Source organism: Myxococcus llanfairpwllgwyngyllgogerychwyrndrobwllllantysiliogogogochensis (assembly GCF_006636215.1).
In the GTDB taxonomy this organism is placed as follows: domain Bacteria; phylum Myxococcota; class Myxococcia; order Myxococcales; family Myxococcaceae; genus Myxococcus; species Myxococcus llanfairpwllgwyngyllgogerychwyrndrobwllllantysiliogogogochensis.
The window spans coordinates 1-57138 of record NZ_VIFM01000027.1 but is presented as its reverse complement, the minus strand read 5'-3'; the positions used below and the strand labels follow the sequence as shown (position 1 = coordinate 57138).

The window sequence follows — 57138 nt, the reverse complement described above, 5'->3', positions numbered from 1 at the left end:
AGGTTCTTGATTGCCGTCAGGTTCGCGGTGCCCCGATGGATGGCGAAGCTCACCGCCGTGTAGGTATTTGTCGAGAACGACTGACCGTCAGCTCCCAGCGCAAGGGCGCTGTCGGCGGCGGAGGTGACCTGCATCGACGAAGCGCCGTAGGCCTTGATGCTCGTCGTCGAACCATGGGAGACGTTGCCCCAACTGTAGCCGGCATCCCAACCTGGCGTGACGGCATCGTCATACAACACCGTCTGGTAGGAGGTGTTCAGCGCAGGCAGGAGCAACAGCCTGTCCGTGCTCGAAGCGGGTGCTTCCATCAGCAGGTCGCTTGCGGTCAGGCCCGCTTCTTCGCTCGAAGGCGGAGCACATGCAGCGCCAAGGGTGAAGATACTTCCCAGAAGAACGTACAAACACTTTCGCGAAACCGATGGTCGTCCCATGCAGGCCCCCTGGAGTTGGCGCATGATTTAACGACCACCGCTTCAGCGGCAACTGCTCGTTCCATTTGATGACAACTATTGCGCTCCGATGGGCTCAACCTGACGAACGCGTTCACATCGTCGTAGTTGTCGCCGGCCATGCGGCGGGGCCGTGTTCCTGTCCGTGTGTAAAAGGCGAGCAGGAGCGAAGGAGGAAGAGGGACGCCACTCGGTCGGAGGTCAACCCAAGAGGGTCTTCCTTTGGCGAGGAGGCCGAGGCGTTCCCCGCCGAACCAGGACCCTCACGGTCGTATGATTCGTGAGGCCCCGCGTCGTTCAGCGCGTCTGGTAGACGGCGAGCGCCTCGGCCTCGATGCGCTTGATCCAGGCGTTCTTGCAATCGCTGTAGGCGTGCGAGTCGTTTGGATGAAGGCGCTGACATCGCGCCTTCTCGTCGTCGTATTCGCGGGCGACGCTCGGCCGTTCACGCAGGTAGTCGCGGAACGCGAGGTGCCGAGAGATCTCCCGAGAGCCGTCGGCATAGCAGTGGAGTTGGACGAGGCGCTCTCGGGTCCTCGGGTCGTCCTTCGTGCAGTAGCGCCGGCCTGGGAGACCGAGCTCTCCCCACACCGCATAGCCGAGCGCCTGGAGCACGCCCTGGTGCTTGTCGAGCTCGTCCACCGACGTGACCACGGGGATGAGGTCGAGGATGGGCTTCGCGGAGATGCCAGGGATGGCCGTCGAGCCGACGTGATGGACCCGCAGAACGACGGGGCCTAGCGCGTCCGCGAGGGACCTGGCCTCCGCGGCGGCGGCTTCTGCCCAGCGCGGGTCATGGGGAACCAAGGTGACTTGAATCGGTGGAGGCACGTTGTTCTCCTACTCGCGGCTCGTGGTCGTCGACGCGAGCTCCCCAACGAAGAAGATGTCGTCGGGGACGGGCCTCTTCCCTGTGTATCCGTCTGATGCTCTCAGCGCGCGCGTACGGTGCAGGAGGTCTTGATGTAGTCCACATCATCGTAATAGGCACAGGAGAAGTACACATCGAGCCGGGCGGTCGCGGTGCAGTCCTGGCGCCCGGTCTGGGCGGTGAGGTCTGTGTCCAGGTTCACGCAGTCGCAACCCTTGCAGCTCTCCTTCTTGTTCAGACACATGTGGGTCGTCTCCGCCGTGACGATGGTCGCGCAGTATTGCGTGGCGCGCTTGCAACTGGTGTCGCCACACTCCAGGGTCTCTGGGAATGACTGGGTGTCATCGTCCCCATCGTCTTTGTTCGAGCCGCCACAGCCCACCACCAGCATGGAGAGAAGCACCAGGTACCGCGTCGTCGCCTTCATGTCGTCGCCCCGAGGAGTCATGGGGGGCATGAACGCCCCCTCCTGACGGGAAGAGACAGGCCGGGCGAAACCGTTGCATGAAAACGACCGTGCCCCTCCCGGCGAGAGGTGCAGAGGGGCACGCCGAGGGCACAGGTGGAACCGGGGGCCAAGGAAAAGCCCAGCAACTCCTTGAGGTTGCGGGGCTTGCCAGGTTGCCCCGACGGGATTCGAACCCGAGGAGCCGGTCCGAGGAGCACGGCACGGGGGTTCTGGTGTTTCATCTCACGCGCCGTGCCTCCCCACTCCGAACCCCGAGTCTCCATGATGGCAAGCAAGGCATGCTGGGTCCTCTTCGCCGCCCTCTGTCTGGCCGTGGGCCTCTATCCCGGCAGCTACTTCCTCGCGGCCTCGAACTTCGGAATCCGTGGCTTGAAGAGCAGCGCGCTCCTGGCCGACCCCGTCTGGAACGCGGCCTTCTACACGCACATCGCCCTGGGAGGACTCGCGCTGGCCATCGGCTGGACCCAGTTCGTCGAGAGACTGCGACTCAAGCGCCCAGGCGCACACCGGCTCCTTGGAAAGCTCTACGTCGGAGCGGCCCTCCTGAGCGGGCTCTCAGGGGCCTACGTCGGCTTCTTCGCCACCGGTGGCGTCATCGCCGCGTCGGGCTTCGTCAGCCTGGGCCTCGTCTGGCTCTATACGACGGTCTCCGCCTATCGGCTCATCAGGAGCCGGCGCATCGAGGAGCACCGGCTCATGATGACCTACAGCTATGCCGCCTGCTTCGGGGCGGTCACGCTGAGGCTCTGGATGCCCATCCTGATTCCCACCCTGGGCGACTTCATGTCGGCCTATAGAACCGTCGCCTGGCTCTGCTGGGTCCCCAACCTCGGCGTGGCCTACCTCATCTCGCGCAGACGGCTCCAGGCGCGCGAGCTCGTGGCTTCGTGAAGTGATCCCCTGTTCAGACGGTGCGCGACGCAACAGGTCGAAATTGGCAAGGCCATACAGCCGAAGCTTGAGCGTCATGAGCGGGCCCTCGCATGAAGGCGTGCGGCGACCGGTCGGGAAGGTGGGCTTGCATTCCCGCTATTCTGTGGTACTAAGTACCGGTAGTCAGTATCACTGAGTAGTTCGAGGAGCGGTTCGTGGGCAAGCAGATGACGGAGATGCTCAAGGGCACGCTGGAGGGCATCGTCCTGGCGATCCTGTCCGCGCGGTCGGCGTACGGGTACGAAATCACGGTGCGGTTGCGGGAGATGGGCTTCACCGACATCGCCGAGGGCACCGTCTATGCGCTGCTCGTCCGGTTCGAGCTGCGCGGCCTGGTGGACGTGGAGAAGGTCCCGTCCGAGAAGGGGCCGCCGCGGAAGGTGTATTCACTCAACGAGCAGGGACAGGCCTATCTCGAGGAGTTCTGGCGGACGTGGAGCTTCCTCACCGAACGGCTCGAACAACTCCATAAAGGAGGCGGATGACATGTTCATCTCAATGCTTATCTCGAAGGTGATCGGCGACAAAAGGCAATGGCGACAGTACAAGGCACGCGCGAAACAACTTCCCCCGAGCTATCGCACGGCGGTCGAAGCCCTGGAGCGCTACCTGATGTACTTTGGAACGGGGGGTGACGGGACCGCGATTTATGTGGACCTCGTCGACCTGTTTGAACAGAGCGCGGCGAACCGGACTCCCGTCCGCCAGATTGTCGGGGAAGACCCCGTGGAGTTCATCGAGACCTTCGTCCTGAACTATCCGAGGGGACAGTGGATTGTCCGGGAGCGGGAACGGCTGACCGACGCCATCGCGCGCGCCGCGGAAGAAGAGGCGAAGGGCGCTTGATGGCAATACAGCACGTCATCCACGTGCTGCGTTTGTAACGATTTCCTCGCCGCTGCCAGCGCACCCACGCCGAGCGAGAAGGCCGTCGAGCCCGTGCTCGGACAGGCATTGGCGTCATCACGACTCACCGCGCGCTCGAAACACAAGCAGCAACGGATTTGCGACGTCAGCTCGCGAAGCACGACTCCATGCGTCGTGTCGCGGCGCTGCGCAAGCAATGCGTTTCAGACCCTCTCGAAAGGAAGTGCGTCATGTTGGACACGACAAGCGGAACCGTAGTGCAGGGGCACGTCGAGGATGGCTGGGGGAAAGTGGCCGATGTCTTCCGGGCGAACTTCGAGGGGACCCCTGGCGAGGTCGGCGCGGCATGCTGCGTCTACGTGGACGGCCGTCCCGTCGTCGACCTGTGGGGCGGCCTCGCGGAGCGCGAGGCGAAGCGTCCGTGGAACAAGGACACCATCGCGTTGGTCGCATCCACGACCAAGGGGGCTACGGCGATCTGCGCCCATCTGCTGGCACAGCGCGGCGAGCTCGATCTGGACGCTCCGGTGGTCAAGTACTGGCCGGAGTTCGGCGCCGCCGGCAAGGAGCATATCCCGGTGCGCTGGCTGCTCTCACACCAGGCCGGTCTGCCGGTCGTCGATGGTCCGCTGACCTTCGAGGACGCCTGCGCCTGGCATCCGGTCATCCGGGCGCTCGAGGCGCAGAAGCCGGAGTGGCCGCCGGGCACCGAGCACGTCTACCACGGCATGACCTTCGGGTTCCTGGTCGGGGAGGTCGTGCGGAGGATCACCGGCAAGTCGCTCGGCACCTTCTTCGCGGACGAGGTCGCCGCCCCGCTCGGGCTGAGCGCGTGGATTGGGCTGCCCGAAGAGCAAGAGGGAAGGGTGGCGCGGGTCGAGTACGCCGCTCCGTTCACGATGGAGGAGTTGACCGCCGGGATGATCGAGACCACCGGCCTCGATAGAAACACGGTCATCGCCTGGATGAGCGCAGTGTGGGGGCCGGGCTCCGTGCAAGAACGGGCCGGGCAGCTCGGCGGCGCTTTCGACCACACCAGCGGCTACATGAACACGCGTGCCTTCCGCGCCGCTGAGTTCCCCTTCGGGAACATGTTCTCGGACGCTCACTCGCTGGCGCGGATGTATGCGGCCACGGTGAGCGAGGTCGACGGCGTGCGGCTGCTGAATCCGGCGACGGTCGAAAAGATGACCGTCGTCCACACCGACAAGACGAAGATGAACGGGCTGCCGCCAGGACTGGACGTCCCGGCCAACCGCTCCTTCTACATGTCACTCGGGTTCTGGCGGGCCTGCCCGCCGATGCCCCTTGTCGGTCCCGGGTCGTTCGGTCACCCCGGCTCCGGTGGCTCGGTGGGCTTCGCCGACCCCGATGCGGGTGTCGGCTTCGGTTACGTCATGAACCACTGGTCATTCCGGATTGGCGAACCGCGAGCGTCGAACCTGGCCGCGGCGGTCACGGCCTGCCTCGGGTCTCGACGTTGAGGCGCGGCTCGATTCGCCAGCGAGCCTTGTCCTGGCGCCGCGCCAGTGTCCTCCGTGGCCAGCCAGACGCGAACCGGCTCAAGCCGTTTGCGCGAGCGAATCAGGCGGAGCCGATGTTCGCCACGGTGTCCAACGCCCTGACCGTATCGTCCGGCAGCCTGAGTTCAGCGGCGGCGAGGTTCTCCCTCAGGTGCGCGATGGACGCGGTGCCGGGGATCAAGAGGATGTTGGGCGAGCGACGCAGGAGCCATGCGAGCGCGACCTGCATGGGCGTGGCGGCGAGGCGCGCGGCGACCTCGGACAAGGTCGATGACTGCAGCGGGGTGAAGCCGCCGAGCGGGAAGAATGGCACATAGGCGATGCCATCGCGGGCGAGTTCGTCAATCAGCGCATCGTCTCCTCGATGCGCCAGATTGTATTGGTTCTGTACACAGACAATGTCGCAGATACTCCGCCCTTCCGCGACCTGCGTGCGCGTGACATTGCTCAAGCCGATGTGACGAATCAGGCCTTGCTTCTGGAGGTCCGCGAGCACGCGGAGCGGCGCCTCCAGCGAACCCTCCTCGGGGTGATGCACGCTGAACATGCAGCGAAGGTTGACCACGGCGAGCTGCTCCAGCCCCAGATTGCGGAGGTTGTCGTGGACCGCCTGGGTCAGCTCTTCGCGCGAGAAGGCAGGGAGCCAGGACCCATCCGTGCCCCGCAGGGCGCCGACCTTGGTGACGAGGGTGAGCTCATCGCGATAGGGGTGCAGCGCTTCCCGGATCAACTGGTTGGTGATGTGCGGGCCATAGAAGTCACTGGTGTCGATGTGGTCGACTCCGCGAGCGACTGCCTCACGAAGCACGGCAAGGGCCGCATCCCGGTCCTTCGGCGGGCCGAACACACCGGGCCCCGCGAGTTGCATGGCGCCATAACCGAGCCGCCTCACGCGGCGGTCGCCAAGGCTGAACGTTCCGACCTGACTGATGCTGGACATGCGCACTCCTTTGAAGATGAGACAGAGATAGGTCGTCGCCGGGCTGGAGAGAATCAGGTACAATCCGCACGGGCTGTGCGGAATGGCGAACAATGAAAGTCGACCTGGGTGATTTGAAAGCCTTCCTGCCTTCCTCGCGGCCTATCCAGAGGTCCGGCTGGAGGTGATTGCGGACGAGAGCTTTGTCGACGTGCTCGCCGCCGGGTGCGATGCCGGCATCCGCTACGACGACAAGCTGGAGCAAGACATGATCGCCGTGCCCATCGGGCCGCGCGTGCAGCGCTTCGCCGCCGCCGCATCCCCGGCCTACCTCGAGCGCCGGGGTCGGCCTCGGCACCCTCGCGAGCTGCTCGACCATGCCTGTCTGCGCGGCCGCTTCGCGAGCGGGACGATGACGGCGTGGGAGTTCGAGCGGGGCGATGAGGTCGTCCGGGTCGAGCCGGCGGGGCAGTTGATTGTGCAGGTCGGAGGGGCGACGGACCTCGCCGTCGACGCGGCGGTCGCTGGGTGCGGCATCGTGTACCTCTTCGAGGACTGGCTGCGCCCGCACCTGGACAGTGGGGACCTTGAACCCGTCCTCGAACCCTGGTGGCAGTCCTTCTCCGGGCCGTTTCTCTACTACCCCGGACGGCGTCTCGTGCCGGCTCCGCTCCGCGCGTTCGTCGACTTCGTCAAGGCCTCGTCGTCTCGTCGTGCGCGCCGCTCACCGTCATGACGCGCATTCCGACGCAGCCGTGATGATTCCGGGCAGTCACCGTGCACTCGCTTCGAGGCTCATTCGCCGTCGCTTTCTCGACAGGCTCGAACGCCGATTGGTACGGTCGGGCGCGACTTTTGATACCGACGCGACCGCGTCTTGAAAGAGGAACCGATGTTCACCGAGAACAAGGAACTGGAGTGGAGCGAGGTCCCGTTCGAGGACGCGAGCGCGAAGTACACGCTCAATGGCATCAGCGAGGACGGTCTCGGCGAGGTCTTCTTCGAGGACCCCGCACACTACCTTGTTCACGAGGGCGACGTGGTCATCGACGGCCCCGTGAGTTTTGGTGCGGCTGACGACGGGGACGTCACGCTGCATGTCATCGACGGTAACCTCACCGTCAACGGCCCGCTCTTCTTCATCCAGGGCGACTTCAACGGTGCGCTCCTGGTGACAGGATCGATCTTCTGTCAGAACGCAATCGTCGGCGTGGACGCGATGCTGTACGTCGGCAAATCGATGCATGTCGAGGGGCTGCTCGTCACCACGCTCAGCAAGCCCTCGCACTTCGCCATCAGGGAGGCGCTGATCGCCGGGAGCTGGCTCGAGGCTACGGGGAATGGCCTCTTCGAGATTGGCCAGAAGCCGCAGGCGCGGCTGCTCCGCGTTGGAAAGGGCAGCTACCGCGCGTTTTCGCGGTACGGGGAGGAGGAGGAAAAGCGGGCCCGGGACGAGGGGAAGGAAGTGAAGAAGCCGAGCTATTTCGGTTTCTCACCGAAGGAGGCGAGCTCGGTCCAGGGCATCCTCCATCCATCGCTCCTCGAGGGTGAAGAAGACATCAGCGCGGGTGAAATCCGCGAAGCCATGGAGGAGGGTAGACCGCTCTTTGCCTGACCCGTCGCTTCGTTCAGGGGATGGCGAGCGCGCCTCGGGCGGAACCGAGCCGCGCACGCTACCGGCTCAGCGTCACCTCCTTGTCGAGCCGGGCCATCTTGTGCGGATTGCGCATGGCATAGAGCCGGGTGATTCGACCGCTCTCGACGACAACGCTGACCGCTGTGTCGAAGTCTCCGGCGGCGTCAATCCGGAGCGCGAGGGCGCCGTTGAGCCACACGGTGGCGATCCGCGCGCCAGGCGCGAGCGTGGGGAAGCGAGACAGGAGCCCGGCCACGCGGTTGCCGCCGACAATCGGGTGCCGCACCGCCGCCGCCAGTCCGCCGCCGTCGGCGACCATCACCACGTCGGGGGCGAGCACGTCGAGCAGCCCCTTCAGGTCGCCGGAGTGGATGGCCGTCAGGAATCGCTCCAGGACGGCCCGCTGCTCCTCCTGGTCGACCTGCATCCGGGGCCGGCGCGCGGCCACGTGCTCCCTCGCCCTGTGCGCGATCTGCCGGACGGCGGCGGGCGTCTTGTCGAGCGCTGGGGCAATCTCGTCGTACGGCACGTCGAAGACCTCCCGGAGCACGAACACCGCCCGCTCGACCGGAGTGAGGGTCTCCAGCACGGTGAGCATCGCGATGGAGACGCTCTCCGCGAGCTCGACGTCCTTGGCGACGTCGGGGCTGGTGAGCAGCGGTTCGGGCAGCCACGCGCCAACGTACTCCTCCTTGCGGCGGGCGAGCGTGCGCAGCCGGTTGAGTGCCTGCCGGGTGACGACCCGGACCAGATAGGAACGCGAGTCGCGCACCTCGGCCCGACCCGCGTCACCGATGTCCGCCCACCGCAGCCAGGCCTCCTGCACGACGTCCTCGGCGTCGGCCGCGGAGCCGAGCATCTCGTACGCGACCGTGAAGAGCAGGCCGCGGTGGGTGAGGAAGAGTTCCTCCGCGCCCATCGCATCGTGCGGAGCGCGCGCCGCGTCGGGCGAGCAGGCTTCGTCGCCAGGAGGTTCGCCTCGCGGCGACGTCGGGCGCATCGGGGCCGTCATGACGCGGACGCCTCCCGCAGCCGGGTGCTCGGCTGGGCCATCGGCTTCAGCCCGCATGAGGCGGCGAAGCCCTCCGATTCGATGCCCAGGGCGGTATTGGAGCGGGTCGTCAGGTTGGCGAACCCGATGACCGTGGTGAGCTCGATGAGCGCCGCGGCACCGAGCTGCGTCCTCAGGCTCGCGACCAGCTCATCGGTCACCGTGGGGGGCGTCTGGCTCATCGCCTCGGCATACTCCAGCACCTCGCGCTCCAGCGGGGTGAACACGGCCGACTCCCGCCACCGCGGTATCTCCCGCGCCTTGGCCACGTCCAACCCACGATTGTGGGCCATGAAGTAGTTGAAATCCAGGCACCACGAGCAGCCCACCATCGACGCCACCGCCATGTGTGCGTACGACTTCAGGCCCTCGTCGCACTGGTCCCATTTCTGGAGCTTCTGCCCGAAGCCCATGCTGGCCTTCAGTACCGGCAGGTGGTGCCACATCACGCCGAGTGACGCGGGGACCTGACCGAAGGTCCTGCTGGCGAACTTCTTCACCAACACGCCGTAGAGTCCGGTGATTTCCTTCGGGGGAATCCTGGTCGAGGTCATGTCTTCTCCATGTGTCGGTTCCGAGCTCTTCGGCCTGAAGACACCGGTCGCCGGAGGCATGTGACAGCCGGGGTCGGATATCCGCGTCCCCCTGGCTGAGGTCCTCGGCTCGGACCTCCGTCCCCCGTCTTGAGACGTCATGAGGGGCGCGGGCGTTTGCGATTTCTGGGTCTTCGCTGACTCCCTGGGCGAGATGGGAGACGCCCTCCCGGCCGTCGAGCAGTAGCGCGGGTACGCGGGGGGGCGTGTGCGCGGGTAGGGTGGACGAGAATCGTCCGCGACCCGTCAAGGCGCCCCGCATCCCCACGCGTTTCCACGCTTCAGCGCGAATTCCACTCCCGGTGGTTCGGGCAGCTGACTCCAAGGGTCGTCGCGCCCTGGGATGCCACCCCACGCCTTGCGTCGCGCACGGCGCGGTGAACCATTTGTAGATGACGCGACAAATGACACCAGGTTGCGTTTGACGGTCAGCATCGCGCGACAGGCCGGCGTCGCGGCGAGCCCTTCATTCACGACACGAGGTTTCCGTGCATCGTCGCCATCTCTTCTCCTTGCTCGCGGGAGCGCTGCTCCTGTTGGGTGCTTGTGCGCCCGAATCGGTCGACGCACCGACCGCGGATATCCCTTCCTCCACCGAGCGTGAGGCCCAGGCCCTGGTCAACGGCACGCTGGTCAACGGCCAGCCCGTCACCGGTCTCTCCGCGGCCACCGGCGCGGAGCTCCTCTACACGCTGGACGTCCCGGCCAACCAGAACGTGGTGACGTTCACCATGTCCGGCGCGAGCGGCAACGCGGACATGTACGTCTACTTTGGGGGCACCCCCACGCCCGCCAATGCCCAATGCAGCTCGACGACCTCGGGCAGCACGGGAAGCTGCACCGTGGCCAGCCGGCTGTCCTCGGGCACGTGGTACGTCCTCATCAAGGCCACCAGCGCCTTCTCCGGGCTGAGCCTCACCGGTACCTATTCCCCCCTTGGCACGGGCACCGGCGTCGCCAAGGCGCTCGCGGACAATCAGGTGGTGAAGGTCGCCGGGGCCGTGGGCGACTGGCTCCTCTACACGATGGAGGTCCCCGCCCAGCAGTCCTCCCTGGAGGTGACCACCTCTGGCGGCACGGGCGACGTGGACCTCTACCTGCGCCACGGCAGCGCGCCGACGCTGGCCACCTACGACTGCCGCTCCCGCGTCGTCGGCACCACGGAGGGCTGCTCGGTGAGCTACCCCAAGGTGGGCACGTGGTACCTCCTGGTTCGCGGCGCCGCGACCTTCAGCAACGTGAGCCTGCTGGGCGCGGCCGTCGCGGTCCCCACGCTGATTTCCGTGGGCCAGCCCCAGGCCAACATCACCGGCGCCAAGGGTGGCTCGCTCTACTTCACGGTGAAGATTCCCACCGGGCAGAGCCTCCTCAAGGTCGGCCTCGCGGGCGGCACGGGTGACGCGGACCTCTACCTGAAGCGCGCGAGCGCCCCGACGACCGCGACCTACGCCTGCGTCTCCCGGGGTGGCACGAACACGGAGAGCTGCTCGGTGACGAACCCGCAGGCCGGCACCTACCACATCCTCATCTACGGCTATTCGGCGTTCAGCGGCGCCACGCTGCTCGTGACGACGACGGGAGGTGGCCCCATCGGGCTGCCGCTCACCAACGCCGTGCCCGTCGAGCTCAACAGCCGCGATGGCGGTCCGTTCGTCTACCGCCTCGACGTGCCCCCCGACACGGGCAGCCTCACCATCGAGGTCTCCTACATCTTCAGCGGCCGGTACTGGATGTATGTCCGCCATGGCAGTGAGCCCGCGGGCGGTGTGTACGACTGCTCCGAGTTCGGCACGGGCCCGGAGCAATGCCAGTTCGACAAGCCCCAGGCGGGCCCGTGGTACGTCCACATCATCCCTGACTCCTCCTTCACGGGGCTGGACCTCGTGGGCACCTACGGCGGTCGCATCGAGACCACGGCCCTGCAGAACGGCCAGCCGACAGGCCCCGTCACCGCGGGAGCCCGGGACTACGTCTACTACTCGCTGGAAGTCCCCCCGGGGCAGAAGCGCCTGGCCTTCTGGGGCACCGGCGGCACGGGCTTCCCCCACGCCTACGCGAGGCTGGGCGGCATCCCGACGACCACGACCGCCGAGTGCGCGAGCTTGTTCAACTGGCCCTGCATCATCGAGAACCCGCAGCCGGGCACGTGGTTCTTCTGGCCCGAGTCCGGCTCCTACTACCAGGGCGTCTCGTTCACCGCCGAGTACACCGCGGCCGAGCCCCCTCCGCCCGAGGAGCTGCGCAAGGGCGAGCCCCGGACGGGCATCGCGGGCCGCCCCACCGAGGACCGGATGTTCGTGTTCCAGGTTCCACCCAACCAGACGCGGCTCAGGGTCTCGACCACGGTCGGCACGGGCAAGACGTGGCTCCACGCGAAGCGGGGCTCCGCGCCCACGTCCACCAGCTACGACTGCTCGGGCTACTGCGACATCGAGCGTCCGGAGGGCGGCACCTGGTACATCCGGCTGGAGGGAAGCTCGACGTACTCGGACGCCACGCTGACCGCGGACTACACCGCGCCCGAGACGACGCAGGACCTGGGCTACGGCGCCACCGTCAACAACTGGCCGCCCCGGCGCTACTTCAAGCTGGAGGTCCCCGTCGGAAGCACGGGCCTCAACGCCTACACGGGGGGCAACTCCGAGGCGAAGCTGTACGTGCGCCAGGGCCGCCTGCCGACGTCCTCTGACTACGACTGCGCATCCGTGAAGCCGGGCCATGTCCGGCAGGAATGCAGCATCCCCTCGCCCCAGCCCGGGGACTGGTTCGCCCTGCTGGAGTTCCCGTCGGACTACCCCCAGACGACCGAGTCGTTCTACTGGCAGCACCTGGAGCGGGGGCCCACCTCCGACCTCGTGGATGGCGTCCCCGTGCCCGTCGCCGGCGCGTCCAGGTCCTTCCAGACGTTCCGCATCCAGGTGCCAGAGGGCCAGGCCTACCTGCTCACGGAGCTGCTCAATGCCCGCCGCACGCCCAAGGCGGCGTATGCCTATCAGTGGCTGCGGCACGAGGCCTCCCCGGCCAGCGTCTTCTTCGACTGCGGGCCCGCCTCCGTCTGCGACATCCCCAACCCCGCCCCCGGCACCTGGTACCTCACCGTTCAGGGCGGCATCTACGGCTCCACCGGCCCGACGACGGAGGGCTTCGAAGGCGCGGTCCGCTTCACGACGACGGGACGAGACGTGCGGCCCCTGGCCAATGACATCCAGGAGTGGCCGTTCAACGGCGCGAAGGGCGCGACGAGGCACTGGCGACTCGAAGTGCCCGTGGGCGCGACGGACCTGCTCTTCCAGTTGTCGGGCGCTCCCTACTCGGGCACCGGCAACGCGGACCTGTATGTGAAACACGGCTCGCTGGCCGACCCGAGTGCCTACGACTGCGCCTCCATGAACAGTCCTGGCAACGAGGAGACCTGCGCCATCACCAACCCCCAGCCTGGCACCTGGTACGTGGCGGTGCGGGACCAGGTGGGCGCGTCCGTGCCCGTCCTGCGCGCTTCCTACGCGATGACGCCGGGCGAGCATCTTCCCGCGCTGACCTCCCATGTCTCTCTGTCGGGGCAGAAGGGGCCGAAGTATTCGCAGAAGCAGTGGAAGCTGGAGGTTCCTCCCGGCCAGGGCACGCTGTGGTTCGCCACCGAGAATGGGACGGGGAGCGTGAACCTGAAGGTGAAGCGGGGTGGCCGCGCCGTGGACGGCGCCACGCTGGACTGCGCGACGACGGGCCCGGGCAACCTGAAGCAGTGCACGTTCGCCAACCCGCAGCCGGGGACGTGGTTCGTCACGTTGACGGGGACGGAGGCGTACGAGTTCGTCACCCTCACGGGTGGCTACTTCCAGGCGGACACGGTGACGACGCTCGCCAATGGCATCCCCGCGACCAACCTCCAGTTCGACGCGGGCAAGACGCAATACTTCCACCTGGACGTGCCCGCCAACGCGGCCATGTATTCGTTCGAGCTGCGCTACGACACGACCTCGACGTATGAGCATTTCGATGTCCGCGTCGAGCGTGGCACCCTGCCCACCGCCGCGAGCCCGCGCTGTGCCTACCTGGCCAAGGGCTCCGTGCGCTGCACCCTCGAAAATCCCGCCGAGGGTCCCTGGTATGCCCGCGTGCTGAGCGCCACCACGTCCTTCAGCCACGTCCGTGTCGGGGCCTTCCATGGCCCCCGTCTGGACCAGGCCCCGCTGCTGCTCAACCAGGACTACTTCTACGGAGTCAGCGGCTCCGAGGGCGTGGTGCGCACCTACAAGATTGTCGTTCCCGACGGCGTCGACTACTTCACGGTGACGACGGGCTATCGCACCACGGGCGAGTCGGGCTCCTACTACGGGAACCTGAGCCTCGCGGTGCGCAAGGATGCGCCGCCGACGGCGACGGAGCGCGACTGCGCATATCCCTTCCCGAGTCCGAACTCGACCTGCACCATCTTCGACCCCGAACCGGGGACGTACTTCGTCAGCCTCACCCTCACCGCCAACAGCTACAACTTGTGGGTGCTGCCCAACTTCCGGTAGCGGCCCCTCATCCCGGGCTTCCGTGAGCGCTGTCTCACGGAAGCCTCGGGGTGGCGCCGGCTTCCCATCCAGGGGTTTCTCTGGGTTGAATGGGAGTCATGGCTCCTGAATGTCAGACGTGGTCGTGGGGCTCCGTGGAGTCCTGGGCTCCCTGGCCATCACCGCGGGGGTGCTGCTCGCGTTGGGATGTGACCGGGCGCCGGAGCCGGTCCCCGGCGATGAGGTCGAGGAATCGGCGGTGATGAAGGCCGTCTCCTCCGGTGACGCGGCGGGGCTTACGTCTCTGCTCGCCCGGGGCGAGCCACGCAATCTCCCGGGCACCACCTCCTCGTGGTCGTGCTCATGATGCTCGTGGGGAGCGCCGTTGGCGCCGTGGTGCTCTGGGTCGGTGTGCCGGCCGCGCCGACGGAGTGGCTGCCTCGGGAGTCGCGCCCGGATGTGTGGTGTGAGGGATTGCCCGTGGAGCGATGCGGGGAGTTTCCCCAGCACTGCCGGGAGGCGGCCTACTGTGATGGCACCCGCTTCTGCTCTGCGTGGAGCGGCGAGGAGGCGTGTGCCGGAGAAGGAGCCATCGCGGGCCCCGCCGCCTGCTGTCCCGGGTTGCTCCCTCGCTGCGGCGTCGTGTCGAAGGGGGGACGTGTGACTCGCGGTTCGGCACGGCGGCCCAGCCCCTCTGTCGCCGCTGTGGCGACGGCGTATGTGACGCGCGGGAGACCCGCTGCGACTGTCCCGAGGACTGCGACCTTTCCAGGAGGGCGGGTGGACCCCCTCCCGGAGACGCGCTTCCGCCGGGTCGACGCTGAGCCGACGCTTCTTCACGGCCTGCCCCCGGGGTGGCCGGAGCCGGCGCAGGTCACTGTCAACGCGCGATTCCGTCGAGCGCGGTGATGCTCTTCTCCGGCAGCACGAGTGACGCCGCGGCCACGTTCTCGCGCAGATGCGCGACCGACGACGTGCCCGGGATGAGCAGGATGTTCGGCGCGCGGTGCAGCAGCCACGCGAGTGCGACCTGCATCGGCGTCGCGCCCAGCTCGTTCGACACTTCCGACAGCGTCGAGGACTGGAGCGGCGTGAAGCCACCGAGAGGGAAGAACGGCACGTAGGCGATGCCCTGCTTCGCCAGCGCGTCGATGAGCGCGTCGTCTCCTCGATGCGCCAGGTTGTAGTGGTTCTGCACGCACACGATTTCGGTGAGCGCTTGCGCCTGCTCGACCTGGCGCGCCGTCACGTTGCTGAGGCCGATGTGTCGAACGAGCCCCTCTCGCTTGAGCTCGATGAGGACGGCGAGTTCTTTGTCGAGAGGGCCCTCCGTGGGCGTCATGCTCATCATGCGCAGGTTCACGACGTCAATTGCGTCGAGCCCGAGGTTGCGCAGGTTGTCCTGGAGGCCCGAGCGGAGCTCCGCGGGCGATAGCGCCGGGAGCCACGACCTGTCCGTGCCACGTCGCCCACCCACCTTCGACACGATCACGACGTTCTTGGGATACGGATGCAACGTGGCGTGAATGAGCTGATTCGTGACGTGGGGCCCGTAGGCATCGCTCGTGTCGATGTGGTCAATGCCGAGCGCGATCGCCTCGCGGAGTACCGCCGCGGCCGCTTCGGGATGGCTCGGCGGTCCCCAGACGTGCGGGCCCGCGAGCTGCATGGCGCCGTAGCCCATGCGGTGCACCGTGAGCGATGTGCCGGGGAGCGTGAATCGACCGCCGAGTCTGTCTGTGTTCGTCATGGGCGTAAATCTAACGCTGGCCCCGATTCACACTAGCAAATAGCATGCATGCCAATCATGAACGTTGTTCGTGCCAGGAATCTCGACCTCAACCTGCTGCGCGTGCTCGTCGCCGTCGCCGACGCGGGCTCGGTCACGAAGGCGGCCGCGCGGCTCTACCTTACGCAGTCGGCGGTGAGCGCGGCGCTCTCCCGGCTCAGCGAGTCGCTGGAAACGCCGATGCTCGTGCGCCACGGTCGCGGCGCGATCTTGACCAGCCGTGCCGCACGTCTCGTGACCGAGGTCCGTCCTCTGCTCGAGGCGATGCTCCAGGCCTCGCTCGCACCGGCGCGCTTTGACCCACGCAAGAGCGAGAGGATCATCCGCGTCGGACTCGCCGATTACGCGGACGAATGGCTGCTGCCGCCGCTGCTGCGCCGGCTCGGTCGAGACGCGCCCAACATGCGGCTCGTTTGCACACCGGTCCAGTTCCGCACGGTGGTCGAGGCGCTGGCGACCCGTCGCGTCGACCTCGCGGCCACGGTCATCGACAAGCTGCCGCAAGCCATTCTGCGCACGCCGCTCATCCGCGGCCATTTCGTCTGCCTGTTCGACCCGCGCCACGTGAACCTCGGCGCGCGACCTGGCAAGCGCGCGTATCTCGCGCAGGAGCACGTCATCGTCTCCTTCAACGGCGACCTGCGCGGCACGGTCGAGGACCGGTTCGGCGTCGAGCGACGCGTCCGCTGCTCGGTCGCGAGCTTCAGCGCGATAGGCGCCATCGTTGACGGAAGCCCGTTGGTAGCGACCTTGCCCGATGTCTTCGCGGCGCATGTCCTGCGGCAGCGGCCGCACCTTCGCAGCGCGCGCTTCCCCTTCGCTCACCCCGCTGGTGGCATGGACCTGCTGTGGCCCGCGGCGCTGGATGAGGACGAGGCGTGCGCCTTCGTGCGCGCCGCGATCATCGATATCGCCAGGCAGGTGCCCGCGCCTTCTTGACGCACTCCCAAGGAATGTTTCAGCGCTGGACCTGGGTGTGGGGTCGAGAGAAGCTCCTGGGATGCCCATTGACCGGCTCATGCGGATCCATAGTCCTGAGTCCCTGGCGAAGGGGGAGAGGGCTCTCGGACCTGAGTTCACGGCGATGAGCGAGCGGGTGCGACGGGTCACCGAGCTGACGTCGCGCCTCAACGTCCTGCCTTTCGAGGACGAGGCGGGCAAGGCCGCGCTGTTCGAGCAGATCCTGGGCCGGCCGCTCCCGGGGAGGGTGACAATCTATCCGCCCTTCTACACGGACCACGGCCTGCGTCTGGAGCTTGCCGAGCGCGTGTTCATCAATCAGGGCTGCACGTTCCTCGACTACGCCGGCATCCGGCTGGGCGAAGGTGTGATGGTCGGCCCGAAGGCCACGTTCATCACCGTCAGCCATCCGGTCGACCCGGGCGAGCGGCGGCTGTACCTCACGGGCGCAGCCATCGACGTCGCGGAGAACGTGTGGATCGGCGCGGGCGCGACCATCATGCCCGGGGTCCGTATCGGGCGCGACGCGGTGGTCGCGGCCGGGGCGGTCGTCGTTGAAGACGTGCCCGCGGCGAGCCTGGTGACCGGCCCCAAGGCGACCGTTCGCCGACGGTGGTGAGTCACGAGCGCGCTCGGGCGCTCGGACCCGCCGGTGGGCGCCGCCTCATGAAGCAGCGCCCGTCAGCGCTCCAACGCAGGCTGCTTCAGCGGCTTGCTAGCAGTTGTCGCGGACGTTGTAGTACTTCGACGTCCGTCCCCAGTTGACATAGCTCCCGCAGGAGCACCCGCGCTCACCGATGACCGCCGTGAGGGACGCGTTGTAGTAGCGGGTGACGCTGGTCGGGAGGTTGGTGCAGTTCGGGAGCGGCGCCTCCTCCGAGGCCAGGTTCGACTCCTCCTCTTGCTCCTGCTCCATGGGACCGCCACAGCCCACCGCCATCGCCAACAGACCGCCAATCAGGAACGTGCGCATGCGTCCTCCGTGAGGGGTTGCAGCCCTGTCATATATCAATACATTGATCTCTGGAATCCCCGATAAACTCGTGACTCAATGCGCAATGTCAGAGCATTCCACCGCTGGCGCCAGAGGCTCGGCACTCCAGGAGGTGCTCCCGGAGTCCACGCGGAGTGGGCGCCCTCTTGCCAGGCTGTTGGGCTAGCGGGCGGCGGGTTGAGGCGAAGGCTCACCGACGAGCCGTGTCTCCAGCCGCGAACGCCACTTGAGCGCGGGCCGTTCCACGCCGTGGTGCAGCGCGAGCGACGCGAGCAGCACCGCCACGGCGCCTCCCAGCAGCGTGACGGGGTGGAAGGCGTCCATGCCATGGGGCTCCAGCGCGACACGGACTGCGTGCTGCACGGCCTTGTGGGTGAGGTAGACGGTGAAGCTCAGCACCGCGAAGGTCCTCGCGCCGGGGATGCGGGCGCACACACGCGAGGCGGTGGGGCCAGCCAGGGCCACGAGCAGCGCCGCGTAGCCCACCGAGGTCAGGGGGAACGCGAGCATCGTGTGGGCGAGGTACCGGAAGTGTTCCTCGTTCAGCCAGAGCACGACGCCCAGGCACGCGAGCCCCACCAACGCCAGGCCTGCCGCGCGGGCCCCTCGTGTCCAGCGCTCCCAGGCCGCGGGTCGGAAGACGCGCAGCGCCGCGAGCAACACGCCACACGCCAGCCCGTCGAGCCGCGCATACGTCGGGTAGTACAGGAGCGTGTCGTAACCGCGCCAGCCGGCCTCACCCGGCCCGAGCATCGAGAAGTGGCGTTGCCACAGGCCGCCGCGCAAGAGCATTCCGGCCACCATCAATCCCACCGCGCCCGCGAGGAGGTGCGGCGCCCGGACGCGTCCGCGCAGCGCGAGCACGGTGAGGGGCAGCACCAGGTAGAAGTGCTCCTCCACGCACAGGGACCACGCGTGGGAGAAGCCGTTCAGGCGCAGTCCGAAGTTCTGCGTGAAGGTGAGGAAGCGCCACGCGGGCGTCTCCACGGGGCGTTCACTCCACGCGGGAATGAAGAGGTACAGGGCCACGACGATGAGATAGGGCGGCAGGATGCGCAGCGAGCGCCGCAGGTAGAAGCGCTTCAGGGACGGTGTCTCGCCCCGGGACACCGGCTCCAGGAGCTGCGAGCCGATGAGGAAGCCGCTCAGCACGAAGAACAGCTCCACGCCCGTCCATCCGAAGTTGGCGAGCACCTGGTAGGTCTCGTGGCCGTCGGGGCGCGGGTAGTGGAAGAGGACGACGATGAGGATGGCCAGGCACCGGAGCAGGTCCAGGCCGGCGAGGTGGCGCGGTTCGGTGGCGTTCAGCGGAGTCGGCTCTCAGCGGGGGGAGGCGCTGGATGCTAGGGGACATCGCCCGACGTGCGGCATCCATTTCCGCGCCCCGATGTTTTTCGTCACGCCGCGTCTTGAGGAAAGCGGGGAGAGCCGGGACGCCGTGTTTCCGACGAAGGCCAGGTCAGGTCCCCCGGGCACGGCCCTCGTCGCCATCCGTCACGGATGCTCCGCCCTATTCGGAAGCGCGTTCGAAGACAGCTTGAGTCCGAGGAGAATCCCAGCAGGACCCGGTGCCGAGCCTCCACCGCCGGGAGATCTCCCGAAGCACGCAGCCACAGCTTCTTGTCGGGATAATCAAAGGTCCAGACGCGCCCCGCGAACCAGGCCTGGCCCAGCATCCCATCCTCGTACGTCGACCGGTCCTGCACCTCCGCGGCCACGGGGAGCTGGTCCTGGGTCCAGTGGGGGCCCGGTATCCAGGCTTCGGTCTGGAAGTCAGGAAGCCGCACCCCGTCTCCGGTTTGGCCACTGGCTCCCTTTCTGACAATCCGCTGCAATCCCAACCGCGTCGCGGTGTCCGGTTGGACGGTGACCGGAGTCTGGGCAGGCGCGGCCTTGTCGAGCGGGTGTCAGAGCGGCTGGTGCATCACGAACGCATCGACCTCGCCCGCGGTGGGGTGCTGGAACGCGAGGGGGAGACGCCCGACGATTTCGAACCCGAGTGCCTGCCAGAGCTTCACGGCCCGTTCGTTCGTGCTGACGACGAAGTTGAACTGCATGGCGCGGTACCCACGCGAGCGTGCGTGCTCCATCGAGTGCGCGCACATGCGCCGCGCGATGCCTCGGCCCGTCGCGGCTGCGCTCGTCATGTAGCCGCAATTACAGACGTGTCGTCCGCCGCCTGCCTGGTTTGGGCGGATGAAGTAGGTGCCGAGAATGACACCGTCCTCCTCCGCGACGAACGTTTCCTTGTCCGGACCCATCCAGTATGCCAGCGCGTCCGCTTCGCTCATGTTCGCGTCGAGCGCGTACGTCGTGCCTTCGCGGATGGTGGGGATGATGATGGCTGCGATGGCCATGGCATCGGCGGCTTCGGCTCTCCTGAGGCGCATGACTGAAGCTTACTTGACCCAAGCAGACAGGCAACGCGGGCGCGGAGCCCCGGCTGGAGACGTGACCCGAGCCCGGCGCTCCCCTTGGATGACGTGGACCCGGAACTCGGCGTTCCCCCTGGAATGGGGCATGGCCGCAGTCAGTCTCCCTCGTAGCAGACGCCGACTTCACGCAGCTCGACCGTCGACCACTCGGCCGCGGGACACTTGCGGGCGATCTCGAGCGCCTCCGCACGGGTAGGGCAGTCGAAGAGGACGTAGCCCCCGACAATCTCCTTGGACTCGGCGAACGGGCCATCGCGGAGGGTGTGCTGACCGCCGCGGACCTCGACCCGCACCCCTTCCGAAACGGAGCGGAGCGAGTCGCTCGCCTTCCATATCCCTCGGGTCTTGAGGTCCTCGACGAAGCCCACCATCCGCTCCATCTCGCGCCCGCCCTCCTCGGGTGTCCGGCTCCTCTTGCGGGTGCTCTCTTCCAGAATCAACAACATGTACGCCATCACAGGCTCCGTTCGTGGGTGGCTTCGGAGCGTCCCCCATCCGCCCTTCGAGCAGAAGCGTTTCCTGCGCGTACCCGGATGCCGTGCTCACGCGCCTTGACGCGCTTCATAAGAACTGTTGCACGCCCTGCGGCACGATGGTGTGTACGGCGCGCTGCATCGGTGCTCCTAGCGCGGTGAAGCCACCGGGGTGCTTTTGAACCGCGAAGTGCCAGTGGTCATTGTCGTCCCTCCATCCCGCGATGAAGGCGATGCCTGGATTGGGGACGAGCGCGGGGTTGTCGCCGTAGCAGTACCGGCCATGCATCGCGGGGAGTGGGCCGCCGAGCGCCGTGATGGGGACGGCGGCAACCGGCGGCACGCCGGCGAAACCGGGCAGCGCATCGGGGCGCAGGGCCACCGACCGCACATTCGTGCCCGCGCCCATTCGGGCCGTGTAGAAGGCGCGTTCCGCGCTGAGCCTCCGGGCATCGACGTTGACGCCGCCAGCGAGCGCTGCCCCGCCCCAGGCCGCGGGTGCGTTGACCCCAGGATCCCAGGCAATGTGTGTCACCCAGACGTTGGCCGGCCCCGCGCCGCCCGCGGGCGTGGCGACGCAGAACGTGCAGCCGCTGAACATGGCGGTGAAGAAGAACCGGACGTGCGGGTCATTCAGATGCAGTTCGTTCGCGCCCTGTGTCGCCCACGGTAGCCAGTATGCGGTGTATTGGCGGGTCCACCGCCCCACGGGATTCGCGACGCGGGCGAGCCCGACCTTCATCACCTGCAGCGCCGCGTAATTGGCAGCCGCGTTGGTGAAGGCCAGTCCTGCCGGTGCCGCTGCTCCCAGTGCCTGGCCAAAGGTCTGTCCCGCGGGAATGTTGCCGCCAAAGGCTCCCGCGACGAAGTCAAACGTGAGCACCATCGGTTCCGGGCGGGCATAGACGTTGTCGACCGCCCAGCCCCCCTGACCCAGGTCCATCACGCAATGGCAGGTCGGGCAGGGCTGGGCCGGCAGCGTGACCATGATGAGCCGATTCATGAAACCGAGCGGGTCTGCCTTGAACCTCTTGTTGAGTTCATGCACGCGGCTGTTCCTCCGGAGTGGGCAGGAATGCAGTGCAATGCACAGTCCAACATGGCGTAAGGCTGTATTCGCCCGGTGATGTGCTGCGTGGTGGAGCGATTGCGTCCTCTGGGGACGCGGTTTCGTCCCTCCGGAACGCCGCTCGAAGGCGTGGCCCCAATCACGGTGAACTGGATGCGCGCCTCCCGAAGTCCCTGGGAGGCGCGCATCAGTGACTCGGTTGCTTCAGCTTCAGTAGACCACTACCGAGGCGTAGACACTGGTGCCGTTCGTATAGGCCACCAGGGCGCCGCCATTCGACGGGAGCGCCGCGACCGCTGGCACGGCGCCCGGTCCCACCGTCCTGGCATCCGTGGCCAGAATCATGACGGCTCCCACGAGCATCCGGTCCAACTGGATGTCGCCCGTCCCCCGCTGGGTGGCGATGTACGCGTTGCCAAGCGCGTCCGAGTCAATCGTCCTACGAGGAGCGGAAGTGACGTCCGTGGGGAGGCCCGGCACCTGGGTGCTTGTCCCCGGCGCGGACATGGGGATGACGTCCACGTTGTTGTCCCCGTTGGTGCCCGTGGCGTAGATGAAGCCGTTGGAGCCCGTCCAGTCCGAGAAAAAAGCCTGCCCCGGCGGGGAGCTCAGCGGGCCGAAGCTGGTCCCCTGGTCGCTGCTGCGGCTGATGCGGAAGGCGGGGGAGTCACTCACCGAGAAGACATCTCCGCTGATCTTGTCCACGAGGACGTCGAAGTAGGCATTGGCCTGGTCCACGTCTGTCGCGCTGAAGTCGTTCGCGCCTCGTGCGAAGTTCCGGAGGACGCGCACCCCTACGCTGCCTCGCGAGACGGAGATGTAGAGGGCGTCGCCCCTGGAATCCAGACTGATGGTGGCGTTGGCGGCCGCACTGAGGGACCGCGGCGCCTCCCAGCTCGCTCCCGCGTCGACGGTCCGGGTGAACAGCACCACGCCCGGGCTCGCCGTCGCCGCGACGTACGCGACTCCCGTGGGGCCGCCTTCAATCGCGACCTCCGCCGCGTTGGTGATTCCCAGGGAAGTGGGCCCCACCCAGGTGAGGCCACGGTCCACGCTCACGCTGACATGGACCTCGCCACCACACCGCATGACGACGTAGAAGCGCCCCAGTGCATCCACCGCCGCCTTGCGCCCTGTGTTCGAGTTGGCCGTGGTGCAGTTCAGCGTCCCGCTGATGAGCGTGGGGGGCACATTCGAGAAGGCATCCAGTTGGCACGTGGCGTCGCAGCCATCCCCCGGGGTCGTGCCGCCATCATCGCACTGCTCTCCCGTGGCGCTGTCGACCAGGCCGTCGCCGCACACCTCCACGCCCTGGCAGTCCGCCCGGCAGCCATCCCCCGCGACGCGGTTGCCGTCGTCACACACCTCACCTGAATCGGTGTTGCCGTCGCCACAGACAGGCGGCGGCCTGACAGTGATGCTGACCGTGGCGGTATTGGAGGTCTGTGTGCCGTCGCTGGCCGTGAAGGTGAACGAGTCCTCCCCATGGAAGTCCACGGCTGGCGAGTAGAGCAACTGGGCGCCCGTCCCGGACAGGGTTCCGTGAGCGGGAGGAGCCGTCACCGTGTACGTAAGCGCGTCCCCGTCCACGTCCGTGGCCGCCAACGTGATGGGCGTCGACGTGTTGTAGTTCACCGTCACCGAGGCGGAGGCCGCCACGGGTGCGTCATTGACCGGCGTCACCGTCACCGTCACCGTGGCCGTGGCCTGCTTCTCGCCGTCGGAGACCGTGACCTGGAAGGTGTCCTCTCCGGCGAAGTTCGCGTTCGGGGTGTACGTCACCGTCGCGCCCGTGCCTGTGAGCGTGCCGTTGCTCGGCGAGGTGTAGGAGAAAACAAGCGCGTCGCCATCCGGGTCCGCCGCGGGGATGGTGATGTTCACCGAGGTGTCCTCGGGGGTGGTTGCGTGGACGTCCTCGACCGTGGGCGCTGAGTTGTTGTCGCAGACGCTCGGCTGTCCCGTGCAGGTGTAGCCCGGCTCCACTTTGCAGACGCTGCTGCAGCCGTCTCCAGAGAGCTGATTGCCGTCGTCACAGATTTCGACCCCACCAATCACCCCATCACCACAGATGGGCCGCAGCGACGTCTCCACCGCGTCCACCAGGTAGAGCGCGAGCACCGCGCCCCTCAGTCGCACGTAGCGATAGGGCTGGTTCCCCGGGTACGTCGCCACCGCGACATGCGTCCCCAGGCCCAGTTCCACCAGGTGCAACGAACTGGAGCCAATGAACGTCCCATCCGCCTTCAGGAAGTCCACCTGGGCCACCAGCGCCAATGACAGGCCCTGGTAGTAGACGCGCAGGTCGCCGTTGCCTTCCTCTCCCTGGCCCAGGTCCAGCACCAGCGCTGAGTTGAGCAAGCCCAGCAGTGTCGCCGCCTGCCCGTCCGGAGCGCCCAGCGCCGCGCTCGCGTTGAGCACCGTCGCCGTGGTGCCCGACGCCACGGCGTCCGCATACGGGTCCCACGTCAACAAGGCGTCCAAACGCTCACGCGTCAGCGCCCCATCCTCCGGAAGACGAACCTTCTCCTCCAACGGCTCCACACCACACGCCCCCAGCGACAAGGCCAGCGCAAGGCCCAGCCCCCACGACCACGGCATGCCAGGACGGCTTCGCATCGAGTGTCTTCCCCCAAAGAGCAGGATGGAGCCCGGAATGGACCGTCCCCCCCATGGAATGAACGACACCTCTCCTTGCCCGCAACGGCTCAGCGCGCAACACCTTGATGGCCGGCGTCCTCAGACCACCAGCCGACCTGCCCTCGAGGACCATGGACAGAAAGTCCATGACATGGAACCGCCTGCCTCCGCGAATCGACGGGGCCGTGACAGGGAAGGGTAGCGCACCGCAACAGCGCCGGTGAGCCCCAGGAACGACGTCGCGCGGCGCCGCCCCACGCGCACTCCGGCGACGCTGTGAGACGTTGGGCGACGGGCACCCCACGCGCCGCGCCGGCTACCGCATCCTCTTCTCCGTACCCCCTTGCGGAGGAACGCTCATGCGTGCCGTGCTCCTGCTGTCCCTCATCCTTCCGCTGTCCCTCGCCCAGGCCCAGGGCCTCCAGGCCAGGCCAGGCCCCCTCGCCGTGCCCGCCGTCGCGGCGCCGACGTTCGCCCAGGTCATCGAGCGCGAAGTGCCGGCCCTCATGAAAGAAGCCCGTATCCCAGGCGCGGCGGTGGGGCTGATTGTCGGAGGCAAGCTGGTCTACGCCAAGGGCTTCGGCTTCGCGGACCACGCGGGCAAGGTGCCGGTGACCCCCGACACGGTGTTCAGCGCCGCCTCCCTGGCGAAGCCGGTCGCCAGCTGGGTGGCGATGCGTCTGGCCGAGCAGGGGAGCGTGCCGTTGGATAAACCCGTGGCCGATATGCTGTCGCCGTGGCCGCTGGCGCAGAGCCAGTTCGACCATCGACTCATCACAATCCGTCGCCTGCTGTCCCACACCGCGGGCACGACCTTGGGTGGGTACCAAGGGTGGCTCGATTTCAAGGAGCTGCCGAGCCTGGAGGAGTCGCTGGCCGGCAAGACGAATGGACGCGGCGCGGTGGAGCTGTTCGCACCGGTCGGTGCGAAGCTCCAGTACTCCGGCGGCGGCTACACCCTGATGCAACTGGCCATCGAGCGGACCTCGAAGCGCAAGTATTCAGACCTGGCGCGTGAGCTGGTGTTCCGGCCGCTGGGCATGAAACACAGCAGCGTCGCCATGACGCCGGAGGTGCTGGTCGGCGCGGCGCAGGGACACGGCGACGATGGTGCGCCGGTGCCGATGCGCTACTACGTCGAGCAGGCGCCGTCGACGCTGACCACTACCGTCCGCGACTTTGCCCGCTGGATGATTGCCGGCATGGCGAACACCGCCGGCGCGCATCCTCTGAGCCAGGCGCAACTTGCACAGCTGTACACCCCCGCGGAACTGAGCACGCCGCGCGCACCCGATGCGCCGGCCTACGGCCTGGGCCTCTTCATCGAACGCCTCGGTGACGGCAGCACCGCCGTCGGTCACGACGGACGCAACCAGGCCGGCTTCCGCGCCTTCTTCTCGATGCGTCCGCAATCCGGCGACGGCATCGTCTTCTTCAGCAACTCCCGCAGCGGCGTGGCTTTGGACCGCATCGTCTGCCTGTGGGGCGCCGACGTGGCCAAGGTCGATGCGGCGACGACCTGCAAGAAATAGCGTCGCGTTCTACCCGGTGCCTGGAGCTGCCCCGTTTTTCGCGGGGCAGCCTCAGGGCCTTTCACCGACAGAAAGGTGCCAGGGCTTTTTCGTGCGCTTCGGGTTCCCATGAATCGCGGCTCGCGCATTAGCCGCCCGAAAAGAAATCCTTCGGAGGCAGTGCCCATGAGAGTTCGGAGTCTTGCAGCGGTCCTTTTCATCGTGTTGTCCGCCTGTTCCGCCGGCACCGTGGACGATTCCCCGCGCCAGGAGTTGCTCGCCGGTGAGCACCAATCCCTCGAGGCGGGCGAGGTTTCGCTCTTCCTCGACTCGGCGCGCCCCACCATCGCGATGGACAGCGATACCGGCGCGGTGGAGCTGGGGATGAAGTTCCGCGTGTCCGTTCCGGGCACGGTCCGTGGCGTGCGCTTCTTCAAGGGAGGGGCCCAGAATGCCGGTCCGCACCGCGTGAGTCTGTGGAACCGGGCGGGCGCGAAGCTCGCGGAGGCGACCTCCACGAGCGAGACGACGACGGGTTGGCAGACGGTGCGCTTCGCTTCCCCCATCACCGTCATCGCGGGGACCACCTATGTCGTGTCGTACTACGCGGCGGCCGGACGGTACGGCGCCACCGTGGGCGGCTTCAACACGGAGAAGTCACGCGGCCCCATCCGGGGACTCGCATCGGGCGTGGACGGGGTCAACGGCGTCTATCGCTATGGCGGCGGCTTTCCGACGCAGGGCTACCAGAACACCGACTACGCCGTGGATGTGGTCTTCCTTCCGGACAGCACCGAGCCCTCGCCGGATACCCAGGCGCCGACCGCCCCCTTGGGACTCGTCGCGTCCGCGGCGTCCGCGAGCGCCATCAACCTGGGCTGGAATGCCTCCACGGACAATGTCGGCGTCGCGGCCTACGACATCTTCCGCGATGGCGTGAAGATCGCCTCCACGGCGAGCCGCACCTACTCGGACACGGGCCTCACGGCGGCCACGGCCTACAGCTACCTGGTGAAGGCGCGTGATGCCGCGGGCAATCTCAGCGCCGACTCGAACGCCGTCACGGCGACGACCGGCTCCAGCCCTCCGGCCGGCGGCTTTCCGAATGCGAGCAATACAGGAGTGCCGGCGGGAACGCAGCTCACGCCCTACACCGGACCGTGCTCCATCTCCGTGGCCAACACGCTCATCGACTCCAAGACGGTGAACTGCGACCTCACCATCCGCGCGGCGGGCGTCATCATCCGCAACTCGAAGATCAACGGGAGTGTCTCCACCGACGAGAACTCCACCGGCTTCTCCTTCACGCTCACCGACTCCCACGTCGACGCGGGTGACCGCATCGTCACGGGAGTAGGCGCCGTGAACTTCACCGCCGTTCGCGTGCACGTGCAGGGTGGCAATCGCTCCATCCACTGCTGGCACGACTGCGAGATTCGCGACTCCTACGTCCATGGCCAGATGACGGACGAGACGGGGACCGCGCACGAGTCCGGCATCCGGATGGGCCGGAATGTCACGCTCCGGCACAACACCATCGTCTGCGACGCGCCGGACGTGCCGCCCGACGCGGGCTGTTCGGCGGCGCTCACCGGCTATGGCGACTTCGCTCCGGTGGAGAACAACCTGGTGGAGAACAACTTCTTCCCCGGCACGACGGGTGGCTTCTGCGCCTATGGCGGGTCGTCCCAGGGCAAGCCCTACTCGGGCGCGACGAACAACATCCGCTTCATCGGCAACGTCTTCGGTCGCGGTCAGAGCGGGCGCTGCGGCTGGTACGGGGCCATCACCAGCTTCGACACCTCGGAGCCGGGGAACGTCTGGTCCAACAACACCTGGGAGGACGGAACGGTCCTTCCTCCGTCGAACTAGCGAGCCGCCTCAGGGCGGCATCCCGGAGGTCTCAATCGTGTCGCTCGATGGGGACCTCCACACCCGTGGCCTCCCAGACGTTGCCCTCGGCGGACAGCTGCGTCTGGGTGCTCACGAGCACGGCGCAGTCGTAGACCGTCCGGGCGCCGAAGACGTTGTTGCGCACCACCATGCCTTGAAGGCTTGTGCCGCCCGCATGTCCCAGGTTCACGATGCAACTGCCGCGGTCGAGCCGGTTGCGTTCCACCCTCACGTCTCGCGTGGGCCCCACTTGCTGGTTCACGAAGACCGCCGCGCCGATGTCTTCCCCGGGGCCATGCACGTTGCTGTCATAGATGCCGATGTCGCGCCCTTCGAAGACGCTGATGCCGTACTGGGCGCCCACCGGGTCCAATGCGTGGATCCACGAGGACTCCACCCGAGCGCCGGACCGCAGGCCCATCCCCACCACCACCCCATGCACGTCGAGCCGGCGCGCGGTGAAGCCTCCTCCCACCACGCCCCACTGGAGCGTCGAGGACTCCTCGGCGAAGACCTCGATGTCCTCCAGCAGGACGCCCGTCGCCCCTGAGACGTTGATGATGCCGTCAATCTCGCGGGGTACCGGCGCGTGCACGACACACCGGCGCACGGTGACGTCGTTCGCGCGGATGATGAGTCGACCGTGGATGTCCCGGTCCTCGAGCACGGCCCCCGGTGTGTCCAGCACGACGTCTCCCTCATGCCGGACCAGCGTCGTGCCCGGGGGGACGCCGGTGTTCCGCGGGCCGGGAAGGTCCGGGTTGGCCCGGCAGGAGACGTTGGCGGGACAGGACTTGCACGCGCCGTCCTCGCACCGGAAGCCATCCGCGCATTCGATGGGTTCGGAGCACAGGGGCTGCGCGAGCCCGAGGTCCTCGAGTGCGGAGAGCTGGCCGAAGCTCCGCGTCCCTTCGCTCCAGGAACCGGCCATCGGGGCTGGGAGGCCATCCCGGGTCATCCGGACAAGGGAGGCGGGGCCACGGTGGCCCGGGGCCGACTCGGCGCGCATCTCCACCCGCGCGGGGACGGCGAGCGTCCGCATGGAAGGCTCCAGGGCATAAGCCACCCCCACCGACCAGCTCCGCACCCCCAGCTCCCGGAGTGAGACGGTCTCCTCGCTCTTGAGTGCTCCCGGCGGAAGGGTCACCCGGAGGCGACCATCGCGGGAGGTGACGGTGCCGCCTTCGCGTCCGATGACACGCACGTCGGGCCGCCCGCGTGCATCGAAGAGGCCTTCACCACACGCGCACGCGAAGAGGCCCAGGGCCGCGATGAGGAGGACGTCACGCATCAGAGTCGGAAGCCCAGGCCGGTGACGGCTTCGACCGCGGGCCGAAGGACCACGCGGTCATTCAGCCTGAACGAGGCGAGCTGTGCCTCCACCTCCGAGAACCAGGAGACCCGGCCCCCGAGGGGCAGCGCATGGGAGAGCACCGCCCCCACGCGTCCGCGGAACGCCGTCCCTTCCGACGTGCTCGCCACCGACTGCCGGACCGCATCCGCCCCCAGCCTGCCACCGGCTTCGAGCCCCCGGACAGGAAGCCGCCAGAGCCACGCGACATCCCCTCCCAGGCTCCGGAGCGCGTAGGGCAGCCCGGCATCCTGGCCCCGGCCGTCCTGGTATCTCGCGCGGAGCCGCAGCGTCTGGGATGTCCCCATCGCGACGTCCCCTCCCAGCACCAGCGCGGGCGCAAGTCCCATGCCCCGAAGTGGCGGTGTGTTGAGACCGACCGCGGCGAGCAACTCCAGCTTCCGTCCGACGGCCTCGCCTCCCTTCTCTCCGCGCTCGGCGAAAGGCCGCTGCGTCAGCGTGACGGTCGTGGCCGTCCGCTCCTCCCCGCGCACGAGTGCGAAGGCGCCGGTCCGGACATCGTCCGCGGTCGTGCGAATCAGCCGGTAGCTTCCGGCACGCAGCGCGAGCTGCCGTGGCTTCACCGGGTCCTCTCGGAGCTCCAGCACCTCGCCGAGCCCCTCGTCGCGCACGACGAGCCAGCGCCTGTCGGGCTCCGTCCCCGGAGCGAAGACAAGACGCGCGTCCGCGTGGCGCAGCTCGGTGAGCACGAGCTCGCCCTTTCCCTTCAGGTCCAGGGCATACGTTGGGCGCTGGGCGACTCCGGAGACCTCGGCCGTATGGGAGACGGTCTTCGCATAGGCATAGCGATAGGCTTCCTGGAGCGTGATGCGACTGTCTCCATCGGCGTCCGCGGCGCCGCGAAGCCCGGCCGTCAGGTGGTGCGTGAAGAAGCTCCCGCGCAGCTCCGCGCTCTCGAGCGCGTTCTCCCCTGGACCCGAGGACGCGAGAATCGCGGTCCCATCCGGGGACTCGTCGCTCGTGACGTCGAGCGCGAAGCCACCGGGAAGGGCCTTCGCCCCCTTCGGGGTGATGAGCCCTCCGGACCTGCACGCATCCACGAAAGCCAGTCGCACGTGCGCACGCGAGGCCCCGAGCAGCTTCCTCAGCTCGGCGAAGGAGAGGCTCTCGCTTCCCAGCTCCAGGCCTTGCTCCGTGGCATGCCCGGACCAGTAGAGGAGCAGCAGGTTTCGCCGCGAGGAGTGGCGGGCCGCTTCGGCGATGCGCTGTTCGAGCGCTCGCACCTCCGCGAGCAGCCGCGCGCGAGTGGGCTGATGAAGCACGCGCACGTCCTCGCCGTGAAAGCCCCCGAGCTCCTTCAGCGTGTCCGCGAAGCGCGAGGCATCCGCCTCCGCGAAGCGGAGCCGCGCGTGGCCCGGTGCGCCCACGTTGCCGCCGACCGCGAGAGCAAAGCGCCGTTCGGGCAACTGGGCCTTCGCGGAAGCCGCGAAGAAGAACACGAGGAGCAACGCAAGCCGGCTCATGGAGCGCCGCGCTCGAGCAACACCGTGGCGGTCCGAGCGCCGGGGATTTGAACTGTCGTGGAGTCCCGCACCGGGCTCCCCTGGAGAGCCTGCTCCACGACGGCCCAGCTCAGGGGCTCCCGCGACATCACCGCCCAGATCCGCTCCGGGCCTTCAGCCGCATCGAGCACCGCGCTGCCCGGAAGCAGCTGTGTCCCGTCCACCGCGAGTGGTGTCGTCCCTTCCGCGGGCACGAGGCGGGAGACGGCGCCCGTCGAGTCGACGGAGGCAATCCAGACAAAGGCCGCCGCGCCCGGCGCGACCTGGAAGCGGAGCGCCTCTCCTGGTCGCACCCGCTCGCCCTGGGTCGCGGCTCGCGGCGCTCCCTGCCCTCCGATGTAGACGGTGAGCTCCTCGCCCTTGGTCGCATAGAGCGGGGACTCCGGGGGAGGGGAGCGGAGGAAGAACAGGGCGGCCGCGGCGAGGGCGGCCGCCGGCAGCAGTGGCGCCCATCGCGGCAGAGGCCGGGACCTGGCCTGGGTCGTCGCCATCCAGCGAGGGTTCTCGCGGGCGAACGCGCGCGAGGCCTCCGCGGCGGACCGTTCCCAGGTCTGGCAATGGGCACACCCGGCGATGTGCCGGGCAGTGGCGGGATTCGCGTGGAGCAGGTGCTCCTCGAGCGCGAGGTCGCTCGGGCACTGCGCCGTCCGTGCCGCGTTCATTCGAAGACCCCTCGGCGGGCGTTCGCCAGGAAGAGCTGGATGCGCTTGCCGACCGTCTTGCGCGAGAGGCTGAGAAGCTCGGCGGCCTCCTCCTGGGAGTGGCCGTCGACGAGCACGAGCCACGCGACCATCCGCTCGTGCTCCGTGGCGCAGGAGAGCGCCTTGAGCGCCATCTGCCGGTCGGCCACCTCCGCGAAGCTGTCCGTGGGCGCGGGCGCGTCGTGGTTCAGCTCCGCCCCGCTCGCCGTCTCCCAGGCATCGTCGCGCAGTTGGGCGAAACACACCCGCGTCGCGACGACGTAGACCCAGCGCAGTTGTTCGGGTTCCGGAGGAAGCCGGGAGCGATGACGCACCAACTGCATGTAGACCTTCTGACAGGCGTCCGCGGCCTCGTCTGGATTGCGCAGGATCTTCAGACACCGGCGGTAGATGGCCGGTCCCAGTCTGCGGCAGACCTCACTGAGGGCATCACCGTCGCGCATCAGGGAAATCCGATGAGGGGAGGACATCTACCGCTGCGACACCGAGCGTACACCCAGCCTCCGAACGGCGGAAGACGGAGCGGCAGGGGCGGTTCAGCGCGGCGCGGTGCCGCCATCCGGGTTGGAGCCGGGGAGGTTGATGCCGAGCGCGTTCGCGAGGAGTGAGGGCGTCGCATCCCCCGGCAAGACGGAGGTGAGCCTCCCTCCCGCCCGGCGCTGACTCGCGCTCCTTCAGTGGGGGGAAGGCGGCTCGCCGTGAGCATCGATCACCGTCGTGATGCGCGTTTTGACGCACTCATGCAGGGTGGCCGAGCTTCTCCCTCTTCATGGGACGGTCCATCGTCCACGTTCGCCACGAAGATGGGCCTTTGCCGTTTCTACCGTGTCGCCGCGAGAGGCCCTGCTTCTCAGCTTGAGTTTATCGCTTTTGCTGAGGTCTCTCCAAGGCTCGAACATGTGCGAGGTTCGCGACTGCCAGAGAACAACGCCCCTCCAGCCACCTCTCAGCGACTGCTCGTGAAGAAATGAATCAAGCTTCTGGGTGAGTGATATGGGTTTCAGCTCTTTGCTGAGAAGAAAGTCGAGGATCGCAGGTTGTCTTGATTGAACGGCTCTGACGATGGAGGTCGCGACGACGACTGTGCGCTGGCTCGGAAAGGCATGCTTTGAGAGCATGGACTTGACGTCACTCAGCCGGCCTTCGTCCACGGCTCGGTATACTTTTTCGGCGACTTGCTTTTCGCGTGCGTTCGTGACGAGCCAGAGCGAGACCAATCCCGCGAAGGGTAGAAGAATCAAGAGCCAGTCAGTCAGCGTCTCCATGAGTTCAGCATATCGTTCGGCTGCGAGGGGCTGACAGAAAATGGGGCACACCACGCCCTCCGGGCCCACGCTGGCGCTCGACCGACCACATGTGCCGACAAAGCCTGGACGCCCCGGGGGTCCAGGCCGAGGGCGTAGCCATCACCGGAGCAAACTTTCATGATGGACCAGGCAGGCCACATGACCCCGCGACTCATCGAGGGGGCGCGGGCCTGGCGCCTGAACGAGGACAGACCGTGGAATCCCGAGACCTCTCCGCACCCGCCTGGTCGGCGTTCAAATCCTGGCTGCTCAAGTTGCCCGGAGTCCCCATCTCCCGCCTCCGGCTCCTGACTGGGGGCTGTCCAGCGGAAGAGCTGCCCGCGCTCGCGAAGGAACTCAAGCGCGTGCGGACCGACTTCAAGAAGCGCCCCAACGAGGTCTCGGCCCCCGCGGATGAGGGACTCCGGAAGGACTACGCGGCGCTGGGTGTGCCCTGGTCCGCGTGGAGCGAGGTGGCGAGCGAGGTCCAGCGCGACCTGAAGCGCAAACGGTACGCGCGCTGGACGGGGGTGGATGCGCTCGAGTTCCCCGAGGGGCCTTGCACCGCGGACCTGGTGACCGTCGTGTTGTTCGGAGGCGTGGAGCAGGCACGACCCCATCTCATGCGCCGCGCTTCGCTCGCCGCGGGCTCGCTGGAGGCGCTGTGGTGCCAGTGGCTCGCGGGTGAGCCGCTCGAATCCGAGACGCTGCGCGCGTTCGCGGGTGCGCCGGAGCAACTCGCCGAACCCCTCTACACCCCAGGCATCGAAGAAGTGCTGCCGCTGTTCTTCGTCGAGCCGGACACCGCACGCGCCGAGCGGGCGCTGGAGGTCGCCTCGGCGAAGTTGGGCTCGTCCCGGGCGCAACCGTTGATGGACTTCCTGCGCTCCCTGCTCGGGCTGTGGCGTCAGGACACTTCGGTGGAGGAGGTGAGGGCGCGCTTCGATACGAGTGTCGCGACCCTCTCACCCTCCGAGGTCGCCCAGCTGAGTGCGCCCGCCTATCTGTATGGCCGATACATCGAGGCACTCCCTCCGCACGTGCTGCTGGAGCGGGTGGGCTCGCGTCTGGAGCGCATCGCCGTGCCTGCCCGGGTCGCGGATGTCCAGCCCGTCATGGAGGCCCTCGCCGCGCTCGAGGAGTTGACGGCCCTGGGCCTGGGCCTCCGCGTGGAGCAGCGGCCCGGGAATGTTCTGCTCTCCGCGCAGGAGCCGGAGGCTGGGGGAGGGGACGAGTTCCTGTAGCGCTGGTGTATGGGCGGTGTGCGTCATCCAGACGGATGACGCCAGGGCGCGCCTGAGCAAGCCGCTCGATTATCTCATTCCACACAGACGCCATACACATGGCGAGTTAAGCTCGAAATCAGTCTATTCCGGCTTTTGATGCGATAGACTTCAGGGCATGAGAGAACCTTCCAGCACACGAGCGGCGGCTTGGAGTCTGGCCATCATGGGGGTGTTCATCGGCGCCTGCGGGAACGCGCCCCAGGCCGAGCGCGATGAAGCGCAGCCCGCGCCTTCCTCGATGCCGGCGTCCATGCTCTCGGTGGTCCCGCTCTTCGACTCCAGCACCCCGCTGGAGCCCGCGGTCGTGGTGGATACGCCGACGGCGCTCATCACCCGCCTCGCGGACCGGTCGCGTGATCGCCACGCCCGTGAATCCCAGTTCCAAAGCTACGAGCACTACCTGCCGCTGTACTTCGAATACCGCACCCACGGCATTGAGATCATCGACAGGGTCGCCAAGGGTGGCGGCGACATCACCGTCAACATCACCACGCTCTGGCCCTTGGACACGCCGGACTTCCGCGCGTTCTACCAGGGGCAGGCGGTGCTCTCTCAGTATTGGTTCAACGTGGACATGACGCAGGTGGATCCACTGCACTACACGGCCACCATCAATTACAATGCGAAGGAGAACCGGCGGATCCAGATGGGCGACCGCATGGAGATTGAAATCAGCCCGTTCCTGCTCCCTCCCGTCGTGGGACGCGCCAACTATTACGGGACGGCGTTCCTCTACATCGTGGGCCAGGGTGGCATGGTGCCCTGGGAAGGAAGGGGCTCGAACCTGGACTCGTTTCCCCTGCCGGAGACCGCCTGGCTGGGAGGGCGCACGACGCTTGGCTACAGCTACTCGAACGAGCCGGCGCACCTGTTCAAGCAGATGGCGACGAACACGGCGCCGGGGAACGCTCAGCCATTCGTCGAGGGGCGGCGCCTGCATCACACCGACTTCAGCGATGGCTCCCACTCGGAGGCTGGCAACCCAAGCCTCACCGCGCAGCAGAACAAGCTCGGGCCCTCCTATATCGGTCGCAGCTGCGTGGCCTGTCACACCAACAATGGCCGCGGGCTTCCTCCCGACCCGGCGACGTCCCTGTATACCTTGCGCTTCTATGTGAATGACGCGCCCTGGGCGGACCTTCACTACAAGCTCAACGGAGGCGCCCAGCAGAGCTTCCGGATGGCGCATGACAGCTCCAACGCGAACACCCATCTCCTCAAGAACATCCCGGCGGGCACGGCCGTCCAGTACCACTTCACCATCGGCAACACCTCGGGGGGGCTGAGCACGACGTCCCCGGTGAGCTTCACGGTGAACGGCGGTGGCGCCAGTGGAGGGAATCCTGGCCACGTCGTCCTCGCGCCTCCTCTCCTCTATACCGTCAGGGTGGGCGCGGTCGGCACCACCGTGACGGCGCATCCTGGACTGGGGTGGGTCCTTCAACCGCAGAGCACCAGCGGGAGCCCCGAGGGCAACGTGAGCATCTCGGGCTGGACGGTAACGAACGGCACGTTCGGTGATGGCACGGGCTATCAGTTGCGGCGCCCCCTCTACAGCTTCACGGGGCCCGTTCCCACGCACCATTCGGCCCGAATCACTCCGCCCTTGATCGGGCTGGGACTGCTGGAGGCGCTCGATGAGAACATGATTGCCAGCCTCGCCGATCCCAACGACGCCAATGCCGACGGCATCTCGGGTCGCATGCAGACCGTGGTTGATCCACAGACGGGCCAGGCGCGCATGGGGCGCTTCGGTTGGAAGGCGGGCAAGGCGCGGCTCAGGCATCAGATCGCGAGCGCGCTCAATGTCGATATGGGGGTCACCACCTCTGTCTTCCCTGTTCCGGATTGCGGCTCGGGACAGACCTGTGCCGGAGCAAGCACCGAGTTGGCTGACGCGGACCTGGATAGGATGGTTCGCTACGTCGCCCTGCTCGGGGTCCCCGCGCGCCGCAATCTCAATGACGCTCAGGCGCTTCAGGGGGAAGGCCTCTTCGGCAGCATGGGCTGTGCCCGGTGCCACGTCGCGACGTTGGCGACCAGCCCGTATCACCCCCACACCGAGCTGCGCAGCCAGGTGATTCGTCCCTACACCGACATGCTGTTGCATGACATGGGACCGGGGCTGGCGGACAACCTCCCCGAGGAGGGGGCCACGGGAGCGGAGTGGCGCACGCCACCGCTTTGGGGCATTGGCTTGACGGCTGGCGTCAGCGGCGGGGAGGCCTATCTGCATGACGGCCGTGCGCGCAGCCTCTCCGAGGCCATCCTGTGGCACGGTGGAGAAGCTGAGTCCTCCAAGGAGGCCTTCCGCACCCTGGGCGGCTCCCAGAGGGCGGCCCTGCTCAAGTTCATCCAGTCACTCTGACGGGAGTGATATGGGTGAGGGCAAGGAGCAGGACATGACCATCACCATCACCGCCTTTGAGCGCTCACCTGATCGCGGCAACGGGCTGGCGCGGGACATGCGGGTGCGCTGGGCGCTGGAGGAAGTGGGCCAGTCCTACGACGTCCGTCTGCTGTCGTTCGAGGCGATGAAGGAGCCCGCGCACAAGGCGCTGCATCCGTTCGGTCAGATTCCGACCTATGAGGAGGGGAGTCTCGCTTTGTTCGAGTCCGGCGCGATTGTCTTCCACATCGCGGAGCGCCATGCCGGCCTGCTGCCGGAAGACGCGAATGGCCGCGCGGGCGTGATTGCGTGGATGTTCGCGGCGCTCAATACGGTTGAGCCGCCCATCTTCGACCGCAGTCTGGTGATGATTCTCGAGCGCGACCAGCCCTGGTACGAGCATCGCCTGCGCGCGCTGGACACCCTCATCCGGAAACGGCTGGACGACCTCTCCGCGTTTCTCGGCGACGCGGACTGGCTCGGAGGCGCCTTCAGCGCGGCCGATATCCTCATGGTGACGGTCCTGCGCAGACTGCAGACGTCGGGCATTCTCGAGGCGTATCCGAGCCTCGCCGCCTATATCGCCCGCGCCGAAGCGCGGCCCGCCTACCAGCGTGCGTTCGCCGCGCAACGAGCGGTGTTCAACGCCGCCCCGCCGACCGCGTGACGGCACGCTGGCTCGCCCCGGGGAGGGCTGCCGTGCCAGTCGAAGCGCGTCGGTGAACCCGGGCCTGGGGCCGTTGACGGGACGGTTCTGGTCGTCCTCCGGCTCCTGCGCCCACTCCTTTTGCGTCTTGAATAATCCCTCGCCCTTGTCGTCCAGGACGGCGCGCAAGTCGATGTAGCCGTACTTGCCCTCTTGCTTGAGCTTCTCCATCGCGGTGACCACCTGGTCGCCCGCGACGCCGTGGCTCAACCTCAGCGACACGAACCGCTGCGTTCCGGACTTCGCGCGAAGGCAGCGCGAGGACTACAGTCACAGACCGCCCATGCTTTCATTCCTCCTGCCACTCCTTGTCGCCGTCGCGCCCGCGACCTCCCCGGAGATTTCGTCGGCGAACCTCAAGAAGACCCCCGCCTTCCAGGACTGGCGCGGCGGACGATTCCTCCTCGATGAGCGCTGGGTCGAACTCCCGGAGGCCGGACTTCGCGTGGGCTACTTCGTTGTCCCCAGTCCACGGACTCGCGAGTCCTCGGATAATCCTCCGTTCCATGATGCCTTCTTCGTGGTGGACTCACGCACGGGGCAGCCCGTTGCCCCGGCCCTGGTACGAACGAGTCTGCCGCTCAATGGCTGTCCGACGATGGGCAAGGTCGCGCGGCTCATCCCCGAGCCCGAGAGCGAGACCTCCGCCGCGGTCCGTTTTGGCAATGACGCTCAGCGGTGTCTGGTCCGGTTCCGGCGCACGAAGGAGGCATGGGTCGTCTCCCTCTTCCCGGATGAAGCACGCTCCCCCGTGGAGACCTTTCCAGAGGCAGCGGTCGCCCTGGAGAAGGTGCTGGGTCCCAGGGACGGAGGGGCTCGCAATCTCAGTTGGTCCTATCTGCCCAACTCCCGCTGGCTGCTCGCTGCGTCCGAGGGGGAGTGCGCCCTGTGGGTCATCGACAGCCTCACCCTCAAGTTGAACACCACCGCCAGTGAGGCGATGACCCGGGAGATCTGCGAGTGTCTCAAGGAGACCGTCTCCTTCGGCGACCTGTATGGCCAACTGCCCCAGACGGTGTACTCCATGAGCTGGACGGGTGGGGGCACCGCGCTTCCTACCTGTGATTGCACGTTCGCGCAGACGGGCGAAGCCAGCGTCACGTGCAAGGAATACATGGGGCGCGAATACTCCCTTCCGGAGTTCGAGGAGATGGCGGAGGACGGAAGGCTGACGAAGAAGATGGAGGACGCGAACCGGATGGAGTTGGAAGACTCCCGTCGCACCCACCAGGGCCTGCTCGCCGCGAACGAGGAGGCACTCAGTCAGTGGAAAACGGGGCACCAGAAGGAGGCGCTCGCAGCGTGGACCACGCTGTACCGGACATGGCTCGAGAGCGGCCGGCTCGTCATTGAGGGCACCCTGGACGCGATCACCGTGGAGGACACCAGCCTGAGGAAGCAGATGAACCAGCAGTTGAATGCGACCATCGACCTCCGGGCGGAGATCCTCAACAACCTCGGCTTCGCGCTGTGGTCCCAGAAGGAGTGGTCCCAGGCCGAGGCCGTCCTCGACGAATGCCTGGCGCTGCTCACCGAGACGGGCCGCGAGCGCAATGTGCTCCACCTGAATCGGGGAGATCTGTTTCGGGACATGGGGAAGGGACCCGAGGCCATCAAGGCCTATCGGTCCTTCCTGCAGCGCAAGGGCACCGCGGCTCAACGCAAGCACGCGGAGCGAGAATTGCGGAAGCTGGAGCCGGGTTCGAAATGACAGTCTGAAGGGCCTCGCTCACGCGCCTTGACGCACAGCCGACCGTGGCCTTGGCGCGTGAACGATGCAGCGAAGCTGGGGGCCGCACACGTGGCCCCTCGGGTCTGTCAGGGCGAGAGGAACGGCAGCAGCTCTCCAGCCTTCTGCCACATCACCGCGGGATAGGCCTGCGCCGAGCTGAAGCCCTTGTTCGTGAAGAGGTACTCGTAGGTGGACTGGTACGACGCCTTCCAGCCGTAGCCGGAGTGGTCGGTTTCGCTCCACTCCGCCTGCGGGATGCCCATCGCCTGGAGCGCCGTGCCGAGCCACTGGTTGTAGAGAAGGCCCGACCACAGGAAGCTGCCCTCGCTGCCCGTGCTCGAGTCGCCGCTCACCTTGCGCGTGATGTTCCGGTAGTCGCAGTAGTTGCCCGTCTTGAGGGCGCCCCCCGCGCTCCCGGCCGTCACCACCGGGACGGAGAAGGAGAAGTGGGGCGTGTTGCCGTTCTCCTGTCCCCACGCGAGCAGCGAATCATCCAGCAGGGTCCCGCCCGCGCCGTTCGAGAACCGCTCGAAGCGGGAGACGAGGTCGAGGAACACTTGCGAGAAGAAGACCTGGTTGAACTGGACCACCAGGTCCTGGTTCGCCCCGGGCACGGTCGAGGGATGAACGACGTTGTTGTGCCAGTCCTCGCCCTGGGGCGCGCGGGGGGTGAAGGTCAGGTTCTGGTTGTGCTCGTCGATGCTGATGGTGGCGACGCGACAGACGCCGCAGTTCATCGCCACGGCGAGCACCTCGTTGATGAGCCGGAAGTACTCGACGTTCTTCGCGGGGTCTCCCGCGAAGGAGCTGGAGTTTCGCAGCGACAGGTTGTCGGTGGTGGGACGGGCCGGCACCTGGCAGCCGGTGCTGGTGGTCTCCAGCCGGCGCTGCAGCTCCGCGACCGCGTCGATGTGCTGGTCCAGTCGCCCCTTGTCCTCGGCCGAGAGCCGACTGTTGCCGTTGCGCAGCCGCCGGTAGCTTTCGAGGACCTTGTCCACCACGGGAGTCCGGGCGGTGCCGGGGCTGCTGCTGCCGGCCAGCAAGGTGTCGAAGAGGGCGAGCGAACTCTCGGTGCCGCCGATGGCGCTGGAGGCGACTCCGGAGGAGCGAACACCTGGGGTGTTGTATCCCCAGCTGCCGGTCGAGGTGCTTGCGCCGGCGATGGCGACGCTTCGCTTCCGGACGGAGGCGACGCTCGGGTAGAAGGCCGGTGAATAGGCCATCACCTGGTCGATGGTCGCTCGAGGTGAGCCGGGCCTCTGCTTGTCGAAGTCGTAGTAGCCCAGCGGGGCGCCGAAGTTGTGACCCATGTACAGGGGGAAATCGAGTCCCCGCAGGATGTTCATCTTCGAGATGAGCGTGGGCGTGAGCACGGACGACTTCGCGGTCAGCACCCGGCTGATGACCGCATCACCGTTCGCCTGGGCCGTCGCGGCCAGGTCTCCCCGCCGCACGTCGTGGTCCGCGTAGAACAGGGACTGCGTCAGCGCCGGGTCCCCCGGCCACATGCTCGCGCCAAAGATGGCGCCGTGGGGGGTGCGGAAATGCACGAAGGACTTCGGGCGCCAGGCGGCCTGGGCCTTCGCTTCGCGGGGGCTCAAGAGCGATGGGAGCAGCGGCAAAGCCAGCACGGCTCCGCCCGCGCCGCGCAGGAACATGCGGCGGTCCCAACGGAAGACAGGTGTGTTGCTCATTGGAAGCTCCTCTGCTTGAACGTGGGATGCTGGACGACGGTCTTCAGCAGGTCGGCCATCGGTGCGCCGCTGCGCGCGACCGTCTCCATCTCCGAAAGAAGGCACCCATCGCGGGAAGTGGACTCCACGCGAGCGTGCGCGAAGCGGAAGTAGTGTTGCGCGACGCAGGACTCGAAGAGCTGGCTGTCGTCAATCATCCGCGACAGCTCCGAGGCGCTGGAGATGACGCGTTGCTCGGAGTCGTAGAGCAACACGTCCGCCGAGGTGTCCACGGAGGGCGTTGCCGTCTCGTGGCCCTGCGGGTTGAACAGCCGCTCCACGTCGCGCTCCCGTCCGAGCGCGTCGAACCCTTCCAGCACGAAGCCCGGTGGATTGATGGTGTTGTTATGACATCCCCCACAACTGCCTCCGGAGGTGAGCTGGCTCACCACCTGTCGCGTCGTCATGCGCTCCGTCGGCGCGGGCGGCCTGGTGCTGGCATTGGGCGGAGGGGCCCCGACTTGCTGGCAGAGCAGGGCGTTTCGCACCAGGTAGCCCCTGTGGATGGGACGCGTCGACGGGGTCCCCGTGGCCAGCAACGCCGCGCGGGTCAGCAGTCCGCCGCGGTTCTGGGACGGCATGACCGGCGCCGGACCGGAGCCACTCCAGACGGGGACACCGTAGATGCCGGCCAGGAAGGGGTCCGCCGTGTAGGACCTCTTGTCATGGAGGAAGTCGCTCACCGTGCCACCGGACACGACGGTGTTCCAGGCGGAGAGTTGGACGTCCTCGAACATCGCGGTGCGCGTGGCGTCCAAGGGCATCTGCGCTCCGACGAAGGACCGGTAGACCGGGTCGTTGCGGAGCGCCTCCAGCGACGGCAGCTCCTCGAGCCGCAGCCACTCGCTGACGAACTCGTCCAGGGAGCCTCGCAGTTGGGGGCTCTTCATCATCCGGTCGAGCTGGGCGCTGAAGCCGGTCTCGGTCAGGAGCGAGCCATCGGTCGCCGCGGCCCAGAGCGCGTCGTCCGGAGGCGCCTGCCAGAGCTGGTAGGACAGCTTCGCGGCCAGCTCGAACGCGGAGAGGGGGCTCACCGGCTGGCCGGCGGCGGTGCCGTGCTCGACGCGGTAGAGGAACCAGGGCGAGTTCAGGACGGTGGTGATGACATCCGCCACCGCCGCCCTGTTCACCGGCGTGGCCCCGGCGATGTCCGCGAAGGCGGTGACCTCCGCCGTCGGCAGCGGGTAGCGCAGGACGCGGGAGCCCCATCCCCGGATGAAGGTCTCCAGGCAGGCCCGGTCGTTGGCGGTCTGGCTGTCGCTCGCGCAGCTTCCCAGGAGCGCGTTGCGGCGCGCGTCGGTGCTGGTGAGTTCCTGGGCCACGGCGTTGCCCAGGTCATACATGACGTCAATCTGGGTCTGCTGGATGGACTGGTCCAGCCGGCTGAAGCCACCCTTCAAGTCACCAGGCGCGGGAGTGCGCTGGTCCGTGGGGTAGCGGGCAAGGAGGGGGGCGAGGTTCTCCCAGACGGCGTCGGCCTCGTTCGGCAGCGCACGGGCAATAGAGAAGCGAAGCGAGTTCATCACCTGCGTCCGGGACAGCCGTGGAAACGGAAGGTCCGAGGGGACGGCGCTCGCGTCACAGGAGAACTTCGCTGGCGCCGGACGGACGGAATCGGACGTGGCCGGCGGAGGCGGATCCGGTTCGTTTCCGCCGGGGTGATGGGTGTGCTGGGCGGAGCCCTCACAGGCGACCACGCCAGCGCAAAGAAGCAGGATGCCCACGGAGCGAGGAAGCGTCATGTCCCTGGCTACGCGCGGGGCCGAAAATACTTTCCTGCCCGGTGGGCCACCGGCGACGGTACTCTCGCCATCACCGCATGCTTGCTCTGTTCTGCGCGTTCTCCCTCGTCGCCCTGACCCAGTCCCCGGTGGTGTCGGTGTCGTTCGACCTGCGCGCGCTTCCTGAGCAGGACTATCGGCGGTGGGACGCGGTGGAGTTGGAGCGCAAGGTGGCCCTGCGGCTGATTCAGGAGGGCTTCGCGGTCGTCTCCCCACAGAGTCCGGCCCAGCTTCGACTGCGTGCGAGCCGCACTCCCGAAGGGCTGTTGCTCGAGGCCGTCGGGCCGCGGCAACGGGTGGAACAGGGCGTCCGAGTGGGACGGGGTTCCATCGCGGAGCTTCATCTGGAGGTCGCACAGAAGCTCTCCGAGATGACGCGGGCGGTGCAGCCCGAGCCGGAGCCGCCCGAGCCGGAGCCGCCTCTGCCCGAGTTCGTGCTCCAGCCTCCCGTGGAGGTGGCTGCCGCCCCAGCGCGCCCCGAGCTGGACCTGGGCCTGGGGCTGGGGACGCTCTGGCACGGACCTGGAGTCGATCCACACCTCCTGCTCTCCGTCAGGCGGGGCCTGGGGGCCTTCGGCCTGGAGGCGGAGGCGGGGCTCGGGGTGTCCCGCGATGCGGCGCTGACCGTGTTCGAGGCGCAAGGTGGCGCCTTCTTCAGTTATCGGCTCCCCGTGGCGGAGCGCCTGCAGCTCGAACCGGGTGTGGGCGCGGGCCTCGTCCTCCACACCTTCCGACTCGAGGACGCCTGGGCGTCGGGCCGGACCGGTACCCAGGTGTCTCCCGCGGGCTGGGCCCGGATGAAGCTCCGGTGGCGGTTCACCGAGCGTCTCGCGGCGGAGTTGCGCGTGGCCCTGGGGGTGCTGCGGCCCGTGACGCATGTGCGCGAGGGCGAGACACTGTGGTCTCGGGGAGGGGTGAGGCTCGAAACCGGCGCCCAGCTTTCTTGGGGGCAGTAGCCTCCGAGGAAAGTTTCTCCCGCTTCATTCGTAGGTTCGCAGGTGATGGATGTCGCGTGCTCCGCACTCAAAGGCCCCGCTCGCCCTGCCTGCCCGGCCTGTGTCATTCGACACGCTCTACGAGGAGCACGCCGAGGACGTCTACGTCTGGGCCATGCGGTATGCGGCGGGTCGGTCGGGCTGGGCTGAAGACGTCGCACATGACGTCTTCCTCAAGGCGTGGGAGCACCAGGCCTGGCTGCGCGAGGAGGATGTGAGGGGCTGGCTTTTTCGAGTCACGCAGAACGTGGCGTTCTCCGCCCTGCGGCGCGAGAAGACGTTCCGACAGCGCATCGCCGAACTCTTGTTTCCTGTGCACCCCGCGGAGACGGAGTCCACGCCGGAGGCGGCCCTCGTGCGGCGCGAGGCGTTGCGCAGCGCCACGGCGACGTTGGACCGCTTGCCGGGGCAGGAGCGGGTGGTGATGACCTTGAAGCTTCTGGACGACCTGAGCCAGCGCGAGATTGCCCAGCTCCTCTCGCTGTCAGAAGGCTACGTGTCGAAGTTGATCAGCCGCGCCCAGGGCCGTCTGACGGCCTGGGGATGGAAGGTGGATGATGGCTCCCCGTGACTTCCGTGCAGAGCTCCGGCGTGAAGACCCGCTCCGCCGCGAGCAAGGGATGCCACCCGCCGTCCGGGCTCGACTGTGGTCGCGGTTGCGGAACTCACGCGCGCCGAAGCCCGCATGGCACAGGCGTCCCGTGTACTGGGGACTCGTCGCGTCGGCGGTGGCGCTGGCCTTCGTGGTGTTCTTCATGCGGGCTCCCTCCTCGCGCTCTCTCGGGGGACTCGAGGTCGCGCGGGCCAGTGTGGACCTCATGGCGCGGGAAGATGCCGCGGGTGTGGTGATTCAAGGAGGCGAGGCCGCCCTGATGGACGTGGCCCGAGGCATCACCCTCCGGAACCAGGGGCCGCTCGTCGTTCGTCGTGAACCCTCCGGCGTGCGACTGGTCCACGGTCGCGCGGAGTTCTCGGTGAATCACCGCCAGCCAGGCGCGCCCCCCGCCGTCGTGCTCGTGTCGGGCGGCGCCATCGAGGTGATGGGCACGCGCTTCACGGTGGAGGAGCGGGGAGGGGAAGGCACCGTCACCCTGCACGAAGGTGCCATTGCCTTTCGTGGGCTCAATGGCGGCGTGGTTCCAGTGGAGGTGGGGCAGACGTTGGCGTGGCCGGTGGCCGTGCCCTCCGAGCCAGCCCTTTCCGAGCCTGCGCCTCCCGAGTCGGGAAGGCCCGCACCGCTGGCGGCGCCCAGTCCGAAGCTTGCTCCCACGCGCGTTCCCTCCACTCCGGTTCGTACTCCGAGCGCGGAGGACGTCTTGCGAGAGCTGGAGGTCCTTCGCGGTCGGCACGAGTTCGAGCAAGCGGCGAGGTACCTTGAGGAGGCGATGCGCAAGCAGCCGGTGGCGACGCGGGAGCGCCTGAGCTTCGAGCTGGGCTCGTTGCTGACGTACCAGCTCAAGGACGCGCGGCGTGCCTGCTCCCACTGGGCCCGGCACGAACAGCAGTTCCAGCGCGGGCACTACGCGGAGGCGGTCCAGCGTGCCCGTGGGACGCTGGCCTGCGAGGGCCGAGACCGCGAGAGCGCGCGATGAAACGGGGAGGCTGGAGCCTGCTGTGGCTGGCAGCGGCGCTGACCGCGTGCGAGCCCGCCATCATCGACCATTCGGCGACGTCCAATCTGCTCGATGCCGAGTCGGCTTCCCTGGAGACGGGGCCTGGCGCCTGGATTGCGTGGTACGGCGTCACCGCTTCGAGAGCGTCCACCGACGCGAGAGAAGGTGAAGCAGTCCTTCGAGTGGAGGTGACCGAGCCGTATGGCTGGGGCGTGCACCTCGACAACTGGCCCGGGTTCGCCGCATCCCCGGGGGTGCACCGCGCTTCGTTCTGGGTGCGCGGGATGTCGGAGCGCTCCCCGGTCGCCGAGATGCGGGTCAGCTGGCGCGATGCAAGCGGCCGGGAGCTGCAGTCGGACCTGCTCTCCAGCCCGGTGCTTTCCTCCAAGTGGGTCCGGACCGCGCGCGAGCTGACGGCTCCAGCGGGAACGGAACGGATGTCCGTGGCAGTGACTGGCGCCGAGGGCGTCCTTGGCGAGGTCATCGAGCTGGATGTGCTGGTCGTTCAGGCATTGAGCGCACCTTGAGCAGTTCCTGAGCTTCCACTCTCAAGGTTGCGCGGTGCCCTCGGTGCTTCCGGCTCCGTTTTGCCAGCCCAGGCAGAGCGATGACATGCGCGACTCACTCAATTGCATTGACGCGTTGCCCATGGCGGCCTTGGCGCACCCCATGACGCGGCGACCAGGTTTGGGGTAGGCGCACCGCCCTCGGCCCCTGATAGGGCTGAGGACGGTGGTCCCACAAACAGGTGGAAGCCCGGGCTTCAACGTCGACGATGTCCACGCGATTGATTCTGACTTCGCCCGAACTCAGGGATGCGGACGGTCCTCCCTGAATGTCAGGGGAGCCCAGGGGGCGGGTAGTTGAGGCAGCCCCTGTTCAGCTCGCAATAGTCAAAGGGCCCATACCCAATGCAGCATTCCTCGGGCTCTGTTCCACACCCGACTCCGCACCTTGGGCGGCAGTCCGCATTGCGGCTTCCATTCTTGACATAGACACATGTGCCGCCGGTGCCATTGCAAAGCGAATAGGGCGCGGCCCCTACAACGCAGGCATAGATTGCATCCTCTCTGGACTCGAGCTCGGTCGATGAGTCGACTTCCTCCTCCGTGCCACAGCCCACCAGCAGGATTGCCGCAAGCATGCCCTTGAGAATACTCGACATGATTCCTCCCATGAGTCGCCGCTACTGGGACGCGGCCCCTGTGGCTGATGCGTCCCGCCTCGCGCCTCTGGTGTTGGAATCGAAGCCGACCTGCTGCCCTGCGCTTATGCCAATCCTACGCGCCTGCGTCCTCGGCAGGCAAAGGAGCGCACTGAAGTCCATCTCCGGGCATTCAACGCGGCAGGGCTCGCCGTTGGCACTGCTAGTTTCGCGCAGGGACGGCTGCTTTCGTGCTGTTCGGCTCTGTGTGCGCAGAGAACCTGAGAGAGACGGCCCTACGGAGGCTGCTGTCTCCATGCGCGCCATGCAGTGCTTGCTGGCGCGCAGAGCCTGGTGCGGCGAGTGCGAAGGGGCATCTCCCATACGTTGGGTCAGCCAGTCAGCGTCCCTCGTTCCGCTCCCCGCCTGCTGGTGGTCTCACAACAGGCGGGGTGTCGCTCAGAAGATGCCCTGTCCCGGCGTGAGGATGCGGTCCGGGTCGTAGCGCCCCTTCGCGTGCTCGAACCGCTCCCAGGCGGGGTGGAAGTGGCGGCGCCAGTCGCCGGAACTCATAGGCACGGCATCCACGGGATAGATCTTCCCGCCGATGGCCGTGAGCCGGTCGAAGATGGCGCGGTTCTTCCGCACGAGGGAGGCGACGTTCTCCGGCGTCGGTGGAATGGCGGTGCGCAGCAGCGAGAAGAGGAAGACGTGTCTGTCGTTGGGCGTGCGCAGGAAGGGCGCGGTCAGCTCCGAGGCGCGGAAGGGGTAGAGCAGGATGGGCCCCTGTCCCATGTCGGCCTCGGTGGTCTGTGAGAGGACCTCCTGGACGAAGGCCTCGGCGGACCGGGCGGGGACGAACATGTCCAGCCACGGATGGGGGAAACCCCAGACGCCGAGTTGCTTGAGCAGCTCGACCAACGGCGCGAGCCGGTTGGCGAAGTCGAAGTAGCTGCCGTCGCTCACCTGGAGCGTTCCCGGCTGGAAGCCCAGGCCCGCGAGCAGTCTCGCATCGTTCGGCTCCGAGCCCGGGGTGAAGTACTTCACCACCTCGAGCTGATACGCCCGGCCCCCGTTGGAGGTGACGGCGGAGCCCTCGACGTAGTCGAAGCGACCGTCCTCGATGAGCCGCCGCTGGTCCTCCATGAAGCGGTGGAGGTCGGTGTACAGAGCGGTGTACGTCCGGGCGCGGGGCGGCACTTCGACGAGCCGCACCTTCGCGCGCACGATGATGCCGAACTGGCCCAGTCCCGAGCGCACGGCGTCGAACAGGGGCCGCTCACGCCAGCGCGAGCACCGCACGAGCTCCCCCCGTCCCGTGACGACGTCCATTTCCAGGACGTTGTCCACCTGGAGGCCCCAGCGAAACGCCTGTCCGCCGATGCCCCCCGCCGACAGCGTCCCACCGATGCTCAGCTCGATGTAGTCGGTCAGCACCGGCGGACTCTTGCCGCACGGAAGCGAGGCCTGGAGCAACTCGTGCCACCGGACGCCCGCATCCACCCAGGCGCTGTCCTCGTCAATCTCGTGGATGGTCGACAGCGTGGACATGTCGATGACGATGCCCGCCGCCACCTGGGACTGGCCGAAGGTGCTGTGGCTCTCACCGAGGCCCCGAGCGGCGGCTATTTTCAGGCCCTGGCGCCGCGCGAAGCGGACCATGGCCACGATGTCCTTCACCGAGCCCGGAACGAGCACCGCCCACGGCGTGCGGTGGAGGATGTGGCCGAAGTCCTCCGAGGCCGCGGTCCGCGACGCCGTGTCCATCAGCAATTCGCCATCGAGTGGCGGCAGCGGGGCCGAGCCCGCCTCCAGCGTGGAGGCCCAGCTTCGGCTCAGGGGATTGAATGCCACGGCCACCAACGCACCTTGGAGCAACGTCCTCCGGGAGACGGTTCGACTCGACATTCACTCCTCCTTCTTCGTCGGAGACTTCTAGCCCGAGGCCGCTCCCCCCAACAATTGCCCTCTCCTCGGGCGCGAACGCATGGTGTGCAACGCACCCGTTCCGAGCACGGAACGAATGGGAACCGCTCCGCGCCACGGCACACCCGAAATCGCGAGCCCAGAGCGCCCACGGCTCACGCGGCGGACGTACTCCGGCGGTAGCGTCCCGGGCTCATCCCCGTCCATCGCTGGAAGGCGCGTCGCAGGGCTCGTGCATCCGAATAGCCCACGCGCTCCGCGATACCCGCGACGTTGAGCGAGTCGTCGGCAAGCAGGCGGCGGGCCTTCTCCAGGCGGACGTCCTCGGTCACTTCGCGGAATGTCCGCCCCGCTGCCTTGAGTCGGCGCTGGAGACCGCGCGGGCTCATTCCCAGGCGCGCGCACACGCGGGCGAGCGACGGCTCTCCTCGCTCCACTTCCTCTTCCACCTGGGCATGGAGCCGCTCACGCCAGCCCACGGGGGGCGTCGCCTCGCGTGCCAGCAGGTCCACGTGGCGAAGGAGCAGGGCGTGCAATCCGCCATCCGCCTGGCGCAGGGGAAGGGAGAGCATGTCCCGGGGCAGCGTGAGCGTGCAGGACTCCTGACGGAAGGCCAGTCGCGTCGTACCGAAGGCCTCGGCGAGGACGTTCCGCCCACGCGGGGCCGCCTGGGTGAAGCCCACCTGGAAGGGAATCAACGGCTGGCCGGTGGCCTCGCGCGCGAAGGTCAGGAGCCGCGCGAGCGTGAACTCCGCCTCCTGCCGTCCAGGCCCGGCGGGGTGGTTCGGGCAGTGGTAGCGCAGCGTCGCGCGGCTCTCAGACAACGTGAGGCTGAGTTCGGCGCCATCATGCAGCAACCGCAAGTGACGGCTTGCGAGGTGGAGCCCCGCCCCCAGGGTTGCGGCGGTCCGGCACAGATAGTCGAAGAGGTCGAACTGGCCGGGCTCGAAGGTCGTGGCCAGATGGAGCCCGAAGTGCGGGTCGCCGACAGCCGCGGCGGCATTCTCCCAGAGCAGGTCGCCACGAGGCAGGGCGATTCGCGTGTGCGCGTCCGTCAACCGTGTCCGGTCCACTCCGGCACGGCGAGCCAGGGCGTCGGCGTTCACGCCCTTCGCCGCGACCGTGTCCAGGATGAGCCGGGGCAATCTCGTGGAGATACTGGGGGTGGCCATGGTGATGCCCTCGTCTTCCGGACGCTACGCACAACACGGAGCCGGCTCAAGCGAGCGAGGTGGCGCAAGAGGTCCCCTCTTCGTCGCCAGCGGTCCCTTCCGAGCCACGGGGCCCGGCGCTACTCACTGGCCATGCGAACCCCTCCGTCAGTTCCCCTCGACGCGCGGCTCCGGGCGGAGGCCCCGGGCCGATTCATCGCCCTGAGCGAGGGGCAAACACACTACCTGCTGGACGGCCCCGAAGGCGGCTCCACCGTGGTGTTGATTCCCGGTGCCACACTGCCGCTGTTCATCTGGGAGCCCCTTGTCGAGCCGCTCGTGCGCGCGGGTCACCGGGTGCTGCGCTACGACTTGTTCGGCCGAGGGTATTCGGACCGACCGAACGTGAGGTACGGCCCGGAGCTGTATGAGCGGCAGCTCACTGAGTTGCTGGCCGCGCTGGGTCTCCACGCCCCGGTGCATCTGGTGGGACTCGCCTTCGGCGGGCTGCTGGCGGTGCAGTACGTGGACCGGAATCCCGAGCGCGTCCGGAGCCTGTGCCTCATCGAGCCGGATGGCTTCGGAACGAAGCTGTCGCTTGGTGTCCGGCTCATGCACGTGCCCGTGTTGGGTGAGGCCCTCTTCGCGGTGATGGGCGAGCGGCAGTTGCGAGCACGGCTGCCGGGCTATTCACGCCGCCCCGAGCTGATTCCGGAACTCGAGGCTCGCTTCCTTCCCTCCACGCGCATCACGGGATTTGGCCACGCGCTGCTCTCGACCCTGCGACACATGGCCATCCACACCGCTGCACCTGTCTTCCACCGTGTGGCCAGGCGCCGCGTACCCACGCTGCTGCTGTGGGGCCGCGACGACCGAATCACGCCCCTCCACATCGCCGAAGAGGTCCACGCGGCCCTGCCTCACGCGGAGTTCCACATCATCGACGAAGCCGGGCACCTGCCTCACTACGAGCGTCCCGACGCCGTGGCCCCATTGCTCACGGAGTTCCTCGCGAAGCCCCACCCCGTGGCTTGAGGCCGCACGGTCGAGCTGCTCGGCCAGATTGAACCGCCAGGTGACTGTGTGGGGCCATGGCACCGCTGGCGCACGCTGGCCGAGCCCCTACCGCCTCGCGAGCCGTGCTTCGAGGCCGTCGAGACACATGCGCAGTCCCAGCTCGAACAGCTCGTCGAAGTCCAGGTCGAAGCCCGTGTGCAGGTCGGCGAGCACCTTCGCGAAATGCGGAAAGCGCCCCGACGTCGCGAGGCGGAGGAAGCTGGACTCGGTCTGCCGCATGAACTCCTCGTCGTTCATGCCTGTCTGTGCGATGGCGTCGGCCTCGGCCTCGAGGTTGACCGCGATGCCCTGCACGAACGTGTGGAGCAGTATGTGGACGCGCATCATCTCCTGCGCCGGGAGCTGCGTCTCCTGGAGCGCGCGCATCACCCAGTCCGCGAAGGCGAGCGCCCCCGGCTGTGGCTGGGGCCGCGTGAGGTTCAGTCGAGCGCGCCCACTCGCTGCGCACCGGCGGGCAGGCCGTGGACTTCCGAGGCCCCGTGCACCGGAGCGTGCTCGAGCGCATGGGGCTGTGGGAGGCGATCCACGAACGGCGGACGCGATTGGGGACGCAGGCCCTCCTCGATGCCACGGGCCGGACATTGGTGGACCTGCCCGCGCTGATGATGAGCGGCGACGTCGAGCTTCAGCGTGGAGACCTCTGCCAACTGCTCTTCGAGCGCACGCGAGAGACGGTGGAGTACCTCTTCGGGGACGCACCCACCGCGCTGCGCGAGACACCCAGCGGCGTGGAGGTGGAGTTCGAACAGCACGCCCCGCGGCGCTTCGACCTGGTGGTGGGCGCGGATGGGCTTCGCTCGAACGTGCGCTCGCTGCTCTTCGGCGCGGCCCATGACTGTCTGAGGCACCATGGTTACCGCGTCGTGGGCTGCACCCTGCCGAACGCGCTGGGGCTGAGGCAGCGCGGCGTCATCTACAGCGAGCCGGGGCGTGGCGTCAGCGTCACCAGCGCTCATGATGTGGAGCAGGTCCGCGCGCTGTTCGTCTTCACCGGTGCGCCTCTCGGCCCACACGAACGTTCCCCGGCCGCGGCGCGCGACGCGGTCTCCGCGGCCTTCGCGGGCGCGGGGTGGAAGACGCGGCAGTTGGTGGAGGGGCTTCGTGAGGCGGAGGACGTCTACTTCGACGCCGTCGGCTCCGTGCGGCTCGCGCGGTACTCACAGGGCCGCGTGGTGCTGCTCGGAGACGCGGCATGGGGTGGCACGCTTGGAGGGCAGGGCACGCCCCTCGCGATGGTGGGCGCGTATGTGCTCGCGGGAGAGCTGCTCGCGAGCCCGGAGGCGCATACCGACGCCTTCGCGCGCTTCGAGGCCCGGCTGCGGCCCTATGCGACACCGGCACAGGACGGCGCGAAGCGCGTGGGCGGTTTCTTCGCCCCCCGCACGAGGCCCGGGCTGTTCCTGCGCAACCAGTTCTACCGGATGCTCACCTCGAAGCCGCTCGAGCGCGCGTTCGAAAAGCTCGTCACCCATGCGGCCAATGCGTTCGAACTTCCCGAGTATGGCGGTGCTTTCGCCACACCCCAGGGCCAATGAGCAGAGGCGGCGCTGACGGTTGTTCTCAACGCTGACTTCTTCAACGGCTTGCTAGGGCGCGCTGCTCTCCGAGTGCGCCGCCCGGGAGTGGGCGAAGAGCGTCTTCACGAAGTCGAGGAACACCCGCACCCGGGAGGGCAAATGCCGGCCGGGCGGGTGCAGCAGGTAGATGGGGCGCTCCTCGCCGGCGTAGGTGTCGAGCACTGTGACGAGCGCGCCCGTGGCCAGCTCGCGCGTCACCATGAAGTCCATCATCCACGCGATGCCGAGCCCCATCGCCGCGGCATCGCGCAGCGTGGCTCCCTGGCTGACATGGAATGCACCGCGCGGCGCGACGCGTGTGATGCCCTCCGGGCCCTTGAAGCGCCACTCACCAACGACGCCCTGGCGCAGGAAGCCCAGGCACTGGTGATGCGACAGGTCCGAGGGCATGGCAGGTGTCCCGTGCTGCTTCAGGTAGTCAGGCGCTGCCACGGCCACCATCCGGGTCATCGCCAGGCTGCGCGCCACCAACCGCGAATCTGTCAGCGGTCCCATGCGGATGAGCACGTCGGCGCCCTCGGTGATGGGGTCCACCACCTCGTCCCGCATCGTCAGATGAAGCTCGATGCCTGGGTAGGCCTGGAGAAAGCGAGGCAGGGCCGGGGTGAGCACGAGCTGCCCGATGACCTGTGGCACCTCCACGCGCAAGCGCCCCGTGGGGCGGTTGCGGGAGCGGGCGAGCGACTCCTTGGCTTCACCCAACTCCGCCAGGATGTGCTGGCAGCGCGCGTAGAAGTCACGCCCGTCATCCGTGAGCCTGAGCGCTCGCGTCGTCCGCTGGAAGAGGCGCACCCCCAGCTCTTCCTCCAAGCGGGCGATGCGGCGGCTGACGGCGGAGGCGGTGATGTGCAGCCTGCGCGCCGCTTGCGTGAAGTTTCCGTCCTCCACGGCACGGACGAAGGCGTCGATGTTGGAGAGCGAGGGCAGTGACATTCGGGTACGGATTGATGCGTGGGCCGCATGGATGATGTGTTCGAGGCTCACTCGCACTCTACCAGCGAACACGGCACATCTCTCCGCGTGGTTCATGTGGGCCCACGGAAGCGGGCTCGTGTCGCGAGAGGGGTGCGTCATGACGGGGTTGCAGTCGATGTTCCAGGGGTGCATGGGCCGCTCGGTGAAGGCCTCGCTCGCGGTGTTGCTGCTGACGAGCGGTCACCACGCCTACGGTGGACTCCTCTACGGAACGCCATGGCGACTGCACATGGTGGGGGTCGCCGCCGTCACCACTGGAGTCCTCCTCGCCTCGCTGAGGGTGCTGCGCGCGAGTCGAGGGGGATGGCGCGGGGAGCTGGCCTTCGCCGTGCTCACGCTGACGACGCTCGCGGTGCCGGTGGGGATGATTGGCGCGTTCGAGGGGCTCTACAACCACGTGCTGAAGGATGTCCTCTACTTCGGTGGCGCGCCCACGAACCTGCTGTCTCAGCTCTTCCCACCGCCCACCTACGAGCTGCCGAACGACGTCCTCTTCGAGCTGACCGGTGTGCTCCAGCCGGTCCCAGCGGGGCTCGCGCTCCTGGCGCTCGTGCGCGCTTTCCGTGAGCGATGGACGAGCGGCCCCGGGCGGGCGAACCGCAACGTGGCGGAGGTGCGGTGACATGGCCGCGCGCAAGGGCTCCATCGTCATCGTGGGGGGCTACGGACAGGTCGGGCAGGCCGTGGCTCGCGCGTTGGCTCCGGCCTTCCCGGGACGGGTGCGAATCGCGGGACGCACCCAGGCGCGAGCTGAGTCTCTTGCCGCCACTCTGGGCCACGGCGTCCGGGGGCTTCGCTTCGACGTGGACACGGATGCACCCGAGTCGCTCCTCGCGGACGCCGCCGTGGTGGTGATGTGTGTGGATGCGAAGGACGTCCGCTTCGCCGAGCGCTGCCTCCGGGCCGGTGTGGACTATGTGGATGTGACGGCGAAGCAAGCTTCGCTGGATGCCTTCGAGGGATTCGACGCCCTGGCGCGTGCCTCGGACAGCACCGCGGTGCTCAGCGTGGGTGTGGCGCCGGGAATGACGAACCTGCTGGGGGCCTGGGTCGCGTCGGGGATGGAGTCCGTGGAGCGGTTGGACCTCTTCCTGCTGATGGGAGCGGCCGACGTGCATGGCGCGGCGGCCCTGGAGTGGACGCTGGACAACCTCGCCGTGGGCTTCGACGTCTACCGCGAGGGCCGCCTCCACCGCGTGCAGGGCTTTCGCGAGCGCGCGGAAGTCACCTTCTCCGGAGACTCACGGCCGCGTGGCGCATGGCGCTTCAACTTCCCCGACCAGCGGACCCTCGCGCGGACGCTTTCACTTCCCACTCTGTCGACATGGCTGTGCTTCGAACCTCCGCTGCTCGGTTCGCTGGTGGCGCTTGCCGTCAGGCTCGGTGCGGCGCGGTGGCTGCGCGTCCCCTGGGGGCGCCGTGCGCTCATCGGGCTGGCGAACCGCGTCCACGCTGGCTCAGACGTCTGCGGTGTCCTCGCGCGCACGGAAGGCGTGCTCGCTTCCGGCAGGCGCGGTGTGCGGGAGGCATCGTTCGAGGGAAGGCAGGAAGCCGTGCTCACCGGAGAGGTCGCGGCCGAGGTCGCCCGCGCGCTGCTCACGGGATACCGCCCCGGAGGAGCCCTCCATCTGGAGCAGTTCGCGGCGCCCGAAGTCCTGCTGCGGCGCATCGAAGCACGCGCGCCCGGTGCCCGGCTCCGGCCACCCTCCGACGTGGCGTGAACGAGACCGCGGGGCGAGTATCGAGGGTCTCCGAAGGGCGTGAAGCCCAATCCCAGCAGCCGAGTCTCGGCACAAACCGAACGAATGACGCAGCGACCGGATTTTGGGGAGGTACAGAGTTGTGCCCTCCTGATTCGAACCGGGACCCCAGCGGAGCGGGCCGGGGCCCGACTCCCTTCAGCGGAAGGTGCGCATGCTTCGGTAGAAGATCGAGTCGGCCAGGTAGAACCAGAAGAGATGGACGCGGCCGTCCTTGCGACCTAGCGCGGCCATGATGCCGACGTGGTGCGTGGGTTCGACCTCCTGCAACTGCTCCTCCTCCCAGCCGGCTTCGTGCCGGAAGCGGCGTGCGTAGACGGCGGCGCGCTGCCAGTCGAAGCTTCCCCCTCTACTCCAGTAGGGCCCGTACTTCTCGTGCTCGTAGAAGACCCAGCCCTCGCCCTCGGCGGTCGTCACCAGCTCGATGGAGTTGCCACTCAATGACGTCCCGGCCGGCAGGGGTACGCTGTGCGGCTCCCAGCGCTGGCCGGCCGCGCGGGTGCTGGCCACGACGTTATTGGCGGTGATTCCGAGCACGGTCTCCACCTCGCCGCCCAGCGCGACGTGCAGTCGTGTGAGGCTCACGGGCGCGACGAGCTCCGGCTCCGTCCAGTCGTCGTTTCTCTCGTCGAAGCGTCGCAGCCACGTGCCCTGCGCGTCGCTCCAGGTGGCCCAGGCACGCCCGTCCGGCGCGCCACCCAGGAGGAAGGTGCCCTCCGGCAGCGGCTCCGGCGCGGGGCCCCAAGTCCCATCCGCGCCCAGCAGGTGCGTTGTCGTGACGACGGGGCCGTCCCTCGCCTCGGGGCGCTGCCAGGAGAGCAGCGCGCGCCCATCCGCGAGCAACACCAGGGAGCGCGCGTAAGGCGTGTAGAGCGGGCCGATGAGCGCGGGAGCACCTGGCGATTCTCCCCGGGGCACGCGGGCACATAGCAGCTGGCGCTCCGGTGCTGGGGAGCTCCAGCAGGCCACGGCGTTGCCCTGTGGGTCCAGGGCCGCCCGCGCTTCGCCCCCTGACGCGCCCTCCGCCGTCAGTTGCACGGGCTCGGACCACGTTTGCAGCAGGGAGTCGAAGCGGGCGAGGCGCACCGGGCCCAGGGACTCTCCCTCCTGCCAGACCACCGCGGCGTCCCCGCGGGCATTCGTCACGAGAGAGGAGGTGTCGTAGCGCCGGGCCTGGAGGGTGAGCACGTGCGGGCTGCTCCACGCCGCTCCCTCCTCGTCGCTCGCGCGCTGGTGGACGCGCAGCTCCACTCGCCCGCCGCTGCCCACCGTCACGTAGGTCGTGGTGAGGGCGAAGATTTCGCCCTGCTCCCCTGTCGCGAAGCTGCTCGTGTTGTTGAAAGCAAGTCCCGCTCGTGGCCGCCATGCGGGTCCCGCCTCCACGCGCTGAAAGGATTGCCCCGCGGCGGCGCACGCCGAGGTGTTGCCCGCCGCGTCCGTGGCAGTGACTCCGAAGGCCGTGGTGCCCAGGGGCAGCACCCCCGAGTACGCGGTGAACCAGTGCGGCGCGCTGAGCGACGAGGAGTTCGGCGGCGACAGCGTGCCCGTCCCCACGCTCTGGCCGGTGCAGTCGGGAGCCAGGTACAGATGCACGGTGGCCTCGGGCTCGGTGGTGCCATACACGTTCACTCCTTGCGCGCCGAGCGCGGGCGAGAGCCCCGCGTGCCGTACTTGCGAGGGCGGTGCGGGCTTCTGGGTGTCGTAGACGTAGATGCGCGAGCCCTGGGCGTAGGTCTCGTTGCCCGCGGCGTCGACACTCTGCGCATGGATGAAGTGGGTGCCCTCGCCGACCTCGAGCTGTGCGCGCAGATTTCCGTTCGCGTCCACCACGGTCCGCACGGGCGCGATACCCCCGTGCAGCCACACCGTTGTTCCCGGCGGACCCCGGCCCACGACCACGGGTGTCCGGGTGTGATTGTTGGGTGAGAGGGGTTCGGTGTTGATGAGCCACACCGCTGGGGGAGGGATGTCGTCGTGCTCGAAGCTGCCCAGCAACATGCACTCCGAGCGGTTGCCCGCGGCATCCACCGCTCGCGCCCAGCGCCGCGAGACCAGGTTCGCCTCGACCTGTAGAGGGAAGGACCACGTGCCGGCGCTGCCGCCGGTCAGCCGAGGTGGCACCGGCTCGGCGCAACTGGCCTCACCAAACATCTCCACGAGCGAGCCGGGCTCCGCCGTGCCCTCCCACTGCGTCGCGCGATTGCGCGAGGGTGAGGCCGGCGTGAGGGCGGTGAGTTGTGGGGCGACCGGGGGGATATCGTCGTGGCGGTAGGCGAGTGCGCTGCCCGTGCACGCCGAGGCATTTCCGGCGGCGTCGAAGGCACGCGCCGAGAACGCCACCTCGGCGTTCGGTGCCAGATTCGTCCAGATGGCGAAGCGCCCCGCCGTATCCACACGCTGCTCGAATGCGGACGCCAGGGTACAGGCGGCGTCCGTGAACAGCCGCACCAGGCTGCCGGGCTCGGCCGAGCCGCTGAAGGTGGGCGTGGCGACCGGCGAGGGCGAGGCCGGCATCACCCCCTCCCACACGGGCACGGCGGGCGCCACGCCGTCGTGCTCGATGGCGAGCCCCCGCGCGGAGCACAGCGAGGCATTCCCAGCCGCGTCGGTCGCTGTCGCCCAGAAGGTGCGCGTCGCGTTCTCCGCGAGCCCCACGTCCACGCGCACGCCCCCCGCGCTGTCCGCCACCGCCTGCGCCACCTGCGCGACACCGCAGCCGGGCTGCGAGTACACGCGCACCGTGGCGAGCGGCTCGCTGCTGCCCGCGAGCGTCACCTGCAACTGGTTCGTCGGGGTGCCGGACAGCGCGCTGTCCAGGCTGGGGGCTTCGGGCGCCTGCGTGTCCGGCGGGGGCGGGAGAG

48 protein-coding genes and 1 pseudogene (1 of these 49 only partly in view) are annotated in these 57138 nt (G+C 67.8%); 24 read left to right on the top strand and 25 right to left on the bottom strand.

Going from position 1 to position 57138, the window contains the following annotated elements:
- The 3 genes from FJV41_RS09525 to FJV41_RS09515 all read right to left on the bottom strand — a co-directional run.
- Positions 1-308: the beginning of a glycoside hydrolase family 5 protein gene (locus FJV41_RS09525; protein WP_181790519.1), read on the bottom strand. 1765 nt of this gene lie to the left of the window's left edge; the window shows 308 of its 2073 coding nt (coding positions 1-308); the start codon lies at positions 306-308; its stop codon lies beyond the left edge, outside the window.
- A gap of 438 nt (positions 309-746) precedes the next feature.
- A complete protein-coding gene (locus tag FJV41_RS09520; RefSeq protein WP_141642116.1) occupies positions 747-1280 on the bottom strand; it encodes a GrpB family protein in 534 nt (177 codons plus the stop codon).
- A gap of 101 nt (positions 1281-1381) precedes the next feature.
- Positions 1382-1777, bottom strand: coding sequence for a hypothetical protein (locus FJV41_RS09515; RefSeq protein ID WP_141642115.1), 396 nt, complete (start codon positions 1775-1777; stop codon positions 1382-1384).
- A 273-nt stretch (positions 1778-2050) separates the two neighbouring features.
- Between FJV41_RS09515 and FJV41_RS09510 the strand changes: the two genes are divergently transcribed.
- The 4 genes from FJV41_RS09510 (at position 2051) to FJV41_RS09495 (ending at position 5073) form a co-directional block, all read left to right on the top strand.
- Entirely contained in the window at positions 2051-2680 is a 630-nt protein-coding gene (locus FJV41_RS09510; RefSeq protein ID WP_246137112.1) for a DUF2306 domain-containing protein, read from the top strand.
- A 197-nt stretch (positions 2681-2877) separates the two neighbouring features.
- Positions 2878-3207, top strand: coding sequence for a PadR family transcriptional regulator (locus FJV41_RS09505; protein ID WP_141642114.1), 330 nt, complete (start codon positions 2878-2880; stop codon positions 3205-3207).
- Position 3208: 1 nt separating this feature from the next.
- Positions 3209-3568 carry a DUF1048 domain-containing protein gene (locus FJV41_RS09500; protein ID WP_141642113.1) on the top strand — a complete coding sequence of 120 codons (360 nt, stop codon included), beginning with the start codon at positions 3209-3211 and terminating at the stop codon, positions 3566-3568.
- Between the two features lie 251 nt (positions 3569-3819).
- Entirely contained in the window at positions 3820-5073 is a 1254-nt protein-coding gene (locus FJV41_RS09495) for a serine hydrolase domain-containing protein (protein WP_141642112.1), read from the top strand.
- A 100-nt stretch (positions 5074-5173) separates the two neighbouring features.
- On the opposite strand, the gene FJV41_RS09490 is transcribed toward FJV41_RS09495, so the two are convergent.
- The gene (locus FJV41_RS09490; RefSeq protein WP_281291390.1) at positions 5174-6145 is read right to left on the bottom strand and encodes an aldo/keto reductase family oxidoreductase; all 972 of its coding nucleotides are present in this window, start codon (positions 6143-6145) and stop codon (positions 5174-5176) included.
- Between the two features lie 40 nt (positions 6146-6185).
- Between FJV41_RS09490 and FJV41_RS09485 the strand changes: the two are divergent.
- Together FJV41_RS09485 and FJV41_RS09480 are read left to right on the top strand one after the other, a co-directional pair.
- A pseudogene (locus FJV41_RS09485) lies at positions 6186-6767 on the top strand (LysR substrate-binding domain-containing protein); the annotation flags it as partial.
- Positions 6768-6923: 156 nt separating this feature from the next.
- Positions 6924-7646, top strand: coding sequence for a hypothetical protein (locus FJV41_RS09480; RefSeq protein ID WP_141642110.1), 723 nt, complete (start codon positions 6924-6926; stop codon positions 7644-7646).
- Between the two features lie 58 nt (positions 7647-7704).
- Here FJV41_RS09480 and FJV41_RS09475 read toward each other — a convergent pair whose 3' ends face one another.
- Both FJV41_RS09475 and FJV41_RS09470 read right to left on the bottom strand, forming a co-directional pair.
- Entirely contained in the window at positions 7705-8679 is a 975-nt protein-coding gene (locus FJV41_RS09475) for an RNA polymerase sigma-70 factor (protein WP_246137110.1), read from the bottom strand.
- Complete coding sequence (locus FJV41_RS09470) at positions 8676-9272, bottom strand: carboxymuconolactone decarboxylase family protein (protein ID WP_141642109.1); 597 nt, start codon at positions 9270-9272, stop codon at positions 8676-8678. Before FJV41_RS09470 ends, FJV41_RS09475 begins: the two co-directional genes overlap by 4 nt.
- Positions 9273-9799: 527 nt before the next feature.
- Between FJV41_RS09470 and FJV41_RS09465 the strand changes: the two genes are divergently transcribed.
- Together FJV41_RS09465 and FJV41_RS09460 are read left to right on the top strand one after the other, a co-directional pair.
- A complete protein-coding gene (locus FJV41_RS09465; protein ID WP_141642108.1) occupies positions 9800-13831 on the top strand; it encodes a PPC domain-containing protein in 4032 nt (1343 codons plus the stop codon).
- A 109-nt stretch (positions 13832-13940) separates the two neighbouring features.
- Positions 13941-14177, top strand: coding sequence for a hypothetical protein (locus FJV41_RS09460; RefSeq protein WP_141642107.1), 237 nt, complete (start codon positions 13941-13943; stop codon positions 14175-14177).
- A gap of 513 nt (positions 14178-14690) precedes the next feature.
- On the opposite strand, the gene FJV41_RS09455 is transcribed toward FJV41_RS09460, so the two are convergent.
- A complete protein-coding gene (locus FJV41_RS09455) occupies positions 14691-15560 on the bottom strand; it encodes an aldo/keto reductase family oxidoreductase (protein WP_141642106.1) in 870 nt (289 codons plus the stop codon).
- 48 nt (positions 15561-15608) lie between these two features.
- Here FJV41_RS09455 and FJV41_RS09450 point away from each other — a divergent pair, with 48 nt between their 5' ends.
- The gene (locus tag FJV41_RS09450; RefSeq protein WP_246137109.1) at positions 15609-16538 is read left to right on the top strand and encodes a LysR family transcriptional regulator; all 930 of its coding nucleotides are present in this window, start codon (positions 15609-15611) and stop codon (positions 16536-16538) included.
- A 145-nt stretch (positions 16539-16683) separates the two neighbouring features.
- Positions 16684-17178 (top strand): DapH/DapD/GlmU-related protein, encoded by a 495-nt coding sequence (locus FJV41_RS09445; protein WP_246137108.1) that lies wholly within the window; start codon positions 16684-16686, stop codon positions 17176-17178.
- A gap of 96 nt (positions 17179-17274) precedes the next feature.
- Here FJV41_RS09445 and FJV41_RS09440 read toward each other — a convergent pair whose 3' ends face one another.
- The 6 genes from FJV41_RS09440 to FJV41_RS09415 form a co-directional block, all read right to left on the bottom strand.
- Positions 17275-17532, bottom strand: coding sequence for a hypothetical protein (locus FJV41_RS09440; RefSeq protein ID WP_141642103.1), 258 nt, complete (start codon positions 17530-17532; stop codon positions 17275-17277).
- A 183-nt stretch (positions 17533-17715) separates the two neighbouring features.
- Entirely contained in the window at positions 17716-18822 is a 1107-nt protein-coding gene (locus FJV41_RS09435) for an acyltransferase family protein (RefSeq protein ID WP_141642102.1), read from the bottom strand.
- A 638-nt stretch (positions 18823-19460) separates the two neighbouring features.
- Positions 19461-19943 carry a GNAT family N-acetyltransferase gene (locus FJV41_RS09430; protein ID WP_141642101.1) on the bottom strand — a complete coding sequence of 161 codons (483 nt, stop codon included), beginning with the start codon at positions 19941-19943 and terminating at the stop codon, positions 19461-19463.
- Between the two features lie 140 nt (positions 19944-20083).
- Complete coding sequence (locus FJV41_RS09425; protein ID WP_141642100.1) at positions 20084-20443, bottom strand: YciI family protein; 360 nt, start codon at positions 20441-20443, stop codon at positions 20084-20086.
- Between the two features lie 106 nt (positions 20444-20549).
- Positions 20550-21509 carry a hypothetical protein gene (locus tag FJV41_RS09420; protein WP_141642099.1) on the bottom strand — a complete coding sequence of 320 codons (960 nt, stop codon included), beginning with the start codon at positions 21507-21509 and terminating at the stop codon, positions 20550-20552.
- Positions 21510-21740: 231 nt separating this feature from the next.
- The gene (locus FJV41_RS09415) at positions 21741-24146 is read right to left on the bottom strand and encodes a tandem-95 repeat protein (protein ID WP_141642098.1); all 2406 of its coding nucleotides are present in this window, start codon (positions 24144-24146) and stop codon (positions 21741-21743) included.
- Positions 24147-24526: 380 nt separating this feature from the next.
- On the opposite strand from FJV41_RS09415, the gene FJV41_RS09410 reads away from it, so the two are divergent.
- Together FJV41_RS09410 and FJV41_RS09405 are read left to right on the top strand one after the other, a co-directional pair.
- On the top strand, positions 24527-25699 hold the full coding sequence (locus FJV41_RS09410) for a serine hydrolase domain-containing protein (protein ID WP_141642097.1): 1173 nt from the start codon (positions 24527-24529) through the stop codon (positions 25697-25699).
- Between the two features lie 165 nt (positions 25700-25864).
- The gene (locus FJV41_RS09405; RefSeq protein ID WP_181790517.1) at positions 25865-27550 is read left to right on the top strand and encodes a DUF4082 domain-containing protein; all 1686 of its coding nucleotides are present in this window, start codon (positions 25865-25867) and stop codon (positions 27548-27550) included.
- Positions 27551-27581: 31 nt separating this feature from the next.
- Here the strand turns inward: FJV41_RS09405 and FJV41_RS09400 are convergent, their stop codons facing one another.
- From FJV41_RS09400 to FJV41_RS53570, 5 genes are all read right to left on the bottom strand, one after another.
- Positions 27582-28862 carry a right-handed parallel beta-helix repeat-containing protein gene (locus FJV41_RS09400; RefSeq protein WP_141642095.1) on the bottom strand — a complete coding sequence of 427 codons (1281 nt, stop codon included), beginning with the start codon at positions 28860-28862 and terminating at the stop codon, positions 27582-27584.
- Positions 28862-30406, bottom strand: coding sequence for a caspase family protein (locus FJV41_RS09395; RefSeq protein WP_141642094.1), 1545 nt, complete (start codon positions 30404-30406; stop codon positions 28862-28864). The genes FJV41_RS09400 and FJV41_RS09395 overlap by 1 nt, the downstream gene beginning before the upstream one ends.
- Positions 30403-31107: a DUF4384 domain-containing protein gene (locus FJV41_RS09390; protein WP_141642093.1), complete on the bottom strand. Its 705-nt coding sequence runs from the start codon at positions 31105-31107 to the stop codon at positions 30403-30405. The genes FJV41_RS09395 and FJV41_RS09390 overlap by 4 nt, the downstream gene beginning before the upstream one ends.
- Complete coding sequence (locus FJV41_RS09385; protein WP_174465285.1) at positions 31104-31589, bottom strand: RNA polymerase sigma factor; 486 nt, start codon at positions 31587-31589, stop codon at positions 31104-31106. The genes FJV41_RS09390 and FJV41_RS09385 overlap by 4 nt, the downstream gene beginning before the upstream one ends.
- 324 nt (positions 31590-31913) lie before the next feature.
- Positions 31914-32411: a hypothetical protein gene (locus tag FJV41_RS53570; protein ID WP_246137107.1), complete on the bottom strand. Its 498-nt coding sequence runs from the start codon at positions 32409-32411 to the stop codon at positions 31914-31916.
- A gap of 236 nt (positions 32412-32647) precedes the next feature.
- On the opposite strand from FJV41_RS53570, the gene FJV41_RS09375 reads away from it, so the two are divergent.
- The 4 genes from FJV41_RS09375 (at position 32648) to FJV41_RS09360 (ending at position 38524) form a co-directional block, all read left to right on the top strand.
- Complete coding sequence (locus tag FJV41_RS09375) at positions 32648-33676, top strand: hypothetical protein (protein ID WP_141642091.1); 1029 nt, start codon at positions 32648-32650, stop codon at positions 33674-33676.
- 205 nt (positions 33677-33881) lie between these two features.
- The gene (locus FJV41_RS09370; protein ID WP_181790515.1) at positions 33882-36086 is read left to right on the top strand and encodes a di-heme oxidoredictase family protein; all 2205 of its coding nucleotides are present in this window, start codon (positions 33882-33884) and stop codon (positions 36084-36086) included.
- A 34-nt stretch (positions 36087-36120) separates the two neighbouring features.
- A complete protein-coding gene (locus FJV41_RS09365) occupies positions 36121-36774 on the top strand; it encodes a glutathione S-transferase family protein (RefSeq protein WP_141642089.1) in 654 nt (217 codons plus the stop codon).
- A 184-nt stretch (positions 36775-36958) separates the two neighbouring features.
- Positions 36959-38524, top strand: a complete 1566-nt coding sequence (locus tag FJV41_RS09360; protein WP_246137106.1) for a tetratricopeptide repeat protein — start codon at positions 36959-36961, stop codon at positions 38522-38524.
- A gap of 107 nt (positions 38525-38631) precedes the next feature.
- Here FJV41_RS09360 and FJV41_RS09355 read toward each other — a convergent pair whose 3' ends face one another.
- Entirely contained in the window at positions 38632-40239 is a 1608-nt protein-coding gene (locus FJV41_RS09355) for a DUF1552 domain-containing protein (protein WP_141642088.1), read from the bottom strand.
- Positions 40236-42020: a DUF1588 domain-containing protein gene (locus tag FJV41_RS09350; RefSeq protein WP_141642087.1), complete on the bottom strand. Its 1785-nt coding sequence runs from the start codon at positions 42018-42020 to the stop codon at positions 40236-40238. The genes FJV41_RS09355 and FJV41_RS09350 overlap by 4 nt, the downstream gene beginning before the upstream one ends.
- A 77-nt stretch (positions 42021-42097) precedes the next feature.
- On the opposite strand from FJV41_RS09350, the gene FJV41_RS09345 reads away from it, so the two are divergent.
- The 4 genes from FJV41_RS09345 (at position 42098) to FJV41_RS09330 (ending at position 45194) form a co-directional block, all read left to right on the top strand.
- Positions 42098-43015 (top strand): hypothetical protein, encoded by a 918-nt coding sequence (locus tag FJV41_RS09345; RefSeq protein ID WP_141642086.1) that lies wholly within the window; start codon positions 42098-42100, stop codon positions 43013-43015.
- A gap of 49 nt (positions 43016-43064) precedes the next feature.
- On the top strand, positions 43065-43625 hold the full coding sequence (locus tag FJV41_RS09340) for an RNA polymerase sigma factor (RefSeq protein ID WP_141642085.1): 561 nt from the start codon (positions 43065-43067) through the stop codon (positions 43623-43625).
- A 130-nt stretch (positions 43626-43755) separates the two neighbouring features.
- On the top strand, positions 43756-44646 hold the full coding sequence (locus FJV41_RS09335; RefSeq protein ID WP_246137105.1) for a FecR domain-containing protein: 891 nt from the start codon (positions 43756-43758) through the stop codon (positions 44644-44646).
- Positions 44643-45194 carry a hypothetical protein gene (locus FJV41_RS09330; protein ID WP_141642084.1) on the top strand — a complete coding sequence of 184 codons (552 nt, stop codon included), beginning with the start codon at positions 44643-44645 and terminating at the stop codon, positions 45192-45194. Before FJV41_RS09335 ends, FJV41_RS09330 begins: the two co-directional genes overlap by 4 nt.
- A gap of 1076 nt (positions 45195-46270) precedes the next feature.
- Here FJV41_RS09330 and FJV41_RS09325 read toward each other — a convergent pair.
- Complete coding sequence (locus FJV41_RS09325; protein ID WP_141642083.1) at positions 46271-47719, bottom strand: FAD-binding protein; 1449 nt, start codon at positions 47717-47719, stop codon at positions 46271-46273.
- Positions 47720-47892: 173 nt separating this feature from the next.
- Complete coding sequence (locus FJV41_RS09320) at positions 47893-48909, bottom strand: AraC family transcriptional regulator (RefSeq protein WP_141642082.1); 1017 nt, start codon at positions 48907-48909, stop codon at positions 47893-47895.
- A 132-nt stretch (positions 48910-49041) separates the two neighbouring features.
- Here FJV41_RS09320 and FJV41_RS09315 point away from each other — a divergent pair, with 132 nt between their 5' ends.
- A complete protein-coding gene (locus FJV41_RS09315; protein ID WP_141642081.1) occupies positions 49042-49923 on the top strand; it encodes an alpha/beta fold hydrolase in 882 nt (293 codons plus the stop codon).
- A gap of 87 nt (positions 49924-50010) precedes the next feature.
- Here the strand turns inward: FJV41_RS09315 and FJV41_RS09310 are convergent, their stop codons facing one another.
- Positions 50011-50334 carry a TetR/AcrR family transcriptional regulator C-terminal domain-containing protein gene (locus tag FJV41_RS09310; protein WP_246137104.1) on the bottom strand — a complete coding sequence of 108 codons (324 nt, stop codon included), beginning with the start codon at positions 50332-50334 and terminating at the stop codon, positions 50011-50013.
- A gap of 92 nt (positions 50335-50426) precedes the next feature.
- Here FJV41_RS09310 and FJV41_RS09305 point away from each other — a divergent pair, with 92 nt between their 5' ends.
- Positions 50427-51500: an FAD-dependent monooxygenase gene (locus FJV41_RS09305; protein ID WP_246137103.1), complete on the top strand. Its 1074-nt coding sequence runs from the start codon at positions 50427-50429 to the stop codon at positions 51498-51500.
- A gap of 51 nt (positions 51501-51551) precedes the next feature.
- On the opposite strand, the gene FJV41_RS09300 is transcribed toward FJV41_RS09305, so the two are convergent.
- The gene (locus FJV41_RS09300; RefSeq protein WP_141642079.1) at positions 51552-52475 is read right to left on the bottom strand and encodes a LysR family transcriptional regulator; all 924 of its coding nucleotides are present in this window, start codon (positions 52473-52475) and stop codon (positions 51552-51554) included.
- 139 nt (positions 52476-52614) lie between these two features.
- Between FJV41_RS09300 and FJV41_RS09295 the strand changes: the two genes are divergently transcribed.
- Both FJV41_RS09295 and FJV41_RS09290 read left to right on the top strand, forming a co-directional pair.
- Entirely contained in the window at positions 52615-53139 is a 525-nt protein-coding gene (locus tag FJV41_RS09295) for a hypothetical protein (RefSeq protein ID WP_141642078.1), read from the top strand.
- Position 53140: 1 nt separating this feature from the next.
- Positions 53141-54238 (top strand): saccharopine dehydrogenase family protein, encoded by a 1098-nt coding sequence (locus tag FJV41_RS09290; protein ID WP_141642077.1) that lies wholly within the window; start codon positions 53141-53143, stop codon positions 54236-54238.
- A 177-nt stretch (positions 54239-54415) separates the two neighbouring features.
- Here the strand turns inward: FJV41_RS09290 and FJV41_RS52135 are convergent.
- On the bottom strand, positions 54416-57138 hold a 2723-nt coding region (locus FJV41_RS52135; protein WP_181790513.1), incomplete at its 5' end, for an Ig-like domain-containing protein.

What these genes read in the sequence shown, in the direction of transcription:
- FJV41_RS09290 (WP_141642077.1), top strand. Translation starts at nt 53,141, where the DNA reads ATGGCCGCGCGCAAGGGCTCCATCGTCATCGTGGGGGGCTACGGACAG.
- FJV41_RS09345 (WP_141642086.1), top strand. Translation starts at nt 42,098, where the DNA reads ATGCTTGCTCTGTTCTGCGCGTTCTCCCTCGTCGCCCTGACCCAGTCC.
- FJV41_RS09405 (WP_181790517.1), top strand. Translation starts at nt 25,865, where the DNA reads ATGAGAGTTCGGAGTCTTGCAGCGGTCCTTTTCATCGTGTTGTCCGCC.
- FJV41_RS09425 (WP_141642100.1), bottom strand. Translation starts at nt 20,443, where the DNA reads ATGGCGTACATGTTGTTGATTCTGGAAGAGAGCACCCGCAAGAGGAGC.
- FJV41_RS09370 (WP_181790515.1), top strand. Translation starts at nt 33,882, where the DNA reads ATGGGGGTGTTCATCGGCGCCTGCGGGAACGCGCCCCAGGCCGAGCGC.
- FJV41_RS09320 (WP_141642082.1), bottom strand. Translation starts at nt 48,909, where the DNA reads ATGGCCACCCCCAGTATCTCCACGAGATTGCCCCGGCTCATCCTGGAC.
- FJV41_RS09395 (WP_141642094.1), bottom strand. Translation starts at nt 30,406, where the DNA reads ATGAGCCGGCTTGCGTTGCTCCTCGTGTTCTTCTTCGCGGCTTCCGCG.
- FJV41_RS09445 (WP_246137108.1), top strand. Translation starts at nt 16,684, where the DNA reads ATGAGCGAGCGGGTGCGACGGGTCACCGAGCTGACGTCGCGCCTCAAC.
- FJV41_RS09340 (WP_141642085.1), top strand. Translation starts at nt 43,065, where the DNA reads ATGTCGCGTGCTCCGCACTCAAAGGCCCCGCTCGCCCTGCCTGCCCGG.
- FJV41_RS09295 (WP_141642078.1), top strand. Translation starts at nt 52,615, where the DNA reads ATGACGGGGTTGCAGTCGATGTTCCAGGGGTGCATGGGCCGCTCGGTG.
- FJV41_RS09385 (WP_174465285.1), bottom strand. Translation starts at nt 31,589, where the DNA reads ATGCGCGACGGTGATGCCCTCAGTGAGGTCTGCCGCAGACTGGGACCG.
- FJV41_RS09325 (WP_141642083.1), bottom strand. Translation starts at nt 47,719, where the DNA reads ATGTCGAGTCGAACCGTCTCCCGGAGGACGTTGCTCCAAGGTGCGTTG.
- FJV41_RS09315 (WP_141642081.1), top strand. Translation starts at nt 49,042, where the DNA reads ATGCGAACCCCTCCGTCAGTTCCCCTCGACGCGCGGCTCCGGGCGGAG.
- FJV41_RS09515 (WP_141642115.1), bottom strand. Translation starts at nt 1,777, where the DNA reads ATGCCCCCCATGACTCCTCGGGGCGACGACATGAAGGCGACGACGCGG.
- FJV41_RS09350 (WP_141642087.1), bottom strand. Translation starts at nt 42,020, where the DNA reads ATGACGCTTCCTCGCTCCGTGGGCATCCTGCTTCTTTGCGCTGGCGTG.
- FJV41_RS53570 (WP_246137107.1), bottom strand. Translation starts at nt 32,411, where the DNA reads ATGGAGACGCTGACTGACTGGCTCTTGATTCTTCTACCCTTCGCGGGA.
- FJV41_RS09440 (WP_141642103.1), bottom strand. Translation starts at nt 17,532, where the DNA reads ATGCGCACGTTCCTGATTGGCGGTCTGTTGGCGATGGCGGTGGGCTGT.
- FJV41_RS09510 (WP_246137112.1), top strand. Translation starts at nt 2,051, where the DNA reads ATGATGGCAAGCAAGGCATGCTGGGTCCTCTTCGCCGCCCTCTGTCTG.
- FJV41_RS09470 (WP_141642109.1), bottom strand. Translation starts at nt 9,272, where the DNA reads ATGACCTCGACCAGGATTCCCCCGAAGGAAATCACCGGACTCTACGGC.
- FJV41_RS09475 (WP_246137110.1), bottom strand. Translation starts at nt 8,679, where the DNA reads ATGACGGCCCCGATGCGCCCGACGTCGCCGCGAGGCGAACCTCCTGGC.
- FJV41_RS09400 (WP_141642095.1), bottom strand. Translation starts at nt 28,862, where the DNA reads ATGCGTGACGTCCTCCTCATCGCGGCCCTGGGCCTCTTCGCGTGCGCG.
- FJV41_RS09390 (WP_141642093.1), bottom strand. Translation starts at nt 31,107, where the DNA reads ATGAACGCGGCACGGACGGCGCAGTGCCCGAGCGACCTCGCGCTCGAG.
- FJV41_RS09455 (WP_141642106.1), bottom strand. Translation starts at nt 15,560, where the DNA reads ATGACGAACACAGACAGACTCGGCGGTCGATTCACGCTCCCCGGCACA.
- FJV41_RS09430 (WP_141642101.1), bottom strand. Translation starts at nt 19,943, where the DNA reads ATGCGCCTCAGGAGAGCCGAAGCCGCCGATGCCATGGCCATCGCAGCC.
- FJV41_RS09330 (WP_141642084.1), top strand. Translation starts at nt 44,643, where the DNA reads ATGAAACGGGGAGGCTGGAGCCTGCTGTGGCTGGCAGCGGCGCTGACC.
- FJV41_RS09365 (WP_141642089.1), top strand. Translation starts at nt 36,121, where the DNA reads ATGACCATCACCATCACCGCCTTTGAGCGCTCACCTGATCGCGGCAAC.
- FJV41_RS09355 (WP_141642088.1), bottom strand. Translation starts at nt 40,239, where the DNA reads ATGAGCAACACACCTGTCTTCCGTTGGGACCGCCGCATGTTCCTGCGC.
- FJV41_RS09460 (WP_141642107.1), top strand. Translation starts at nt 13,941, where the DNA reads ATGTCAGACGTGGTCGTGGGGCTCCGTGGAGTCCTGGGCTCCCTGGCC.
- FJV41_RS09415 (WP_141642098.1), bottom strand. Translation starts at nt 24,146, where the DNA reads ATGCGAAGCCGTCCTGGCATGCCGTGGTCGTGGGGGCTGGGCCTTGCG.
- FJV41_RS09495 (WP_141642112.1), top strand. Translation starts at nt 3,820, where the DNA reads ATGTTGGACACGACAAGCGGAACCGTAGTGCAGGGGCACGTCGAGGAT.
- FJV41_RS09300 (WP_141642079.1), bottom strand. Translation starts at nt 52,475, where the DNA reads ATGTCACTGCCCTCGCTCTCCAACATCGACGCCTTCGTCCGTGCCGTG.
- FJV41_RS09410 (WP_141642097.1), top strand. Translation starts at nt 24,527, where the DNA reads ATGCGTGCCGTGCTCCTGCTGTCCCTCATCCTTCCGCTGTCCCTCGCC.
- FJV41_RS09450 (WP_246137109.1), top strand. Translation starts at nt 15,609, where the DNA reads ATGCCAATCATGAACGTTGTTCGTGCCAGGAATCTCGACCTCAACCTG.
- FJV41_RS09500 (WP_141642113.1), top strand. Translation starts at nt 3,209, where the DNA reads ATGTTCATCTCAATGCTTATCTCGAAGGTGATCGGCGACAAAAGGCAA.
- FJV41_RS09480 (WP_141642110.1), top strand. Translation starts at nt 6,924, where the DNA reads ATGTTCACCGAGAACAAGGAACTGGAGTGGAGCGAGGTCCCGTTCGAG.